This window comes from Nocardia fusca NBRC 14340, from assembly GCF_001618425.1.
Taxonomy (GTDB): Bacteria; Actinomycetota; Actinomycetes; order Mycobacteriales; family Mycobacteriaceae; genus Nocardia; species Nocardia fusca.
Map to the genome: position 1 here is coordinate 1 of NZ_BDCU01000067.1, position 57,671 is coordinate 57,671.

Here is a 57,671-nt window from a genome sequence, read left to right on the forward strand (position 1 = left end):
ACAGGGTGATGGACTGCGGATCGAATTTGAGGGAGAGGTGCGCGGGCGGTTCGCCTTCGCCGTCGCACCGGAAGTAGTTCGTGCGCAGGGTCGCGGTGACCACATTCAGCACCGCGCGCAGCACCCGGTCGGTGTCCAGGCTGACCACCGCGTCGATTTCGGCTTCCAGCCATTCCGCGATCCCGGCCGCCGAATCGGCGTCGCCATCGGGATCGAAATACGCCTCGAACAGGCGCACGAAACCGCGGGACATATCCGGATTGGCCAGCAGCACGCGGGTGATACCGGCGGCGCCGTAGGAGAATCCGGCCTGCTTCAGATATTTCGCGTAGGCACGCAGCACCACGACCTGACGCCAGTGCAGGCCGGCCCGCAGAATCAATTCGTTGAGCGTATCGACTTCGGCGACACCGAACCACATGGCTTCGAATGCCGCGGTGAATCTCTGTGCGATTCCCTGGACGCCGGGACTTTCGGGCTGATCGAGGTCGGCCTCCAGCTCGGGGTCCAATTGGGTCCGTAGCACGGCCGAGACCACACGTAAGCGGAAGTCGTAGATCCAGTCCGAACGGTCACCGTCGGATTCGAGCTGATAGGGCCGTTCGTCCACGACCTCGACGCCGAGGCTGTGCAGCACCGGGAGGACCCGGCTCAGCGAAACACCCTCACCCGCGGCGTAGAGCGTGAATCGCCACTCACCCGGCGGCGCCTCGGCCGTGCGGTACAGCGCGGTCCGGAAACGCGCCGACCCCAGTTCGTCCGGATCAATCCGGAATCGCATCGGCGAAACTGTGTCCTGCATTGTCGTCACCGTGATCCGCGCCTTTCCGCTTCGGTTTCGAACTTCTTCACCAGGCACTCTACGCGTTTAATGTGCCGTTGTATAGCGGTACGTTACGCGTGTGTAAACGGTCACCGGATCCGGCGCGCCGGGAAGAAAGCACACCGATGAGATGTTCGCCACGACACGGCCGCCGGTTGGCCGCACTACGGATGCAGCAACCCGGACCGGATCAGAAAGGTACGCGCACCCGCGCTGTCGGTGAACGCACCGGTGTCCACCCGCAGGCCCGACTGCGTGTCGGCGTACCAGATCGCCGCGGAGGCGCTGATCGCCGCGAACACCTCACCGTCGGACACGACGGTGCCGCCGGCGGAGCGCCATTGCGCCACCGCCTGGGCGAGAGCACCGGGTGCGGCGGTCTGCACCTGGAACGCCAGCTGACGACCCCCGGTGATCTCCCCCATCAGCAACGGGCTCCCGGCGTCGAGTACACAGCTCTGGACACCGTCGGTCTCGTCGTGCGGACGGCAGGACGCGGTGCGCAACGGGCCGGGCAGAGCCGATACGGCGTCGGTCGCCGCGACGGGACCGCCCCCACCGAAACCCACCGGCCCGGTGAGCGGCGGACCTGCCAGAGTGCAGGATTTCACCATCAGGAAAGCGAGCACCAGCAGAACCGCCACCGCTATACCGCCGGCCGCGCGCCATTGCCATTTCGGATGGTGTTTCCTGACTACGGTTTCCGCTTCGTCGACCAGATGGGAACGGATGAATCCGAGCACCCCGTGATGATGCCGGTCGTGCCGAGTGCGCTCGTGGTGCTCGGCATCCCGATGCTCCGGCTCGGCCGTCCCGTGGCCGCCGTGGTGCCCGTGCCTGTCCGCTATGGCCTGCGCCGCGGTCCAGCCGCTCATCTCGGCCAGACGTCCGGCTGCCATACCGTGGGGGGCCACCGGCGCCGGGGGCTGGTCATGCCCGGCCGGTGGTACGGGCAGAGGCGCACCGCAATTTGTACACGCCGAGACCCCGGCGGCGGCGGAATGACCGCAGTATTGGCATCGCACCGTCATCGCCGCGCCCCGTCTCCCATGACCGGCCTCACTGTCCGGTGATGACGATCGAGGAGATGGCCACGGTGTTGGCCGATGTGTCGCCACTGGATTTCAAAACGGTGAGCGTGATCTCCGACGCTTCGATCGGTGGCTCGATCTGCGTCACCACCAGCGACCGCTGGTCCAGCGTCTCCTGGGTGTAGGTGGTCTTGTCGTCGTCGTTCAACTGGTAGGAGACACGGCTGACGGTGCGGAATTTCGTCCACTGATCGGTGCCGTCGGTGGCCACATGGTCCCAGCCGGGCACGATGGCGATCGATTCGATCTTGTACTTCTTGCCCAGATCGATTCGCAGCACCTGACCGTCGATCTTGTACGCGCGGGGGCACGACCAGGCCTTGTCGGGTTCGCCGGAGAAAGCGTCCATACCGTCGGTGCCGCCGGAGGGGCACTTCGACTCCGCCGACTCCGGTTCGATGGTGCCGCCGCCGGCCGGCGCGGTGGTCTGGGGCATCGGCTGAGTGGGTGCCGGAGCGACGGCCAGCGGCTGGGTGTCCGCCTCCTCCTTGCCCCCCGTCACCACCAGCAGCACCACGATCAGCAGCGCGACCACCGCCGCGATCGCCAGGGCCACCCGCGGTTTGCGCAGCTGCTCGACGACCTCGCGGGCCAGTTCCTGCGGGGACTGCCGTTCGGGACGGGCGGGTTCGGGGTCGGCCGCCCGCTGGGCCTCGGCCTCGGGCGGGGCCGTCGAGTTCAACCGGTCCGCCACCCGCTCGGCGTTGTCCGAGGCGAACGACGAGTCCCGGGTATCGGGCAGCTGCCCACTGAGCAGCGCGTTGATCCGCTCACTCGCCGAAGGTCCGGCCGTCGATCGACGCGGCCGCGATACCGCGGGACCCGAATCGGGTTCGACCGGAGTCGAGCGGACCCCCACCGGTGGTGGAGTCTCGTCGATAGGAGCCGACGCCTCACGTGCCCGGGGAGCCGGGGCGAGTAGCGATTCGTCGAAGGCGATTTCGGGAGCAACCGGGCTGGACACCGGCTCCGGTTCGGGTGTGGGGGGCGCCGCTTCGGGTGCGTTCCCCGTGAGCCCGAAAGCCGGATCCGACAGCAGCGCATCCAGAATCGCACCTCGATTGCGGAGAAATACGTCTCCGGAATCCGCATCGGGCATAGCCGGAATGGTATCGGCTATGAATCCGCGGACGGCGCCATCATTCCCACCACCGGGAACCCGAGCTGGCCTCGCGATCCGCCCGGGCAGCCTGCTCCGCGACCCGGCTCAACGAGTCTTCTCCGCCGTCACGAAATACTCGGGCGGCACATCGAACACCCGCGCCAGCGCGATGATCAGATCGAGTCGGGGGATGGCGTCGCCGTGGATCAACCGGTACAGACCGGACTGCGAAACCGGTACGTCCGGATAGGCGAGTTCCAGGTGCTGGGCAAGCGAATACAAGGTCAGCCCACGGGTCGAGCCGTCTTCGGTGGACACGACAGATTCGGCGATCAGTTCCGACAGTCGGCTGGAGAAGATCGCCGCGGCGGCCTGCCGTGGTGTCTGCTCCTGCACGCCGTCCGGGTTGTCGAATCTGCCATTGTCGAACTCGGGATCCGCTGCCACGGTCATCGAGATTACCTGCTCTGTCCTACTCACCGGGCCGGATATCCCTGAGGCCGGGTCACCGGTACGGTCCGTTCGGAGTTGCCGTACGGCGGGGCCACCGTCGGCGGTCGATCGCTGTGATCGAAATAGCGGGTTTCGCCGCGTGGTTCGACCAGGTTCACCCGGACGGTGCGCATCGGGATCCGTACATCCAGCTGAGCTTCGCCGACCTGTTCGATCGACAGATCCACCGACCCCCGACGCGGGCTTCCCGGATCGCTTATCGAGACGGTGGTCGGCGCCGCGGAGGCCTGCGGCGGCAGTTGGTCGAAAACCGTGATGGTGGCGCCCGCACCCGGCTCCTCCTCACCCGCCTCGACCAACCGCAGCGATCTGGCGTCGCCGACCGCGCTCACCAGATGCTGCCAGCGCTGCGGTCGGCTCGTATGGACCTCGATATCGGCGCCGACCACGGTCGCGCGCAACACCAACTGCTGCGCGACGGGCAGCATCGCCTGTACATCGACCGTGCGGCGACGCGGATTGTAGGGGGCGGGATCGAAGAGCGGCATCGCGAGCTGATGGCGCGTCTGACCGCTGATCGCGCCCAGAATCTGACCGTTGGGTCCGATCGGGACGGCGAGTCCCGCACTCAACTCCTCGGGCGCCTCCTCGACGGTGTTCTCGTCCCGGGTCAACTCACGCAGCGAGACTCCGGTGGGCAGGGTCGAACGGAGCGCCACCGACTGACGGCCGGGCAATCGGCGGAGATAGTCGGGCAGCGCTTCGGTCATGGCCGGGCCGATATAGCGGACGACGGCCCTGGGCCGGTCCGCCCCGGAAAGGCTGACCACGAGCGTGGTGCGCCCACTGTTCCAGGTCCAGCAGTCGTCCAGGCCGGAATCGTCGAGCTGTGTCCAGTCGATTCCGAAACTCGTGACGAAACGTCCGGGCACCGAGGTCTTCAAGCGGTCCCACTGTTCGGTCAGATCACCGAGCTCCGCACCGGAGTGCAGCAGCCGGGTCGCCTCCAGCAGAGCCGCCGCCGGGAGCGGATGCGCCGCCACGCCCCGCTCACGCAACCGGCCGGCGATCCGGTGCGCCGCAGTGGCCAGAGTGCGCGGTGCCACCACCGCACACGGTCCGCGTTTGGCCAGAGCTCGTAGATTGCGTTCCTGGTCCAGCCGGAGAACCAGCCAGGTCAGCCGGTTTCCGACCACCGGATGGGACCCGATCAGCTGGTCGTAGAGCATGCTGTAGCTGCCGGCCGCCCGCACCCGTTGACCGGTGGTCACGATGTCGATGTCGATACCGATGCCGTAATGGTCGAGCATCGGTAGCAGGCTCGCCACCGAGACGGTGTCCTCGGTGTAGATGGTCTGTTCGGCGATCACCGTCGGCAGGTCCAGGTTCGGCGCGAGCTGGATCATGGCAATGAGCACGTCGCCGTCCTCGGCGATACCGCAGAGCCCGGCGGCCACATCGATATCGCGCACCGGAAGCGGCGCGGTGAGCAGCTTCGCCCGGCCCGATCTACCGGTCCGGAAGTCGAACCAATCGATGAACCATCGCACCGGCGTCCGGCCCCGGATTCGTACGACCACGGTGAGCAGCAAGCCGGCGACGATCGATGCGGCACCCCACAGCGGTAGATACGAGGACAATCCGGCCATCACCACACTGCCTCCGATCGCCATCACTGCGAACGGGCCGCGTTCCACCCCGGCGACCCGGCGGCCCGGGGCACGGACGGCCCGTTCCGCGGTAATCGTCACTGCCGCTGCCTCCGCCACGAGTTCACGCCGTAGGTTGTCGCCGCACCGATCAGCACCGCCGCGATGATCACGATCGCCGCGGTGATCCCGGGTTTGGCGTCCGGTGGCCGGGGCGGCGGCGGCACCTCCAGCGGCCCGGCCTGAAACAGGCCCTCCGGAGGTTCGGGCGGCGTGCGGTAGCTCAGCGCCGCGACCGGATCGATCATCCCCGCACCCACCGTGTTGTCGATACCGCGGGCCGGGGCATGCGCGCTCGCGGTGAGCCGGGCGGTGATATCCGCGGGGGTTTCGTTCGGATACCGCGAGCGCACCAGGGCCGCGACCCCCGCGGTATACGCCGCGGCGAAGGAGGAACCACCGACGGGGCCGAGTTTGTCGGGTGGCCCGACGCCGTTGATCAGGCCGGCCGAACCCGGCCCCAGCGATTCGATACCGGTGCCGGGCGCGGCTACGGACACCCATGGACCCATCAGGGATCTATCGGTGACTCCGCCGTACGCGGTCGTGTACCCCACCGTCAGCACGGACTCACTGAAAACCCCCGGAAGCGAGGCTGTTTTGACGTTCTTCCAGTTCCTCGGGTCACCGGGTCGTCCGGGATCGAAGCCCGGATTCTGGGAGCAGCCACTGGTCTCGGCGTTTCCGGCACCGGCCACGATGAGTGATCCTCGGGTGTGCACGGCGTACCCGACCGCCTCGGCCAGGACCCCCAGATCGACACCCGAATCCACCGCCAGGCATATCGGCAGCGGTACCGCGATGATGCCCGCGCCCAAATTCGCGGCGTGCGTGATCGCACGCGACAGAGTCCGCACTTCCAGCGCCAGGCGCTCCCGCTGGTCGGCCATGCCGCGCTCCACCCGGAACGCCGCAGACCGATAGCGAATGGAAATGATCCGCGCGTCGGGCGCCACACCGGTGAAGCCGTCCGCAGGATCGGACGTGCCGCCGATTATCCCGGCGATCAGGGTGCCGTGCGCATCGCAATCCTGAAGTCCGTCGCCGCCGGCCGCGACATAGTCCCCACCCCCCGCCACATTGGGCAGCCGCGGATGCGGGGAGACGCCGGTATCCACGACGGCGACGGTGACCCCGAGACCACGGCTGAGGGTCCGGGCGTCGGCCAGGTTCAAGGCCAACTCCGACGGCGGTGTCCGGGAGATATCCGTATCCCGCAGGACACCGGTCGCCAGGCAACCACTGTCCTGCTTGGTCGGTACTTCCGGGGCCGGCGGGCCGTCCGGCGGTGCGACACCGACCACTACCTCCGGGGGCACCAGGGCAGCCGCCGGCGCAGCGGTGGCGCCCAGCACAACAGCAGCCAGGGCTGCCGCGGCAGCCCTGTTCAGGCGAAAGGTCATCAGATCCCTCGCATGGCGGTGTACACACCCATGATCCAGAAGGCGATCACCGGCACCACGAGGATCAACGCGTACTCGATGAGGTCGGTTATCCGGCGGGTGACCGGAGTCAGCCGCTTGCCGGGCAGGCGCAGCGCCGCGGCCAGCGCGCCACATGCGATCAAGGCGACCACCAGCACGACGACGAGCCGCGCGAACGATGTCTCGTACGCCGTCACGAGCACGGCCGCCACACCGAGCACGGTAACCGCGGACCCGAGGACCAAGGCGATCGCCTGAACACGGTCGGGGTACCACCGCGACCGCATGGCCAGAATCCCGGCCACCGCGGCAGCCATCACGATCTCCCGGATCCCGCCCGGGCTGACCGCGGCGCAGATCACCGTGGCCACCGACAGCAACCCGGAAACGGCCACGATGAGGCCGCGCAGGCTGGTGACCGCGAGCCGCGCCCGGCTCTCGATGCCCGCCTCCGCGGTGCGGCGCGACTCCTCGGCAGCCGCGGCAACCGCGGCATCCTGCTCCACATCGCGGTGGGTTTCCGCGTCGAAGATATCGGTCAGAGTGGCCGGGTTCACCTCGTTGCCCGGATCGGGCAGGTCCGGGGGTCGGATCTTGGCGATGACCACCGCGATCCGTGGCGCTGTGGTGAGCAATATCAGCCCCACGAAGACCGCGGCGCCCGCCACCTGACGAGTCACCAGATCGAAGTAGGCCAGCGGCAGCACGATAGCGGTCACCACGATGCCGAGCACGGCAATGCTCATCAGAGTGGCGATACCACTGCCCGTCAACCGCATCATGGCCATGGCGGCGACAGCGGTGACGACCGCGCCGGCCACGATGTTGGCCGGTGCGAAGGGCCCCGGCTCACCGTAGGCGGGGGGAACCAGCATGGCGCTACCCGCGAAGAGCAGCGGGATCGCGGCCAGTCCCGCGCCCAGCGAAATCCGGCGGGCCGCACCACTACCGCGGATCGCCACCGCTGCCGCCCAGCACAGCACGCCGAGCAGCAGCGCGGGCAATCCGCACCACAGCAGCGAACCGGACTGGGTCCACGCCCACGACAGCATGGTCGCCAGCCCGACCGCTCCGGCACCGAAGACACCCAGCCCCACGATCGCGGCGGTATCGGCATCGAACTCGGCGAATTCACGTTCGTTGATCAGTGCCAGCGCATCGGTGATGTCCTCCACGACCGGGGTGAAGACCTCCGACGACTCCACCGGCGCCAGCATGAGCACCGTCCCGTCGACGATGTCGTGGTCACCGAGACTGCGCCAGCGCGGGATCGGCGGTTCGCCCGGCCGCGCCAGACTCCACTGGCCGTGGGGCGGGGTGAAATCGACCTCCTCGTCACCGATCGCATTGGCGAGTACCGCGACCAGGTCGTCGATAAAGGTCTCGACGGTGAACTTGGTCGGCACGACCACATCCACCTGGTAGGTGGCGACCATGACGGCGATCCGCGCCCGCGCCACCTCCGCGGGTGCGGCGTCGCCGGACGGAGCCGCCGGCGCCGTCTGCACAGACGTCACCGCATACCTCCGCGGTCGCCGCCGGAGGGCTCAGCGACATAACCGGGGAAGTCGTCGGCCAGGCCGGCCGCCAGGTTCTCGAAGGCCAGCGCGGTCTCCTTGTCCAACATGCGCAGATCGATCTCGCCGCCTTCGGCGAGATGGGGATCGAACGGGATCTGAACGGTGGGACGTTGTGCCGAGGCGAACAGTTTCTCGATGGCCTCGATATCCACCGTGGGTTTCACGGGGTGCTGTCGCACGATGGCCACCATGGAGGCCGCGATCAGATGATCGAAGCCGTGCGAACTCAACCAGTTCAGGGTCGCGACGGCTCCGGTCACCCCGCCGACGGTCGCGGGTGTCACGACCACCACCGCGTCACTGGTACGCAGCACAGTGTTGGTCGACGAATCGAGCACACCGGTTCCACAGTCGACCACGAGCAGATTGTAATGGCGACGCAGAATTTCCACACCGGTCTGATATTCGGCACCGGTCAGCGCCTCCCCCGCGTCCGTACTCCAGGGCGACGCCACCACCGCGAGGTCGGCCGTATTGACGGCCGTATAGGAGTGCACGGCCGAGAACGAGTCCAGGCGGCCGCCGGCCTGCGCGAGGTCACGAAGGGTGAGACCGAACTGGTGACGCGTGGTGCGGCTGGACAGATCGCCGAAATCCGGGTTCGCATCGATAGCGATCACCCGGTCCGGGCGCAGTTTGGCGAAGGTGGATCCGAGCCCGGCGGCAGTCGTGGTCCGGCCGACGCCGCCCTTCACGCTCACCACCGCGATCTGGTACGGCGCGGTGAGTTGACGGCGGATCCGGGTGCGCCGGTTCTCGGCCTCCTGTTCGGCCGGTGAGAGGCCGAGGTTGAAACCGACCTTGTTCAGCGCGCCACGGACACCCTTGTTCGAACGCAGATGTGCCTGTCGTACCGCGGCGATCTCGGCGAGTAGTTCCGCGGAGGCCAGGGCGGGCGGAAGCACCTCGATACGCCCGGTGCCCTCATAGGCCGGTCGGTGGATCCGGTCCGGCACCCGGGATGCGTCGGCGGCCTGCTGCGGAGCCGCCGCTTGGGCGCCCGGGACCGGGGAGTAGCCGGCGTAGGACTGCTGTGACCCGGCGTACCCGGCAGGGGTGGTGGAGTATCCGCTCGTAGGCGCGGATTGCGTGGGAGCGGTGTACGGCGACGCGGCCGGAGATGGCCCCGCGACCGGCGGTGACGTCCAGGTGTCCGACGCGCCCGCACTCTGTTCCGGCGACGCGACCGGGGGGCCGGCGGGGGGCGGCGCCGCTACGCCCTGGGCACCCTGCTGCTGCCGGCGTGCGATGGCCTGCTGTTCTTCGGCGGCCGCCTGCTGGTGCGCCGTGGCCGCGCGCTGTCGCAGGTCAGCGAGTTCGCCATCGTCCACAGCGGGCGCCTCGGGTGGGGGGCCGGTGGGCTGTGGCGGCGCGACCGCGGCCTGCGGGGCACCGGCCGATGGCGATTCGGTCGACGACCCCGGCACCGGAGGGTGCGGTACGGCCGAACTCATCTGATCGGTCCCCGATTCCGGTGCTGTGGTCGGCCCGGGCCCAGCGGCCGCGGATGAGATTTCAGGAGGGCCGGAAGTGCTCGCGGCCGTGGCCGCTCCACTACCGGGATGTTCGTCGAGCTGCGCGAAGTAGGCGTCGTAACCGCCTTTGGCGAGCGCGGAGGTCGCGTCGCCGTTCGTTGTCGGTGCCCGGTTCATCTCACCGTCCTCTCATCCAGCACTGGAACGTCAACCGGTACGTGCGGTATCGAACCAGCTACGGCCGGGCAGCAGCTCGGCCAGAGTGTTGATACCACTGCGCAGGGCAGCGTGGTCGCCCGGCCGGAAGGTCGACCGGGTCCGGCCGTCCAACGTTACGCTCGGTGTGATCACGAACCGCCCGGAAAACGTGTCCAGTACGTTCATACAGATTGTGAAGTCGGGTGTTTCAGGTCCACCGTCCCGGTGCTCGATCATGAGCACTTCGGCTTGGCGGACGATTTCGCCCAGAGCGCGGGTGAGCACATTCGCGGTCCGGGGTGTGGCGCCCAGCGCACGGAGACCCGCGCGCACCCCGTCGGTGTCCTGCGGCGGCTCGGCATCCTCCGTATCGGTCTCGGACTTGGTGAACGGTTCGAAATCCAATACCGGATAGTCGCCGAGTATCGATTCCAGGACCGCAGTGAGCGTATCCAGCTGCCGGCCCTGGTGGAAAACCGACTGGATGATGACCTCGTCGTCACAGCGCACGGCGAGGACGTGCCGCTCCCCGCTGCGGACCAGCGCGGCACGCAGCATGGTCGGGGTTTCTCCACCGCGACCGTTGTCGAGCACTCGGATGGCCAGCTCGGTATCCGGGCGATACAGGCACCGTAGCCATCCGGCGACCACCGGATCGACCTCGCCATCGGTGATGATTCCGTCCGCGGCGAGCTGTTCCGCGACAACCGCCCGGACTCGGTCGCGGTCGGAGATTCGGTAGACGTTCGGCATGATCGCCAGAACCAATGGATAAGTGTCGATGCCGACCATGTCTTTCAGGACAAGGGCGGCATCGACGTTCAGATCCACCGATACCGGATCGCCGGATTCCACCTCCGCCGATGTAGTGCCCACCGGCGTATTTTCGGTCAAACCACCACTCGCCTCAGAGGAGGTTCTGGAACATACCGGCAACTGCGGTGTCCGCATCGCCGATCAACGTCGCGGCGTGGTTCGTCGCCTTGTCGAGATCGGTGATGCTGCTCGAGAAGGACTTCAGCCGCGCATCCAGGTTGTCCGCCACCTCCTTGTAGATCGTGGCGCCCGAACCGTTGAAACTCTGCATAAGCGAGTCCCGCATCCCAGCGAGCTCGGTCACACTGTCCTGCAACCCTGCAACCACAGACTTCGACTTGCTCAGAGCCAGTTCGATCTCGGCCTTGTCGGTAAATATTTCCATGCTCATTGAATTTAACCCTTCGAAAAATTTGAGAACGGATCTGGTGGTTCAACTGATCCGGTCAGAAGTGTGTTACTACGCCCAGTCCACTTTCGCTTTCGACGGACCCACGGTGCTTTCGGCATTCGCGGATTGCCAGCCCTCGTCCCTGACACCTGAGTTGTAGGTCCCGTCAGCGGCTGCTCCCATGCCGTTCACGATCCCCTCGATCGCTTTCCTGGCATCGTCGTCCTCATTGCCGAATTTCGAGCTGGCCGAGTTGATCTGAGCCATGACGCTCTCCAGGTATTGCGCGACCTGGGAACCGGTGGAGTGGACGTTACCGAACGCATTGTAGACCGCTTGGCCGGCATTACCCTTGAATGCGGCCTCCAGGATGCCCTGAATATCTGTGAGTCCCTTCAGGTGCGCTTGCAGGTTCTGCGACGGGCCGTCCATCTTCTTGGCAATGGCGACCAAGTCGTCCGGATTCGCCTGTGTTACCGCCTGGCTAGCGTTAACCATGGTGTTCTCCCTTTCGATGTTCAATGAACCCGGTCAACTCACCGGGCGTTGTATCCATTCTCCGGCTCATTCTCTTCATCGAGCCGGTCCAGTACTCCCACGAGTGAGGAGTCCACGAGCAGTTCGGTATCGGGTTCGTCGTCCTCGTATTCGATGACACCGATCACCGGCGGCCGCTCGAGCTCCGGGACCTCGAACTGCTCGCCCGGAGTGAACACCTTCCCCGTCCGTGTTTCCTCGTCCCGGCGGCGACGCCGCATCCGCGCGGTGGGCGCCGATACCCGCCGCGCCGCACCGCGAGCCGGCGCACCCGAGGCCGCCGCGGGATTGGATGCGCCGAACGCGGTACCCGACGCGGGATTCCAATTGCCCGGCAACCGGAATCCCGTTGCCGCGCCGGGCATGGAACCGATACCCCCACGGGCCAGCCCGAAGCCGGCCAGCGCACCACCGCCACCGAGGGCGGCCAGCGTCGAGGATTCCGAGGAAACACCCAGCAGCGGACTCGAATACGACGACTCCGTGCCGTAGCCGGTGGACCCGGAGTCGAATCCGGATTCGGATCCGATCGCCTGCTGCGGATCGGTGAGCGACTGCTGTTCCGGACCCGACGGCCCCGGATCCGTCCCGTCCCCACCAGTGCCCGAATCGGAACCACCCGTATTCGGATCACCTCCGGAGTCCGACCCGTTTCCGGTGTGCTGGCCGGTCTCGGTGGTCGTCGTCGGTTTGTCCCCGGGGTAGTACGAGCTGTCGGGACCTTTGGTGATCAGGTCCTGTAGTGGAGTCACCGGGTCGTGCGCCACCGGGGGGACCGAACCAGAGCCCGGTACGACGATGGGCGGAGGTGGGGTGAACGAGCCCGCCACCCCTACGAGATCGACCAGCAGACCCAAGGCTCCGATCTCATAGCCCATCATCGTCGTGGCGGCCTGTATTTTGAGGCGGTTGTATTCGATTTCGGCCATGGCGTGCCACGCGCTCGCCCCCGCGAACACCAAAAGGGCTGCGGCGGAGGCGGGCCCGGCTCCCGCGGAGGCAACCGTGCCGGATGTCGTCATCAGAGCAGCGGATGCGGCCAACTGCGCGATGGCGAGTTCGATCTCGAGCCGCGACGGCATCGCCCCGAGGGCGCTGTTGTGCAGCTGCGCGCCTTGATTGGCCAACTGGGCGATTTTCGACGCGGTATTCGACTGCTGACGCACCCACTGGTTGTGCTTGTTAAATGCCGCCTGCGCACGCTCGGAACTCACTCCGCGCGGCCATACGACGCCCATGTTCCTGATCAGGCCGTCCGTATTGGCCGCCGTGGATTCGAGCGCGTCGTCGATCGCCGAGTAAGCGCGTGAAGCATTGGTCAGTGGTGCCGCACCGGCCCCGGAATCGATCAGATCTCGATTCTGCAGCGGCTCCAGGGCGAAATATTCGAAGAACGGCATAGCATCCCTGCTCCGGACCAGTTACCGATCAGCCGCCGAACACCCGGCTCGCGACACTATCTCCGACCGCCGACACTCCCGCGCCGCCGGCGACGTCGGTGGACTCGAAGGTCACCGATACGGGGCCGAGACTGGACCCGAAGAGGCCGCTTTCGGCGTTGGAGGCCGCCAGGTAGGCGTTCATCACGACATCGACGATGCCGAGACCCGCCGTCATGTAGAAACCCGGCGCACAGGCAACCGAGGGTTCCGGCACCGTATACGGCGCCACCGATTGCAGGAAGGAGGCCAGGCTGGCGCCCTGGGCATTCACCGCGGCGCCGATGGCCGGAAGCTCTCCAGGGTTGACTTCGAAGGGGATCATCGATAACTCCGATCGATAAGCGTCCGTGCCCGTTGCCGGTCGGCGCAACAGAGCGGTACATGAAGTACGCTAGGCCATTCCCATTCATGGGGAGTCCCATTGAACAGCCGCGAGACAGCGATCATTCGGGGATCCAAGCGGACTGTACGAGGTCCTTCGTCGAAGTCAGCGGCTCCACCAGAATCCCTCGGCCCACGGGTTGTTTGGTGGGTCTCACATCGCCGATGAGCATGCCGTCCATCCTCGTTCCATCCATGATCAAACCCGAGGAGTTCAGGTTCTTCACCTGCCCGAGGACGGTGTCGTACATGGCCGAGTCCGCTTGTGCGATATTGCGGGCAACGATCAGGTGGAAGCCGGTGTCGCGGCCGTCGACGATGAGATCCCGCAGCGGGTCGAGTGGGTTCATCTGCCCACGCTGAACTACCATGTGGTAGTCGTCCACCACCACGAAGATCTCCGGACCACTCCACCAGGACCGCTCTTTGAGCTGCTGAGAGGTCACCCCGTCCGGGGCCCGGCGAGCACGGAGCTTCTCCGTGACGAACGGCAGATTGTCCACCACATCGCGGGCGCTGGTGAGATATCCGATCGACTGCTCTTCGGGTACCGCCTCCATATGCTGGCGACGGTAATCGATCAGCAGCACCCGGGCCTCGTCTTTCGTGAACCGGGTGCGGATGGATTCCAGTAGCGCCCCCAGCACGGTCGATTTTCCGCAACCGGTCGAACCGAGGATCACAAAATGGGTGGAGACGCCGAAGTCGATGACGGCCGGCCCCAGATCGGATTCACGGACACCGAACGGAACCGCGAGCCGTTCGGCCAGATTCGTGGGCTGCGGGACGCGTGCCAGGATCTGAGGCATCGTCACTTGGGCCGGCAGCAACCGGACCTCGGGTGTCTGCCGGCCCGCGTAGGTCTCGCTCACCTGGGTTATCGCCGCACTCAACCCCGCTGCCGCCGTATCGGCATCACCGTTACCGTCGGTGCGGGGCAGCGCGGTGAGCATATGGAGGGCATCGGTCGAGACACAGCGGCCGGGACGGTTCGGCGGCACCGCTGCCACCACGGCGCGGTGGGCGCCGAACACCGTATCGGTGAGGTCGCCGAGACGCATCTCCAGGCGCGTCTGGATCAGGTCCTTGAGCTGGGGCCGGATCGCCGCCCAGCGAGAACTGCTGATTACCAAATGCACGCCGTAATTGAGGCCCTGCAGCGCGACGGTCTCCATGGTCGGCATGTACTCGTCGTAGTACGGGCCGTTGACGGCGAATCCGATGTCCCAGCCGTCCACAACGACGAACACATCGCCGTGCTCGTCGCCGTAGGACGACAACTCGGCCGAGCCCTCGGCGGTGTTGCGGCGCCGCCGGAATTCACGCATGGAATCGATACCGAGATGGTCGAACAGCGCCTGCCGCGCTGCGATCAGATTGCGGATCAGCGCGAAGGTCCGCCGGATCCGGTCCACATCACGTGCCGAGGCCACCGAGCCCACATGCGGCAGTGCGCGCATCGCGGACAGGCCGCCGGAGAAGTCGAAGCAGTAGAACTGCACCTGTTCCGGTGTATGGGTCAGCGCGGCCGACAGGATGAGAGTCTGCAGCGCCGTGGATTTACCGGACTGCGGACCGCCCACGACCGCGACGTGTCCGCCCGCACCCGAGAGATCCACCGACCAGACGTCCTGGCGCTGCTGGCGCGGTTTGTCGATGATCGCCCACGGCAGCACGAGCGTGCCGGGTTCGGCCGCTGCGGTCAGCCTGTCCAGCGTGGGCGGAACGCCCAGCGGCGGCAGCCACATCTTGTGGGCCGGGCGGCCGTGCCGCGCGAATTGCTGCAGCACCGTCTCCATCACGCTCACCGGTTCGCTGTCGGTGTCCTCCGGTTCGGGCGCTCGTACGGCCGCCACCACCGGCGCCGGACGTGATTCCGCGATGAATGCGGAGGTGAACCGCTGCGGCGGTTTGTATCCGCCACCGGGTCGGCGAGCGCGTTGCGCACTGGAAGCGGTCGCCTGCGCCGGCGCGACATACGGTCCGCCGACATAGGCCGCTTGGAAGCGCTGCAGATCACCCGCGCCCACGCGCAGATAGCCGGAGCCCGGTTTCTTCGGCAGGTGGTAGGCGTCCGCGGTGCCGATGGCGTCACGGGAGTCGCTGGTCTGGTTGGTGCGTAGCGCGATCCGGTACGACAGATGGGCCTCGAGCTCACCCATCCGGTTGGCCGGCACCTTCTGTGAGGACAGCAGCAGGTGGATCCGCAGCGAGCGGCCCAGGCGGCCGATCGCGACGAACAGCTTCGAGAAGCTCGGATGCTGCTCCAGTAGTTCGGCGAACTCGTCGAGAATGATCATGAGCGTGGGCAGCGGCTCCAGCCGGGCACCCTGCTCACGCGCCTTCTCGTAGTCGGCGACGCTGGCGAAGTTCCCCGCGTCGCGCAGGATCCGCTGACGACGGGCCATCTCGCCGTTGATCACGTCTTCCATACGGGTGACGAGATCGGCCTCCTCCTCCATATTCGTGACCACCGCGGTCACATGGGAGAGCCGGTCGAAACCGAGAAAGGTGGCACCACCTTTGAAGTCGACGAGCAGCAGGTTGAGCACGTCCGGGGAATGCTCGGCGATCGCGGAGAGCACCAGGGTGCGCAGGAACTCCGATTTGCCGGAGCCGGTGGCGCCGATACACATTCCGTGCGGGCCCATGCCCTCCTCGGCGGATTCCTTGATATCCAGGTGCACCACCTGACCCGTGGGGTCGTGGCCGAACGGGATGTTCAACCGGTTGCGATCGGCGTCGCGGCGCACCGGCCACTGCCGGTCCACCCGGATATTGCCCGGATCGGCAATGCCGACCAGATCCTCCCATGAGGTGCTGCCACTGGCCTGTTCGGCGGCCACCGCCTCCACCACGGTGGACAACCGGTAGGGCGACAAGGTCCGTGCCACCGCGGTGGCCTGCGGGATCGACATATTGTCGGCAGTGCCGACCAACCGGCTACCGCGTGGTGTCAGTTCCTGCAGCGTGCGGTCCGCGGCAACGGTGAACTTCAGCGACCGTGGCAGCGACTGCTCGGCCTCGCCGAGCCGCAGCCAGGTGCAGCCGTCGATACCGGAGATATCCCGGTCGGTGTTCGCGCCACCGGATTCCACGATCAGCACATAGTGCGATTTGTCGAGCGCCGGCTCATTGTTCGCCGAGAACGGGCCGCGGTTGAGCCCCGCGAGTACCTTCGTCCGCAGTTCGGCCACGGTCCGGTACACCATGCGGCTCGATCCGACAGCGTCGGTTTCCGCGGGGTGCTGGGTATGCGGCAGCCATTTCAACCAGTCCCATTGCGGGTCATCCGGATTGTTGAGCACCGCCGCCACCGCGACCTGGTCCGGTCCGTGCAGGACTACGATCTCGGCCAGCATGGCCCGGACCAGACCGGCCACCGCGTCGGCGTCGCCGTCGAGGCCGACCAGCGGCGCCGACAGCAGATTGATCGCGACCGGCATCCCGCCGACTGTGGAATAGGCCTTCGCGAATCGGGTCAGCTCGACCACACCGACGGGGTCCAGATCCGAGGTGGGCGCCGCCTCCGGCACGATGACCCGGACCTGGTTGGCGATCCGTCCCCGCCCCATCCGCACACGCAGGAACTGGGGATTGGCGACCTGCACCTCCCACATCCGCTTACCGCCGACCAGACGACCCAGCCCGGCCGGGCCGGGATGGGTGTAGGACAGATAGTTGTAGAGTTCGGTTTCGGCCTCGTGCACCGTTTTCCGGTTGTCGGTGATCGAGCGCAGATAGTCCTTGCGTTCCTCGTTCAACCCCGCCGCGGTGCTGTTGGTTCCCCCACCCCCACCCAGCTGGCCGCCGAGCATGCCGAACATCGACACGATCATCATCATGGGGAACATCAACATCATCGGCGACATGGCCCGGCCGCCGGAGAACATCATCGCCATCATGCCGACCATGGCGCACACCATGATCACAGGCATGATCATCTTGAGTTTGGACATCGGCACCGGCCGCGGCAGCTCGGTCGGCGGCTGCAGCCGGAGTTCGGTGACAGCGGGAGCCTTCGGCCCGCGCACCATACGGGCCGGCCGGACGAAACGGCGCGTCGCGGTCATTTGTTCCCTGTCATCTGCGCACCCGTCATATTCGGCGGTATCCCGTCGTGTTGGATCATGGCGTCGCCGACCGAGAGTGTCGGACCTACGGCGAACAGCGAGATGATGCTCCACGGCGCCGGGACCGGGTCACGCAGCGCCAGTGCGGTGAGCGATGGATCCTTCCCGCCGCCGGCCTTCAAATCCGCATCGATGCCGTAGCGGACACCGCTGTCGGAGATCCAGAACAGCGATTCGCGCAGCGGTGAGCCGGGTTCGGCACCGGTGACCTGCACGAATTTGCCCGAGGTGCGGGGCAGGTAGGCGTAATCGGCGGTCATACCGCCCGAGTAGGGGGCGGTGACCAATCCAACGGTGCGGCCCTGTTCCTGCTTCGTGAGCGGCAGTTGCCTGCCGAAGAGCAACCGGGTATGCGCATCCGGATCGGTACCCGTGCGCTCCCAGTGGTAGCAGGTGATCAGGTCGCGAATGGGATCGAGGACTTCGACCGACTCGGCCGGATAGGTCGCGGTGCCCGGCCAATCGCCGGGACGTAGGTTCGCCGCCGCCACATCCGGCCCGATCGTTGTCGTAGCGACCGCACCGTGTGAGTTCGCGTTGCGCACGATGGACGCCAGCACCCCACTGACCCGCACCAGCCCGGAATTGGACACCAGGTAATAAGTGGCCGGCTGATTCGGCGTGGCAACCGTGACGATGGACCCGACCACCGCGTCGAGCGCCGGTTTCAGCGTCGTGGGGGTGCCGGATCCAGGGACGTCCGGCACCCGGATCGGCGCGACCTCGGGTATCGCCCCCAGAAGTCCGGGCGAAGCGGCGGCCACCTGTGCGTGGCTGTCGATCCCGAGGGCAAGCATCACCGGTGAATCGGCGAGATTGATCTCGGCGCGTACTACGCCCTGTTCCGGATCGGAATACACGAGCCACGTCGCGTCCTCACCGCGGAGCAGCCGGGCCTGGCGGCCGCTCAGTTCGTGCACTGCATCGCCGTCGACGGTGAGCGGCCCGGCGATGGCGGTGGTGAGCACCGCCGAACGCGACAGTGTCGGCAGGCCGGTCTCCTGGTCGACCGGTGCCGCGGCACCGGTTCGGGCGGTGTCACAGACGGTCCATTCGGAATCCTTCTCCGCCTCGTCGTTGATCTGCCCGGGCGCACCGGGTATTCCGACCCACGGGCCACGCGGATACTTCGCGAGCTCGGACTGCGACACCTCCACCGGTTTGGCCGGCTGCCCCACGATCAACCGGGCCGAGGTGAGGTTGAGGGCGGGATGCAGGCGTTCACCCAGCTTCACATACAGCGCACCGGTGTCCTTTTCGGCCAGGATCGGCGAATTCCCGACCGGTTTCGCGGGTTTGAAGAACGCCAGCACCGCGGCTCCGGCGATCCCCACACAGGCCAGCGCCACCCCGACCGCCAGCGCGGTGGACCGGCCGCGGGAGGGGTCGTCGATCATCGAGGCGTCGCGACGGACCAGAGCATGCTCGATCCGATGTAACAGGAACCGCCAACCCGAAACCTGGTGCTTGGTCACCACCCGGAAGCGTGCCACCGGTATACGTTCCTTCCGCCGACCTCGGCCACAACCTAACGCGCACGCCCGAACCGACCACTCCCCAGAATTGGGAACAGTCGGCCGGGAGGGTGGCGGGCGCTACTTTCCGACCGGCGCCAACCCCTGCAGCGCGGCGGTGATGTCGAAGGCGTCGATGGTCATCAGTTCTTCGTCGGTGAGCGCGGCGATATCCACATTGTCACGAGTGAACCGGAAATCCCGTTCCGCCTCGGCGGCCTCCACGACATTGCGCACGAAGCGACCGTTACCGGCGAGGTCGATGAGGCGGCGGCCGTTCTTGCTCTGCTCCGACATCATCGTGCAGCGGTCGCGCAGGACCTCCCGTGCCTGATCCGACAGGATCGAATCCTTCTTGCCGGCGATGTGGTCGGCGATCTGGACGAGTTCGTCCGGGTCGTAGCTGGGGAACCGGACCCGCTTGGTGAAACGTGACGACAGACCTTCGTTCGACTGCAGGAACCTGTCGATCTCGGCCTCGTAACCGGCGATGATCACGACCAGCTTGCTCCGGTCGTTCTCCATCCGGGCCAGCAGCGTATCGACTGCTTCCTTACCGAAGGCGTCACCACCGGACAGGCCCTCCTGGATCAGGGTGTAGGCCTCGTCGATGAAGAGCACGCCACCGAGCGCGGAGTCGATCAGCGCATTGGTCTTGGGTGCGGTATGGCCGAGATGGGTGCCGACCATATCGTTACGCGATGCCTCGATGACCTCGGCGTTCTCGACCACGCCGAGCCCGGCGAAGATCTTGGCGATAACTCGCGCGATGGTGGTCTTACCGGTACCGGGCGGCCCGGAGAAGATGAGGTGATTCGATCGTGAGTCGACCGCCAGGCCGCGCTTGGCCCGGACCTGGTCCATCAGTACACCGGATTTGAGCCGATCCACCTGTTCCTTGACCGAATCCATGCCGATCTGCGATTGCAGCAGCTTGGATGCCTCTTCCAGCAGTTCGTCGCGTTCGGCCTTGGCCGCGCTCGCCGCCACCTCGGCGGGATCGTCACCGGATTTGGGATCCCAGATATCGGTCCGGGAGGCGATCACAGCCGGAGTGGTGACCTCGAGCCGGAAATTCTTGTCCCGCACCGCCTGCTGCCAGTCCGGCCGGTTGGGCCACAGCCCCGACCCCTGCAGGCCCTTGAGGATCTTGTCGGCCGCGTCGTGCTCGCCGTTGTGCCGCAGAATCATGCCGAGCAGATAGTGCGCATCGGCCCAGATATAGGACAGACTCCCGGACTGACTGTCCTCCACGATCCGCTGTGCCCGCGGCAACGCCTCCCCGAATCTGCCGAGATGCGCCAGCGCACTGGCCGCCATCAGTTCGGCGGCGATATCGAGCAGACCGTCCTCGAGCACTGTCTTCGCGGCGCGGGCGGTGAGTACATCGGGCCAGCGCCCGGTCCGGTAGAACAGGGCGATCCGCGCGAAATCGGCGACATCGTCACCGCGCACCTCGTCCAGAATCGCGGCCGCTTCTTGCCATTCACCCCCGTCCGCGTACGCACACGCCTGCGCGATGGCGATCTGATCGCGATCGGCCATGGCGACCCGCAGGCCGAAGACGCCTATTTCGACCTGGCACCACAGCGCCCGGTCCACCAGGCCGGCGCGCTGCTGATCGCGGTAGAGATTGTGCGAGGAGCGGTAAGCACCGTAGATGACCTCGGACGTGACCTCCCCCGCCATGGCTCGTCCCAGCCAGGCGTCACACATATCCGGATCGATATCCGTGGCCGCCGTGAACGCCGCGCGGGCGTGCTCTTCGTTGCGCACCCCACCGGCGACCAATCCCAAACTCTGCACGCCCGTGTAGAACGCGTCTTCGGCCGCTGACAACTCGGACTTCCCTTCCGCCGACCCTCGCCTGCTGGCAGGTTAAGCCACCCGGGGGCGCCGGTAGGCGTCGGGTATTTCCCGGCACTGGGAAGTAGGCGCGCGAAACGCCGTCGGTCGAGTATTCGTCGCCGAAATCGGACGGGCGGTCCGGCACGGGCGTGAATCCGGACGAAAGCCGCACCACCCAACAAAGCACGAGCCCATCAGGGAACGAGCCGTAGTCCAACGATAAAATACCGGGCCGGTTTTGTGCCAGACCCCAGCACCCCGCCGTCGACAACCGGCGGGAGACCACATCCCGAATGCGTTGGACTGCGCATGAAATAGTCTGGCAGGACTCATATTCGGCGTCGGCGGCGACAGCCCCGCCCGGCTACCCGCCCGCTATCCGAACCGGACAAATTTCCCGCTCCTGATAATAGTGCCGTTGTTGAACGGCACATTATTTGCGGCTATAGTTGGCGGCAGGTCACCAGTTCCCTCATCCCTGATGACCTATTCCGCGGCGGCCGATGGAAACAGCGAGCCATCGGCCGCCGCACCCGAGGCGCCCGATCGAGCGAAGGCCGATTGCGCTCCGGGCCCGGCCGGAGATAGGCGTAAGCGCCCGGCCGGAGCGGCTGCGGAGGTACGCAGATCCGTTCACCCGCGCGGCGGCGGACCTTCGTCCGCGCGAACCGGCGCGGACACCACCGGCCCGCCGGTCTCCGATTGGTGCGCCCGGCCCGCCGATTCCCGTGCCTCGCTGTCCTTCCCTCCGGTGCCGTCCTTCCGATCCCGGTCGGCCGGTACAACGGGCGGTGGCGCATCCCCCTCCGCCGCCACAGCGGGAACCGCCGGCGCGGTGCGCTCGGCGGGCTTACCCCACGGCGTACGCGCCGGTGCGGACGCCGCGGCCGGTCGAGCCGACCAAGGGTTCTGCCGGGCGGGCCTCCGCCGACCGCCCGCGGTACGGCCCGGCTTCTCCCCGTCGGTCCCGCGGCGGCGACCGCGTCCCCCGGGTGCGGTGTTCCCGGATCCGGCGGGCGATCCACCCGGCGCGGACGCCTGACGATTCCACGGGCTGGCCGGGCCGCCGCCACTTCCGGTCGACGCGCTCCCGGGATCACCGATCCGGCCGGGCGGAATGCTCGTGGCGTCCACGCCCCGGGCCGAATCCGCACCACCCGAACTGCCTCCCTGCGCCGACTGCTCGACCCGACCCCCCGCGTCGCCCGGGTTCGCGCCGGACGACGCCGGCGTCCGGGTAGTGGCGGACTCCGGCTCTTGGCCGCCCACGACCGGTGGCCGTTCCCCACGAGACTCCGCCGATTGCGCGTCGACCGCGGGACTCTCGGCGGTGGGACCCGGAGTCTGCAGATCCCCGGTCTGCCCCGGTCCGGTTCCGGGGCTCGCGCCCGGCACACCACTCTGCCCGGCAGCGGCCGGCCCCGCCGCAGGCGAACCCGTCGTACTCGGCGGCGGAGCCTCCGCCGCCGGGGACCTCTCGTCGGCGCGAACAGGCGCTCCCGCGTCCTGGGCAGGCACTGGGCCGGCGGTGGTCCCGGGTATCCAGTTCCGCGGCGTAGCGGCCACTTCCTGCTGAACCGGTGCGCCCGCAACCGGGGTGTTCGAGGGTCCGCCCGACTGGGTCACCGGAGCACTCGCAGCGGGCAGGCCCACCGGCGTCGTGAAATCGAGCGCCGCGACACCGGTGGCGAACTTCTCCGCGTGTTTCATGATGTCGTCGGCGTGGTCGTCGAGGACCTGGGCGTAGCGGCGCACCTCGTCGGGATCGATGTACACGACGTCCTTGCCGCCGGTGTCGACGCCCAGCAGATCGGCGGTGGTGTTGTAGACCACGCCGTTGATCATGTCCGCGACCGCGTCCTCGAGCGGCTCGATGGCCATACCCAGGACCTCGGCCACGATGTAGCCGATGAGCATCTCCTCCATGGCCTTGACCAGCTGCCGGGCCGCGAGTGAAATGGACTGGCTCAGTGCCACAGAGGCCCCCGAGGTCGCCACGGTGGCTGCCATCGCCCCGGCATAGGCGGCCGCCAGCACCGCGAGCTCGGTCAGTACCACCACCTTCACCGCGGTGATCACCTCGGCCGCGATCTCCAGCGCCGTCGCCACGGCCCGGCACAACTCGTCGAGCCTTTCCATATGCGACGAACTCAAGCTCGCCCAGGACGCCACCAGCGCGCGATACGACTGCCCCTGGTAGACCGATCCCATGTCGGTGATCGCGCCGGTCGCCGCGCCGTGGGTCGCAGCGACCTCGTCGGCGAAAGTACGGACGTGACCGGCCAGTTCCCGAACCTGGTCCTCGTTGATATCCGGATACGGGACGCCGATGAAGTTCAGGAACATCGCCACTTCGTGTGGTATCTCGATAGCCAAGGGCGAGAGTTCCGCTCAGACGATTCAGACGACCCGTACCACGACAGCACTGGGTGGCATGGGCGAATAGGTAACCGTGGCACCGGAATAGGGCGCCTCGATCACCATACCGTTGCCGGCGGCGAGTTGAACATGTTCCGGCCCACGAGAGCTGAACGACGCCGCCGGGAACACCAGATCACCGGCGCGCACCTCACGGGGATCGATCCGTTCACCGGCGTAGATCTGATCGTAGGTGGTCCGCGGCAGGACCACCTCGCCGTTGGTGGCCTGCGCGATGGCGTACTGGGTCAGCCCGGAGCAGTCGAAACCGCCCCCGCTGGGCCCGCCGGCGCCACCGCCACCCCAGATATAAGGCAGGCCGAGCGCACCGTCGGCGGCCTGCGCGGCCCGCCCGCCTCGGGTCTTGTCCCAGTTGCGGCGTATACCGCGCCGGGTGGGCTGATTCGCGGCCTGTTGACCGGACACCATGCGGGGGCGCCGCCGCCGCCTTTTCCGGGGCGGGGTGGACGCTTTTCGAGTGCGCTCGGCGAGCGCCACCGGCGGCATTATCTGAGCCGCCTGTCTGCGTGCCGCGTCGATATCGGCGTTCACCTGCCTGGTCGCGTTTGTGATGGTCTGCTGGGCCGAATCGAGTATGGCCGGGCCGCTGAACCGGGTGTCACCGATAGTGGTGATGGCCTGAATCCGCGCCTGGAGATCCGAGATCTGACTGCTCAGCACCCCGCGCCCGTTCAGCGTCCCGGCCCCCGACTCACCGACGGTCTTGGTGACGACACCGTCCCGCCCGTATTGGGTGTCGAGCACCGTACGCTGGATGCCCAGCGCGTCACCGTAGCCGCGGGCACCCCCACCGGACAGCCGGGAGACGTCCGCCGCCATGGATTGCGCGAGCACGGCGGCCGCACGTTCGGACGGCTGCCCGGCCCCGTACAGCCCGAGCAGCTCGCGCAACACACCGTGCACATCATCGGTCAGTGCCGGCATGCGATCAGCTCACCCTCGCTCATCGCACCGACTTACCTCTCTGCCCCAGCACCCCGGGCAATTCCTCGGCAATCAAGCCTATGTTGTCCGTTCGACTATGCGACAACACGCGAATGAACGGCATTTCTCCTATTCCCATCTCTAGGAAGACAACACAATGAAGAAGACATCACGGGAGGCGACGGCAGCGGATGGATACAGCGACGGCAGACGCGGATATCGACACCCCCGGAACGCAACCGGACGATCGGCGGCACCCAGGCGGCCTCCGCCCGGGTGACCCACGCCCCGGTCGGCCGGTCCCCGGCGCCCCGGAGGACCGGCCGACCACCCTGATGAGCAGAACGGATCCCGCCACCGGCAAACCCGTCGCGGCGAGCGCCGACGGTCCGGCCACCGAGGGCGGGTTACTGGTCGCCGAGCGAGCGGGCCCCGCGAAGCCATTGCACAAGGTCGAGCTGGTTCGGATGAAGGTGGACTCCGAAACCAACAGTATCGTGAACAATTTCATAGCCGACGCCGAGGACGCGATGCAGAAATCGGTGGACGTGCTCGGGTTCGGCCGGTCCGATCCCCCACCTCCGCCGCGCGGTGGCAGAACGCCGACCAAGGTCCAGGCCGCGTATATGCCGGGCTCGGGCAAGGGCGTCGAGTTGTACAAGCAGCAGGTGTCCTCGGCGAGCGCGCGACAGGATTCGCTGGTCGATATGGACTCGCAGGTGGACGGAACCTCGCAGGTGGTCGCCGCCGAACAGGCACAGACGCTGCTGAAGATCGTTCATATCGAAGGCGACTTGAACGCCGCCTTGCTGACGGTCGCGTCGAAGAAGCTCAGTTCCACCGAAGCGGCCGCGGTGATGGACCATATCGCCGCAGCGGTGGTGAAGGTGGACGAAGTGGTCACGGCCGCCCAGGACGTGAACGTCGGCGCCGCCGGCGGTGGATCCGGTTCGGGTGGGTCCACCGGTGGCGGAACCGGTGGCGCCGCCGGTGCCGCGGGAGCGGCGGCGGGCGGTCTCGGTTCCATGCTGCCGATGCTGGCCATGCTGCCGATGGCGCTCATGCCCATGCTCGGCCAGCTGCCCGAGCTCCTCGGTCAGAACAAAGACAAAGACAAAGACGGGGAGGACGAGGACGAGCCCGAAGGGCAGCCCGCCCCCTCGGCCCAGGTCGCAGCCTCCGACCCGACGGCACCCGCTCCGCCCGGCGGCGCGACGCCCACACCGGGCGAGAATCCAGCGCCGAATCCGGGTTCGACCGACCCGCAGAACAATATTCCGTACGGCCCGACAACTCCCAGCAAACAGGTCTAGAGCATATGCCGTAGCCGGTTTCCCCTGGCTGTCCGGGAACGAGCGCACCCCCACGCTCTATGTGCCTCCGCGTCGACGGCTCGGACAGCGTGCTACCGACAGTACGGACCACCCGCGCTGGATCCGAGCGGTACTGCGAACCAGCCGACGATGCATGCCCGGCTCACTCATCGGCCCGAGTCTTCGGCGGCGTTCTCCGGGCGCCGAAGCCGATGTTCCCGAACGGCCTCCGCAGGCGGGTGAATCCCCTGTGCCCGGGTGAGCCGCGACCACCTACCAGTTGGGCGATATCCGGCCACGTCTGCCGTCAGGGCTGTTCAGAACGAATTTCATCAGGGGCCGGTGCACTCATACCGGAACCGGCGGCGGTCGCGGACGATCTGGCGCGGCTCACCGAACAGAGTCTGCTGACCGCCGTCATGTCCGGGTCGGGTACTCGGTACCGGGCCCGGCGGCATCGATTGCTCTCGCGGCGCGGCTTCCCGCAGGCAGACCCTCCGCATGAGACGAAGCGGAGGTCTGCCATCGCGATCTCAGGACGAGGAGTCCCGCGTCTCGGGCGGCGGTGCCACCGACGGCGGCAGCACGCCGCGCGGCGGACCACCGGTCTCGGGAGCGGCGACCGCGCCGGTCGGCGGGCCGCTCGCACTCGGTGGCGCCGACTCCGTGACGGCGCCGGCCTGTTCTGCCGGAGCCGAAACCCCGGCCCCGCCGGCGACCGGCCGCACCACCTGCTCCTCGGTACCCGTGGCCACAGCCGCCGGAGCAGCCACGAACGAGGGGTGGGCGAGGATCTCCTGGTGCGCGTATACCGCATCGCGCAGGACTTGCCGGTCCGGCTCCTCCGCCAGTAGCGCCACCAGCTCGTTGCAGCGCCGATCCCACACCATGGCCCGCAGTGCGTTCACTTCGTCATCCACCCGGATGGCGCCGAGATCGACCCGGCCCACATCGAGCCGCTGCGACACCATCTCCGCGGCAAGGAGGTCGTCCGCGTCGCGGAGTTCGTCCCACCAGGACGTGGGCACATCCTCGCCGGCCTGCACCTTCGCCAGGATCCGATCCCGGATCGCACGCGAACCGGAGCTGTCGAAATGCTGCGAAACGGAGCGGCCGAGCTGAGCATGAGCGTCCAGGGCAAGTTCCACGATGCGCCTGTGCACCTGGGCGTCCGGCACCGCCGCCACCGATTCCAGCGCGGGACCGGAACCGGTGAGGCCGAGCCGGTCGGTGGTATCGGGGGTGAGCACCCGGAGATCGAGATCGGACCCGGGCTCGACGAGACCCTGCATGGCGACCTCGCTCAGCCGGCTCCGCAGGCCGGGGTCGATCGGGCCGGAGGAGGCGATCGCGGAAAGCACCGCATTGGCTTTCGCGCCCCACACCCGGCCGAATTCGGCCAGGGTTCGTGCCGGGTCCGAAATCCCCTCCCACGGTGCGGCGACCTCGCCGTCGGCACCGAGCAGTTCGTCCCATAGCCACGGTGTCGACACCTGGCGCGGCAGGAAGAGACCGGCGGGAAGCCAGCCCCGGCCCTCGTTGGAGGTGATGAACAGACCCGCACCGGCAGGACCGCGCAATACCGCTACCGCCCAGGTTATTCCCACCGCCTCGTCGGTAGCGGCCAGAACCGCCTGGAGCAGGGTCTTGGCGATGAGAAGGTCTTCGTTCACCGCGTCGCCGACGATGTAGGCAGGCTCGGCTTCCTTGTCCTTCGCCGAGGCCACTGCCGAGTTGAACGGTGTCGGAGTCCCGACGACCGGGACGGCGGTCCCGTCCTGTGCGTTCGCGCCGCCGGCCGGGGTCGTGGTCGTGCCGCGGTCGTCGCCCGAGCCGGCGCCGACGCCGGGGAGGCCGCCGACCAGCGCGCCACCGGGTGGAACCGTTCCGGCACCGGACGGGGCGCCGGAGACGGCATTATTGCCCGCCGGTGCGGTTCCTGCGCCCGCAGTGTGCTCGGTGGGCGGGACCGCGCCGGGCGTGGCGGTGACGCCACCGGCGGCAATGCCGTTCTGGCCCTGTCCGGGCGGGGCACCGCTCGGGCCCTGTCCGGCACCGTTCGCGGCGGCCGCCGGATTCATCTGCTCCGGCGGCGTCGACGGACCGAAGCCCGCGCCGGCGCCCGGCCCGGTGACCACAGGTGCACCCATTTGACTGTTGGGGGCTGTCGAATTGGGAGCGAACCCTGCCGTGACCGGATCGCCGAAGGTCCCGACGCGACCGCCGACGTCCTCGCCCGAACGGTTGACGCTCGCGGCGGCTTCGGCGTCGGTCCGCTCATAGGCATCCGCGGATTCTCGCAGCGAGGCGGCGGTTTGCTCGTGTTCCCTGGCCAGGGCCTCGCCGGCGCGTAGCCGAGCGTCGTAGTACCGTTCCAGCGCTTCCTTGACCGGATTGGCGATTTTGCCGTAGGTGGGTTCGAAGTTGGCGAGCCATTCGGATGGCGGCTGGGCCCATTCCCGGGTCTCCGCCGCTACTTGATCGTGCTGGAGTGCCAGCTGACGCAGTACCGCAGGGTCGATATCCAACCATTCCGGCATGCTCGATCAATCCTTTCCCACCAGCGATTCTCCTCATTGTCGATTCTTCCCAACTATGGGGAGATCCTACGGTCGGGAAAAGACGCTGTTTTCACCGTCGATCACCAGTGGTGACCGTGGACCGCCGCGGTGCCGGTGGGGCCGCCGGCGGCGCCGCGAACAGCGGATGTCCCAGCACCTGGGCGTGCGCGTACACCGAGTCGCGCAGTGTCTGGCGCGATTTCTCCTCCGACAAGAGCAGAACCAACTCGTTGCAGCGGCGTTGGAAAGTGAGTGCACGCAATATCGAGAGTTCCGAGCCAGGGTCGAGGTCGGCCGCGCCGGAACGGAGTTCCCCGAGCCCGATTCGACTGGTGTCGGCGCGGTGTCCGAGCACGGTCGCGGCGATCAGATCGTCGGCATCCTGGAGTTCCTCCCACCAACTGTCGGCGAACTCGCGGCCGTCGCGCAGCGCACGCAGGATCCGCAGCCTGATCTCCGGCGCCTCCATCGTGTCCACCGTCGCGAGTTCCGCTCGCTGGACCCGGATATGCGCGTCGACCGCCAGCTCCAGACAGCGCAGCGCGATATCGCGGTCGATGACCTTGGCCGCGCGGTCGAGCAGGCGGGTCGAGGACGTGATCCCCAGGCGATCCAGCGTGCCCGGGGCGGGACTGCGCAGATCCATGGTGTCCGAGGCCGCCACCGACCCGGCCAGCGCGACGGTGCCGAGCCGCGCGCCGAGCACGGGATCCATGGGCTGCGACGAGGCCAGCGCGGACAATTTCGAACCGGACTTCGCACCCCAGGCGATCGCGAACTCCACCAGGATCCGAGCGGGGTCCGCCGTACCTTCCCACCCCGACCCCTCGGATACGGCCCACAGCCACGGCAGCGACACTTCGGTGGGCAGATGGAGCCGGGCAGGCAACCAGCCGCGGCCCTCGTTCGACGTGACGAACGCGCTGACCCCGCTGGAGTGGCGCAGAATCGCCACTGCCCAGTCCACACCGACGACCCAGGAATCGGTGGCCGCACGGATCCCGCCCAGTAGTGTGCGCGCGAGGACCAGGTCCCCGTCGACACGTTCGCCGACCACGAAGGCCGGTGCGGACGCCGAGATCATGGCGGCGCCGACAGCATCCTGTACGAAATCGCCCGGCCCGCGGGACTTCCCGGCGCCCGGATCACTGTCCGGCACCGGCACCATCTGTTTTCCGCCAGGCGGCGCGCTGACCCCCTGCTGGGACGCGGAGGCGAGCGCTTTACCGGTCGCGCCCGGCCCGCGCTGCGATTCGACCGGTCCCACCGCGCTCCGGCCGGCCTGTGCCGATGTCACCGCCGCAGGGGTGGTGCCGGCGGCGCCGCTCACTGCCGGACTACTGGTCGGAGCCGCGGTGCCGGCGCCGGTTGTCGCCGGAGCCGTGGTTGTTCCCGCGACCGGACCCAGCGCCGCCGGCAGTACCGGCGGCACGGCCCCCGCAGGCGCACTCTCGGCATCGGACTCCGGCGTGGTGTGTGTACCGGCGGGCCGGGCAAGACCCCAGGTCTCCGGCGTATCGGCACCGTCGTGGGCCGAGACCTCACGGTCTGGCGGCGCGGATTCGTCAGGCCCGCCGCCGGTCTCGGTGCTCGACGATTCGCTGGATTCGGTGGATTCGTCGACAGCGGCCGTATCGGCGCCGGTCTCGGCACCGTCCCCACCGGTTTCGGCCGGTGGGGCCGCGTCCTCCACCTGGTCTCCCGGCTGCGGCACTCCGGGCCCCACGGTTACCGGGCTCGTTTCCGCCGGCGCCGGACCAGCGGTATCGGTCGGCCCGCCCGGCTCCGTGAGCGCGGGCGGCATATCTTCGGTGCCCACCGGTGGTTGCACGTCGAGGGCAGGCGGCGGCCCGGACACCGGCGGGCCCGGCTGCGGATGTAGCAGGTCGTCGATCAGGTCTATGAGGATCTGCCCGAAGATCGGATCGGGTCGCACGGGCCGGTCGTGGCCGGGAACCCAGGGCCCGGGTTCGAACCCGGGCCCGTGGTGGCGCGGAACGTCGTGGTGCCGCCCGGGCCCGCCGGGGGTTCCGGGTCCGCGGGGTGCCACACCGGGAACGCCCCCACCCTTGCGCCACGGTCCCGGTTGCCCTAGAGCTTCGGCGATATCGTCCAGCCGCGGTAGCCCCTGCGGCCCCAGCGAACTCAGTGCGGCGGCGACGATATCGCGCACATCTCCCCGGGCATCGGCCAGGATGGCCTCCGTCGCCTGACGATCGGCTTCGGCCTCGGCCGCATCGCCTTCCTCACCGTCGTCGTTGTTGTCCCCCCGCGTGGCCTGCTCGATCCGTTCGGCGGCATCGGCGACCACGTCGAGGATCTGGTTACGGGTACGCCGGACCACGTCACCGAAGGTATCGAAGGTATCCGCGGCGGCGGAGAGAGCGGCCGCGAACGCCCGGGGATTCTCCTCCAACGCCACGAGCGCCCGCCGGATCTCCGCCAGACCCACCGACTGCTGGACCGTCTGTTCGAATGCGCGCCGTGCCTGCTCCACATCGACCAGGTTCAGGGCGGCGGCACCCTCACGAGCGTTGTCCGCCAAACCGTGCCAGGCCGACGGCGGTATCTGCGGCCAGCGGTCCCCGACGATCCGGTCCCAGTACGGGCTCGTCTGCTCCGGCGCCATCGTGTCCGATCAGACCGCGGCAGAGCGCACGGTCGCCTGACCGTCGATATCGGCGTTCGACAGTACGGTCGTGCCGTAACCGGTGGCCTCGACGGTAATTCCGGACTGTTCCGCGACGTCGGCTGCCGCAGTAGTGAAGGTGTCGCGAATCCAGTCCAGTTTGCCGGTCATATCACGGTCCAGCGGCGACTCGGCTTTCGATTGCAATACCAGCGAATCCACGGTGGTACCGACATCATCGGTCATCACCGTGAGCGCCCCGGCGGCATCACCGACAGTCGCCTTCACCGCGTCGAGGGAGAGGATGTTCACCATGGTTGTGTCCTGTCTGTCCGGTGCGAGGGTCAGGCCGGGCGGAGGCCGAAAGCCTCGTCTTCCATGGTCTGATAGGTGGCCTCGGTCGGCAGGCCGAACGAGTCGATCGTGTAGGAGCGAGCGCCGTTGGACTCCATCTCGCGCCGCAGACCGAGGCGCGATTTGGCGTGTGCGAGCGCGGCCACCTTGAGTATCTCCGCACTCAACCAGCTGTCACCGTTGTCCTGCGCCTCGTCGGTGATGTGCAACCCGACGATCTCACCGTCCCGGTCGCAGGCCACTCCGACGGTGTGATCGGGGTTGAACACCTCGTGTATCTGCGGGGCGGCCGCGGATTTGGTGGCCGCACCTTCGTCCTGATCGTCTTCGATATCGTCGTAGTCGAAATCGTCGTTCATCTTCTTCTCCTGCGGATTTATCCGGCTGCCCGGTCCAAGGTTTCCGACAGCGCCGACCACGCGGCGTCGCCGATGGTCATCACCAGCCGCAGCGGCCATACCCGCGCTCCCAGGTACATTTCACCGGTGCCGTCGCCGAGCAGGTCCAGATAGTCCGAACCTTCGACATCGGAGTTCATCGATACCGTGGTCACCGGCGGATTACCGTCGTCCACACTGACGATCGAACCACCGCCGCCCGGTATGAAGCTCTTGCGGCACCGCGGACTGCTGCCGATCGCCACATCGGCACTGTTGGTGGTCACGGTGATGTCCGGGTTCAGCAGCAACTGCATCACCCAGGACCGTGCGGCCAGTTCGGGCCGGTCACCGTTGATCCCGATGACCAGCGAACCGGCCAGGTCGACCACCAATACCTGGTCGGAGCTGGTGATACCGACGACCACCAGCCGATTGGAGCTGTCGAGCGGAGCGGGCAGATCATCGGCTGCGACCGTGCTCGAATCGGCCCCGATACCGCCGTTGGCGGCCGGATATTTGGTGACGATACCGGTGGAGACATCGACGGAGAAGGCGACGGCCGGGTTCGGCGCGCCGGACCCCAGCGCGGCCAGGCGCGTGAGACCTTCCTCGTGCAGCCAGCCGATGGCATCGGCGGCCGAGACCGAATCGTCCGCCGCCTCCGCGGCCTCGATGCCGGTCACCGCACCGCCTCGGCGATACCGGCGGACTCACGACCATCCGCCGCGCCGTCCGCCGCGCTGTTCTCGGTGATCACAGTTTCCATGATCGCCTGATACTGCCGGGCGGCATCCCGGGTGCTCTCCCGGATGGCGGCCATGATCTCGGCCGCCAGTTCCTCGCTGGTGAACCGGCCCGCGGTACCCGGCGCGAGGTAGAGACTGGTGAGCCGCCCCATCGCGTCCACCTCCGGGATGACGGTGCCGCTGGGCGAGGGCCGCCGGGCACGCACATCGTCGATACGCTCTCGCATATCGGCGATGCGATGCCGTAATTCGCGGGCCGCGTCCAGCGCGGCCTGCACGTCTGGGTGGATGCTCATGCGTTACCTCCGGAGCGGGTCGGGGCCTGATTGGCCGGCGTCGGGGTCGGCTGGGTGACCGTCGGCGCGATGGTGGGCCGTTCCCCGATAACGGGTTCGGTGTGCGGAGTGTCGTCGACGTACATCAAGCGGTCGGGATGCCAGGCGACGACTCGGTTGCGTTCGTTACCGTTACCGCCGCCGGCACCGCCCATCCCTCCGCCCATGGGCGCCCCCATGGGCATCATGGGCGCGCCGACACCGGCACCGGCACCGCGTGCGGCACCGGCTGCGCTTCCGGCACCGTCGCCCAGCGGCAACCGGGGTGGTGACCCGGCACTGCCACCGGTCGCGGCGGCCAACGGCATCGCGGTTGTCGCCGACAGCACCTGGACATCGGCCGCACTGGGAATCGTGCTGCCGGGCAGCGAGGGCGAGAGCGACGGCGACCCGCCGGACGGGCTTCCCAGCGACGGTATCCCGTAATCCCCGAGTCCGTAGTCGTCGAAGGAATCGTCGTACCAGTCGTCGTCGGAGATGTCATCGGTCTGGTCCAGGCCGGTACTACCGAGCTGCATCATTTGCATCAGCATCGGCAGCATCTGGGAGAGCGAATCGCTGGAACCCCCGGAGCCGGTTTGCGCCGCGGCGGCTGTACCCTCCGACGAATTCGCGATGCTGGTACCGGTTTCCGTGGCGTAGGACCCCGCGGCTTCGCCCGACCGCACGTTCAATTCGTTGTATTCCGCAGTAGCGGCGGCGAGCGCGGCTTCGTTCTTCGCCCGCGCCGCGGCCAGCATCCGCTTTCGCGCGGCCAGTATCTCCTCCGGCGTGGGATGTTTCGCCTTGGCGCGGGAGAAGGCGTTGCCGTAGTCCTCGGCTCCCTGCGCCAATTTATCCATCGCGTCCCCCAACTGGTCCATCCAGCCGCGATACGTGACGAATCGCTGGGCGACCTCTGTCCCCACCGGCGTCCAATTCTGCAGGATCGAACTCGCGCTATCCATATCGGCGGATGCCTGGGTCCGCGAACTCGCGTTGAACAGTCGTACGGAATCGGCGAAGCGGTGCGCGGGCTCCGGCCCCGGACCATTGTGCAGCTGCTTGGCGAGGGTCAACGGGTCTCCGGTGACCACGGGCATATTGCTCAGCCCTTCCGGCACCCGCCGATACCCCACCGGTTCCACGGCCGGAACCGGGTTGGCGACCAGCTCACCTCCCGAAGCGTTGACCAGACGGGCGCCCTCGTCGTCGGCCACCGAGTACTCGGTCGCCGCCGCACCGATGCGGTGGGCGTCACGCTGGATCTTGTTCAGTACTCCGATGGTGGCATTGAACAGCGCCGCGGCCTGCGCGTTGAGCTGCGGAACCGCCTGCGCCGAGATGGGGTCGGCCCCTGCGGGCAGCACCCATTCACGCGGCATCGCGGCTCCGGTGACCCGCGCGAGGTCTGCCGATCGGCCCGCGACGGACACCAGTTCACCGAGATCGACATTCACCGGCATGCCTCATCTCCTCTCACCGTGGCTGCACATCCACTAGACCGGCATCGTGAGCGCCGGTATATCGGCCGTGGTCTGGTCTCCGGATGTCGCCATCGTCTCGCTGTCCTGGCTCTTGTCGGCCGCGGCCTCCACACCCTTCGGGTGCTTGAACCCGGCGAACTCACCGAAGTCGCCTCCAGTATCCGACATTTCCGCCTCGAACTGCCGAAGCTCCCCGTTCACCACGGCTTCCACGGTGCCACTCTCCCCTTCTCCGAACACGACCAGGATCGCGGTCCGGTATTCCGGGTCCCCGCTCGAACCGGTATCCGGCTCGTTCTTCTTCTCTCCGGTGTCGCCACCGACGGTCACCATCGCCGCGGGCCGGATCTGGGCCTCGCTGCCGGCCTGCGCGGGCACCGGCTCCGCCTGCTGCGACTCTTTCTTCGGCTGCCGGATGATCCAGGTGCCGATATCGCCGGTGGTCAGCTGGGCCGGATCGACAGCGGGACCGATGTCCTTCGGATCCGTAAAGGCCCCCGCGGTTCCCTGGTACGCGGCCTGGGCGTCGGTACCGCTCTTGTTCGCGAATGCACTGTCGAACGCCTGCGCCACGGCGAGCGGAATGCGCTGGACCCCCTTCGGGAACTGGTACGGCACCAGACCGTCGTCCCCAGGCACTCGCTTCGGCACGCCGGTGCCGGGCTGAGTGGAGGTGGCACCGTTGGGGGTACCGGCCGGGTGGTGCACGGCGGGCTGGGCCGGGGTCGCGGCGGCATTGTTCGCGGCCGCCTGATTCGACCACGGCGTAGTTCCTACCGGCTGCTGGGCCTGCGGCAAGGTCGAGACGGCGGCCTGGTCGAAACGGGACGGATCGAGGTCGTCCATCTGGTCGGACATATTGCTGTCCGCCTGCCTTTGCTGCTCTTGCATGGCCTTTTGCTGAGCCATGAGTTGAAGCGGCAACATCATGTCCATAAAGCTGCCCATCCCGCCCATCGATCCGGCGGACCCCAATTGGGAGGCGCCCGGGTTGAGTGCGGCGGCGCCCGGGTCGTAGGAGGCAGGGTTGACATTCGGGGGGTTGTTCGCCGCGCTCCCCAGGTTCTCGGCCTGCTCCCGGAACTTCTCGGTGGCGTCCTTCAGAGCCGAGGTGTCCGGAGTGGTGGCACTGCTGGTGCCGAGGTTGCCCGGGTCCCAGGGGTTGTTCACGCCGATCTGCGAACTATCCGGGGTATAGCCGGGATTGTTCATCTGGCCGGCATAACCACCGACCGAGTTGGCCAGGTTCTGAGCCGCGGCCGCGTCCTGCGCCGGGGTCTGGATGCCATCGGCCAAGTTCTGGTTCGCTTGCGCGGCAGTCTGGATCTCGTTGGCGAGCTCGGCGAATCCCTGGCCCAGTACGACGAGAACCTCCCTGTCCGAGCCGGTCTGCAGGCGTTCCACCATGAACCTGTTCGTGCCGACGATGAGCTTGCCGATATTCTCTTTGCCGCGCTTGCTGATCTCCTCCACGGTCGGCAGTACGTTCACCACGCTCTGCTGGGTTTCGGTCAGCTTCTTTCCCGCCTTGTCGAGCGAGAGCGACACGTCTCTATAGGTTGCGCCACCCTTGGCGCTGAAACCGGTGGGGTTCTGCACCGTTGTCGGCATCGCCGGAATCGGGGTGACCTTCAGGTCTTCCTTCTTCTTCAGATCGCCGAACATCTCGTAGGTATCCACCAGCGAATGCGCGTACGAATTGGAAGGGCCGCCGTACCACAGGGCAATACTGGGATTGAGGCCCACCTCCGGGCGGAGCAGGAAACCCTGCCCCTTCTGGGGAGACGAGCCCTGCTCGAACGGTGACTGGCCCATCAGCCCCGCCGCCGCGGCGGGTTGGTAGCCGTCCCACATCAAGGGCACCCGGTTCCCCGCCGCACCCGGCTGGTCTCCGCCGGACCCGTCGGAAGAGAAGGGATTGCCGTGCTCATTGAACGACATGAAGGCAGCCGAGCCGAGACCGACCAATAGGCCCCGTTGATACTTGTTGAAGTTGTCGGCTCGCTTACCTGCTTTCTTGACTGCCGCTTCGGCATTTTTGAAGGCATCGTCCGCCGCGCTCTTCGCACTGTCGAGGTCGTCTCGCTTGGCATTCAGTTCGTTGAACTTGTCACCCGCCTTGTCGAGATCCTCTCTCGCCTTGTCACGTACCGACTCGGCGTCCCTGACTTTGTCTTTCGCCGCCTTCAGCTCGTCCCGTGCACTGTTCAACTCATCCCGCAGTACGACATTGTCCGGATCGGCTTGCGCCCTGCGCAAGGCATCGTCGTACTTTGTTTGCAGAGGCCCGAGTTCCGCGTTCGCCTGTCTGAGAGCGTCCTCGGCCTTGCCGAGATCCGTCTGGGCGGCAGTGTGCGCTTTTTCCGCGTTCTCCAGCGCTTCCCGCTCCGCATCGGCGGTCGACTTGGCCGAGTTCGCCTCTTTCAAGGTGTCGTCGGCCGCGGTTTTCCCTTTCGCCATCTTCCACGAAATGAATCGATCCGCGCTGGCACCGGCCGCACCGCCGAGCATCCCGTAGAAGAATGCCCCACCGGTATCCCCGCTGAAGCCCCCGTTGGCGACCGCATCACCCAATGCCCCGCCCGCACCACCGGCGACCGCACCGACGAACATCTGTTTCCCGAGGCCGGCGCTACCGCCCTTGAGCGCGTGTTCGAGGCCGTAACTCACCCCCACATCGAGAACGAAGCCTGCGACATCCCGTAACTCGACCACTGAGCCTCCTACACAGATACCGTGGCGCCGGCGCCCGCCGGGTCGGCGGGGGCACCGGGAACGGCAGTCGCGGCGGACTCGTCCGGCACCTTATCGATACCGGGCGGATGGAAGATACCGACGAATCCGCCGAATTCACCCGCCTCGTCGCGCATCTGCGACAACTCGGTGACCTTTACCAACGCACCGTCGACCACCGCCTCGAGTACATCCTGGCCGTCGAACCGGACGAGTACGGCGGTCCGCTCCTCCCACGCGCCGACATCGCCGGTCACCGTCTCGCTCGGATCGATCCGGCGCCCTATCCGTTTCGGATCGGTCCACTCCGCGGGTGTCCCGGTGTACGCCGCGCGCGCATCGGTGGCCGATGCGTTACCGAATGCCGCGTCCAGCCCACGCGCCACCACGGCGGAAACCTCTACGGTCCGGCCGTCCGGGACGGTGTAGACCACCGTGCCCTTGGCGTCGGGAGTGTGCGCGGGCAGCGGATTCCCGGGCGGCCGCCCGGAATCGGGACGAGCCACAGCAGGCCTCGTCTCGCCACTCGGTGCGGCGGCCTGCGGCTGTGCCGGCTGCTGCGCTGCGGGCACGCCGTTGACCGCAGGCGCGGGCACGGGCCCCGGGGCCGCGTATGCCTCGGGCCGTTCCCGCCCGTCCCGATGGTCCTTCTCCGGATCCGCCCGGGCGCCCGGACGGTTGTTGCCCATCAGAGCCTGCATCAACGACGGGAGCACCATCGAATTCAGTGCTGATCCCATGGCGTTTCCCGCGGCGGACACCGCCGGAACCGCCGCGGCCGCAACCGGCGAGGCATCGGGGGTGGTGATTGCCGTGCCGAGCTCACCGGCAGTGCCGGCAGCACCGGCGACCGGGTTATCGGCCCCTGCGCGATCGGCGCCGGTGTCCGAGCCGGCGTTACTCGTGAGATCCCACGGGGTGGGCGCGGGAACCGTCGAGGGACTCGTCTGCGCGGTCGGCCAGGTCCGGTTGCCGGCGGCGGCCGCGGCGTCGTAGTAGGGATCGTAGCCGTTGTTCGCGGGGGTGGTCGCTGTGGTTCCCGGCTTCTGTCCGCTGTCTTCGGTGTTCGGTTTCTCGGACTCGGTCTTCGCACCCAGGGCCTCGAATGCTTGTGCGTAATAGGTGAGTATCGACGCGGCAGTCGTGTAAGCACCGTCGACGAGTACGATCGCGTACACATCCTCGCTCGGCAGGCCGGCACCCAGGCTGTTCGGGTTGATCTGGAATACCGGTAGACCGGTGTACTGGCTCTTCTTCTGCGAATACTCGGAGTAGAGTGCGCCGATACGCTTCATGTCCCGCGGGTCCAGTTCGGCGAACTCCGCGAGCGACTTCACCGACTGTGCGAAATCCCCGCGGCCGGCTGCACACAGCTGGCTCGTCTGGGCGTTCGCCTCCTCGACCGTCGCCGCCTTGGACCGCAGCTCGGCCATGCGGCTCCGCATCTTCTCGACCAACTGGGGATAGTTCGCGATCCGGGCCTTGTCCTCCCCGGAGATGTCACCGACCGCCAGTTCCTTCGGCGGGTCGAGTTTGCCGGGCTTCTCCCCGAAACTGTTCCAGTACCCCACGTAGGCGGTGGGCAGGGTGCGATAGGTTGCCTCGATCGGCGCGGTCAGTTCCAGTTCCTTCGGCAAGCGAGCCGGGTCGGGCATCATGATATGGGGCATCTTGTCCGGGATGGTGGAGAGCTCCTGCTCACTGATATCGATCAGTGGAATGTCGGGATACCCCGTGTACTTGTACCATTTATTACGGATGTCGTCCGGAGCATTCTCGATCACGCCCATGTAATACGGGGTGAAGGCCGTATTCAACAGGCCCACATAGGTCTTCCACGGCGACAAGTGGGCGCCTCCGAGCAGCTCGGGAATTCGCTTGGCGAACAGCCCGGACCGCTGGAACGCAATTTTTTCCGCACCGGCGCCCATCCCCCGGGCTATATCCAGCGAATGCCCTTGGCGGAGCAGCCCGCCGACAATCCCCTTGGCCGGGCCCCTGAACGCCACGCCACCCAGGCCACCGACCAGCCCACCCGCGACACCCAGACCGGCTCCCATCAAGATGTTCTCGTCTTTGAAACCAGCCGCGACCCCGCCGGCGATACCTCCGGCCACCGCGGCCCCGAGGGGCCCGCCGACTGCGAAGCCGGCCACGCTCACGGCGCCTACCGCGATATCGGCACCGTGTTCGCTGAAGAAGTCACCTACTCCGTCCCAGAGAGCCACGGCCTCACCTGCCGATGGCGGGGACGCTCGGTGTCGGTGTCATGCGGTTGACACCAGCGCTGCGGGCAGGCACTCCGGATCGGCCGAACCGAGATCGCAGACACCGGCAGCCGACCATGCGCGCCTCTCCTTCCTGACAGACCCCATTGTCGGGGATTCCCACCGAGGGGAAGCGGTGACCTGGTGCGACACGTCATCATCGAGTCAGCGACTCGTAAATCGATGTGCACCAAAACGCCCTCTATCCAACGAGGCCCGGATTCAGGCGCAGGAGGAACAACCGGATGAACCTGCGTTGTACCCGGTCGGCGAACGGCCGCCGGGAATTACTCGTACAACAAGTGCGCCGGATCGCCGGCCGTCCCGCCACCACCGGTCGATCTCACCGGCACCTGGTGGTGAGTGCTGTATGACGGCGTTGATCCAGCTTTCCCGGCACGCCCGCGACCTCCGATGTCGCCGCGCGGACGACACCGGCTGGGACCCCCTGCGCTACTACCCGGACACCCTTGTCCGACGGGTCCGGAACTGGCTCGCCGAACATCCGTGGCATCGGCGGACGCTGTGGGTCCTGGGTATCCTCTTTTTGTTCGTCGTATTTCCGGGAATAGTCGGTGTCGTAGCGACTGCGCAGGTCAGCAGTGGTGTCTCGCAAATCGACGGCCTGGGCTGGATGAACATCACCGACTCCAACGGCGTACCGCTGTCGAGCTATACCTTCGCCTCGAACCGAGGGAGTCTGCTCAATCCCGCTTACACCGTGCTGTGGACGATACTCGGCCTGGAGTTCGTGGGCTATATGGCCATTGTGACCACAGCCATCTGGATCGTCGGGTTCACCTTCGGCTTCACCTGGCTCGACATGTTCGCCAATGCGCTGAACGGTGTCGCCACCGCGCTGTCCTATCAGATCGCCACCCCGATGATGCTGATCACCGCCGCGACGATCGGCACATTCTTCGTGGCCTGGTTCATCGTCCGCGGCTTCCCCAGCAAAGCCACCATGCAGGTGATCACCATGCTGGGTGTCGCCATCATCGGTCCGGTCTTCCTTGCCGAACCCCTTGCCGATGTCCTGTCCTCCGACGGCCTGCTCACCCAGGGCAGGGACGTGGGCATCTCGGTCGCGGCCGGACTCACCGGTGACAGCAGCCCCAATCCGGTCCTGCTGGTGAAAACCATGCAGGAAGACCTTGCGGACAACTTCGCCCGGAAACCCGTACAGGTGTGGAACTTCGGGGAGGTGGTCGACAACTACGCGGCCTGCGAGTCGGCGTGGTCCTCGGGAGTGCTCTCGGGTAACGACGACAATATCCTCAAGGGCATCAAACAATGCGGTAACAGCTCGGCGTATTCCAAGGCCGACAATCCCTCGATGGGCCAGGTCGGTACCGGAATCATCCTGCTGATCTGCGCGACACTGTTGCTCGCCTTCGCGGTCTATCTCGGGCTGAAGGTCATGAAGGCGGCCATGAACACGATCTACCACGGCTTCATGTCCATATTCGGCTTCGCGGCCGGCGGTTTCATCTACGGCCCGACACAGACTTTCCTGGTGCGCAATATCGTCGACGGACTGATCGCCGCCGCTCGCATGACCGTGTTCACGATCTTTCTCGGTGTCTACATCCTGTTCATGAGCAACCTCTTCGACCAGGCGCGGGGGCAGGTGATGTCGGTCATCGTCATTGCCTGTGTAGTCGAGATCGTGGCGATCTCCCAGATCCGGCGGCTCAATCGCAGCCTGTCCCGTGGCAACGACTGGGTCGCGAACCGGTTCTCCCTGGCGATCCAGGGTAACCAGTCCGGATCAGGGGGCGGTGGCGGAACAGCTATCGGCATGGGCGGAATGGGCGGCGGCGGTGGCGGCGGTGGTAGCGGCGGCTCACTGAGCGGTCTCGCCGCGATCGCTGCTCTGAACACGATCAACAGCTCGCCGATCACCGGCTGGTTGATGGCTGCGACACCGGGTCCACTCAACCCGCTCGCCCGCGGCAAGAAGATGTCCGATCTGGCCAATATCAAGACAGCGGACTCGCGAATAGAGCTCTACCAGTGGGGCACGCTGGGTCGCGCGAACTGGTTGCGCAAGGCGGAGGCCCGGGCCAATCCGTACGGCGGTATGGCCGACCCGCTGGGTGCCGCGAATGCGCTCGACGGCCTCGGCGACAGCCGGGTACCGGACAGCTATCTGGCCGCTGTGCTCCGCGCCGGCCACGCGCCGGACGAGCAGGTCCACCAGGTTCTTCGTGCGCAGGCCGCGATGAAGGCGAGTATGTCGACCAATCCGTACGGCTGGGGACCGCTGCAGAAGGCGCTCGCCGCTTCCCGCGCGGTCGAGAACCATCTGCGGCCGACGGACACCGACTCGACCAAACGAGCGTTCGCGGCGCAGGCCGTCGTGGCCGCCGAGAACTTCGCCCGGCACACCAGCGCACCGCCTCCCGGCGCGGTGATCAACCACGGATTCGTGGGCAGGGTCCGGCAGAACTGGGATTCCGACCTCGCTCTCCGCACGGCGATCACCCCGGACGAATGGAACGCGGTCGGTCGCAACACCCGCTGGGCCATTGCCAGTGAGGTGTCGGAATCGTTCCGTTCCGCCGCCAACCAGTACTACAACACCCCGACGGAAACCGCCCGGCGCGAGCTGGCCAGGTGGAGTACCCGCGTCGCGAATCTGGACCATCTCGATCCGGGTTCGGGATTGGACCCGTGGGATACGTAGCCGGCGCAATCCGCGGGCCCGGTGGATCTCCCACCGGGCCCGTATCTTTTCAGGCGAAGCGACGGGCCTCGTAGCTGCGCGGCAGACTCGTGATCTTCACATTCTCGCCGGTTCGGGGCGCATGGACAACCTGCCCGTTGCCGATGTACATCATCACATGACCCATCTGACCGTTCTTCATGCTGGTCGACGGGAAGATCAGATCCCCTGGTTGGATATCGCGGGGGTTCACAGCGGGTAGCTGCCGGTACTGGTCGTTGGCGATACGGGGAATGTTCACTCCTGCCCGCGCCGCGGCGTATTGCGTAAGCCCCGAACAGTCGAAGCTGTTCGGACCCTCGGCGCCCCACACATAGGGGTCACCGATCTGGGCGAGCGCGGTCTTGACCGCGAATTGCGCACGCTCGGAACCGCCTTGAACGCTCGCCGCGGCGGCGCTGAACTTGACTCCCCCGGGCAACGGCTTGCCGATGATGTTGTACAGATACTGGTTGGTGAGCTGATTTATCGCCGACGCCGTATCACCGTTGTTGGCCGTACCCCCGGATACGATCTTGTGCGCGGTCTGCAGGGCGGCGGTCAGGATCTGGCGGACCTTTTGCTGCCCTTCTTTGGTGTAGGCCATCGGTCCCAGCTCGGCCAGGGCATCGTTCGTCATCTTCAGCAGGCGACGCACAGCGTTCTGGTCGACCTTGTTGGAGGTTCCGAGCGTGTTGAGGTAGTTGACGAACTGCTTGTCCAGATTGTTGAAGGCAGTGGCGCGGTTGGCCTGGAACAACCGCTTGGCCTTGACCATCTGCGGCCCGTCACCACTGCCCGCGTCCGAGTCGGCGGCCTTATCCCGCAGTTTCTTCATTCCGGGGTCGGTCGGCTCACCCTCGCCGTAGACGGACTCCAGGGCTTTCAGCGCATTCATCGCCTGTTGGGACTCCGGATCCATGGCGGTGCCGCCACCCGCCGCGGCAGGCGCCGCACCGCCCCCGGAACCACCGCCGAGTAGACCCGACAGCGCCGACCCGATCATCGGCAGCAGAGCGGCGCCGGCCATCATGGCCATCGGCGCCATCTGGGCCACGGTCTCCGGGTCGACCAGCGGTTCGGGTTCCGGCCGGTCCTCGTCCCGGGCAGGAGGAGGAGCAGGAGCCGGTGCAGCGACCTGCGGTGGCGCCTGAGCCGTAGAAGTCGCGGATGAGGGGGTCGGCGCGGTCGGCGCCGTCACCGGAGGCGGCGATACCGCCGGACCGGGTGCGGGCGCGACCGCGGGAGCCGATGCGGGCGGCGCGGAACCGGCCGCCGGAGGAGCGGTTACGTTCGGCGGCGGCGAAGCGGGCGGTGGCGCGGGCGCCCCCGGCACCGAGCCGTTCTTCCCGCCACCCCAGGTTCGCCGCTCACCGGGCTTCCCCGGATCCCCCGGCTGGGCGTCGCCGCCGTCGCGTTCCTCCCCGACGAGATCGATCTCGATCGGATACGGGCCGATTTCCGCGCTGGTCACCCGGCATCCCCCAATACCCGTTTGATCTGTACCTCGGCATCTCGGGGAATCTCCAGACGAACGAACTTTCCGCTGTCCACCGTCACTACTTCCCCCGGTCCGAGTGCGACGCCGACCCGGGTCGCGCGGCGGTCGATGTACTCCCAGAACACCAGGTCACCGGGCGACGCCGCCTTCGGGTCGACCACTTGCCCGCAGTATCCCTGGTCACCGACCGTGGCCGGCAAGATCACGGATGCCACGGTCGCGGTGGGGTCTCCGCAGTTCTCCACCACGGTCGCCGTCGGCGCCCGGGTCGGGGCGCACTGTCCGGTCGATCCGGCTATCGAGGCACTGTAGATCACATCGCGCGCGTAGTCCGCCATTGTCGCGGTACCCGCCACTTCCGGATAGCGCAGCGCCAGGTCGGCAGCACACGAGACAGCATGCCCGGTGTTGATTTCCTGCCACGGCTCGTCCTGTATCGGCGCCGTCTTCATAGCCGACGCGCAGGCCAGGTCTCGATCGGTGACATTCGGATCGGCGGGGTCGAAATGCAACTCCGCATAGGGGTTCGTTTCCGGCCGTTGCTGCCGCGCGGCCGATTCCGGAACCGATGCGGTGGTCGGGGTGGCGGTGGCCGACGTCGACGCGCCCGGCTCCGGCCCCAGCGCGATATCGCACTGGGAATTGTAGTGCTTCTTACCGAACGACATCATCTCCCCGAGTGGGACCCCGACGGCTGTGAGCGCACCGCCACAACAGCAGATCAACAGAACAGCGACCACGATGATCAACCGCACCGGACCCTTGTAGTCGTCCGAACTCGATCCGCCTGCCATCATCACGCCCCGGTCACCGCACCGCCTCCGGCTCTCGTCGTTCGGTCTTCGCGACGACGGTCGGGGTACTGGTGATGGCCTCGGCTCTGTCCGTGCGGGCCGGGCCGAGCACTTTGCCGCGTCCGATCCGGCTCAACGCATCGCGCATGAACATCTCACCCCGGCGCTCCTCGGGTACCTGTCGTCCCGCGCCCACCGGTGGCGAGGTCTCCTCCCGCAGTGCCTGGAGCAGGAACGGCGCCTCCTCCAGATCGACCCCCAGCCATTCCAGACTGTTACGGGCCAGTGTCTCGTCGCGCTGACGGAAGACGAAGCGATTGGGGATCAGGTTGTGCGCGGCGCCCTGGAAGTCGGTGGCGGGATCGTGCGACGCGAGACCGATGGCGGCCAGGTGCTTACGTCCGTCACGGCTGAAATCGGAGGTCACCGCAGAACCCACTTGGGTCTGGGTGAAATGGTGCGCCTCATCACCGACCAGCAGACCGAACCGGCCGTTGTCGGAGAGGAACGCCTCCCGGGCGGTCACTCCTACCAATTCGTACAGCGCGGTGCCCAGCCGCTTGGTGAGCGGCAACCGGTTGTACAGATGGGGGGTGGTGAGTTCCTCGGCGGTCGGTAGCGCGAGCCGGTGACTGCGGACCACCGTGGCCGCGGCGTCCAGCCGGATCGGCGCCAGACCGGGATCGAACAGTACCGGGACCCGTTCCACGATGGTTCCCAGGCGGGATGCCAGGTCGGAGTACTCTTCCAGCGATCCCGGTTCGTCACGCAGCCGGCAGACCACCCGGAACAGATCCAGCAGGCTGGTGATCTTGTGCTCTTCGATCCCACGCGGTGACAGCAGATTGCTGATGACCGCGCCGGTACCCGAGGTCGGTGAGAGGTCCAGCAGCGGCAGCACGGAGTCCAGCGCGCGTTCCCCGGCCACCCGCGGATCGAACAGCCGTAGCGGGTCCAGCGACACCGTGGGATTTGCCAGGTCGATGATCACGGCATCGTCGATCGCGGAGGCGAAATGCTCCCATTCCCCGACCTGACTGCGGTCGATGGCGAGGAACTGGCCACCCATATCGTGGACGAGGACGGCCATCAGCTTCAGGAAATACGATTTACCCGAGCCGAGTTCGCCGGTCACCGCGAAGGAAGCGGACAGATCGTGCAGCGCCGCCTCCATGATCCCGAAATGGATCGGCTCGAAATGCCCGGACAGCAGATTGATACCGATGACCGGACCGCTGTCGTCACCGATCTGACTCGTGGTGAACGGTACGAATCCCGCCCACATATCCGAGGGCACGATATGGGCGAAATCGTCGAAGGCCCGCCGCGGTGGGCTACCCGGCACCAGCAGCGACCAGAGGTCCACCTGCGCGCCCACCGGCGCGGTCATTTCCACCTGGAAACGCTTGTACCGGCGCCGTAGGGTGTTGACCGCGTCCATGGTCTCGTCCCGAGAGGGGCCTCCGATGGCGATGACCGTGGTGAAGGAAACCTCCGATTCGCCGCCGTTCACCTCGAAATGCTGGTTGTACTCGCTCAGCATCTGCGCCTTGGACATCAATGTGTTCTGCGCGAAAGAGATCTCCTGGTCGCGCTGATCCATCTGCTCGCCGAGCCGCCGCAGATTGATCTCGTTGGCCTTCAAAACCTGGTCGGCGGGTTTGGTGGAGATCCGCATCCCCCAGTCGACGGTGACATCACCGAGGCCGTCGATCACGTTCAGGAATTCGCTGCCCCCTGGGAACATCATGCCCGCGTACGGGAACGAACGCGGGGTGAGCATGGCCTGGTAGGAGGGACGGTAGCCGGTGTCCGGCTGTACCACCTTGATCACCGGGACGAAGGAGGGGCGTAGCCGGCGTTGTGAATCGGCTCGGGCGCCCTCGTCCAGCGCCGCGGACTTGAACACCGCCGCGGTCGCGTCGTCCAGGGCGCCGGCGCGGGTGGGAGCCACCGGATCGCCCACCGCGCCGCGGGCCAGATAGTGCTCCCACAGCCACTGGAACATCGCCGCCGGCACGGGTACCGGATCGAAGTCGCCACCGATGCGGGACAGGATCTCGTTCGCCTCGTTCTCGTAGGCGTCCAGTTCGGCCCGCGAGATGGCGGTGGCATCGATCGTGGTGGTACTACCCCGCCACATCCGCGAGAGCGCGGAGATACCGCTGGTATTGGCAGTGCCCACCGGGATCGAGAGCAGGAAGATCCGGGTCTGCGGGGCGATGGCGCGCACCCGTTCGTAGGAGGCGAACACCTCGTCGGCGTAATCGGCGCATTCGTCGAGATCCACGCCCTCGACCATTTTGCTCAATACATCGATGGTGTTCTGCCGGGCCTGGATACCGAGCAGCAGCGACCCGTTCGGCAGGTTGTTGACCAGGGAGTGATGAGCCAGTTTGACATCGTATTTATCGCTGGCCTTACGCAATCCGTAGCCGAGCGGAGTGATGAAATAGTTCGCTGTGACCAGCCCGGTATGGGTGAACTGCAGATGCCCGCGAATCGCAGCCGTGGGTTGTAGATCCCGGTTGAACCCCATCAGCGTCCCTCTCCGCTCTTCGGTCGCCCCCCGTTACCGCCTATCATCGTCCGCCAATTCGAGGGTGTACCGGACGCGGTGGCAGGTTCGACCACCTCCACCGGTCGCAGGAAACGGCTCGTCCCCAGCATTTCCAGGATCTGTCCGCCGCGCGCGGCATTGCGCTTACCGCGTTCCCTCGCCGACATGGAGGCGGCCGGTTCGTGCGGCAGGATCGCCACCACCGTCTCCTCGACGAACATGGTGATCCGAGCCGATTCCGGAGTGACCGGCATACCGGAGGCGAGCGTGGGTTTCGGGTAGAGAACGAGCCGGCCGAACCATACGACCCTGGACAGCAGACGTACTCCCGTATAAGGGATCAGGCCCAGCCCGAACCCGATCACTACGGTCAGCGCCACACCGACCAGGAAGGTGATCGCCGGATTCACCGGCAGGGTCATCGCACCGAGTCCCGTGAGAATCAACCCCACGGCCACCCCCGCCACCTGCGGCAGGGTGTAGGGCCCGAACGGCAACTTCTGGCCGTTCTGGGCCTTGCCGATCATGGTGGGGACACGTTTTACCGGCGTGAAGACCTTGATCACCTGGGTCACCTATAACCGCCCACGGGGTGGTCCGGCACGATCATGTTGGCGTCACCGCGCGCGTAGTTCACCAGGGTCGGCAACATCCAGAACAACACCGCGGCCAGGATGGCCGACCCGGCCACACCGAGGATCTTCGCCGGGGACAGTTTGGATTTCGCGGCCTCCGAGATCATCACGCCCATCGAAACGATGGTGATCAGGATCAGGCCCGCCCAGCGGACGAAGACGAGAATTCCGTACAGGATATTGGATATGTTGCCCATGTGTTCGTCGCCTCACGTCAGTTCTGGGTGGCCCGTGGAATCTCTACGGTCGTGGTGGGTGCCCCGGTAGTGGCACCCGGTGCCGGACCGGCCTTCTCCCCCTGGTTCACCACAGCGGTGAGCGGCTCTTTCAGGGCCGGCAATGTCTCGATGACCCGCACCTGCCACTGCCCGTCACCGCGCACCATCGTCAGCGGATAGGCGAGTGCCGGAGCGGCCCCGGACTGTCCTTCGGGAGTGACGGTCGCCAGCACTCGCGCGGTGTCACCGGCGGCTCCGCAGGTGGTGTCCTCGGCGGTGACGGCCACAGTGGACAGTTCGGTGAACGGGGCCGGCCGCAGTGCCGCGATCCCGGAGTCGACGCTCACGTACCGCGCGACGTCTCCGGAACCGGTGAGGTAGGCGGTGAGAAATCCGGTGACGACCTGCGTGAACGGAGTCTCCTCACCGCACGGTGCCGAATAGGCCTGGGCCAGATCGGCTCCGACGCCCGGCGGCTGCACCGCGGCGGGCAGGGTGAGCGCCCGGAGGTTCCCTTCCGATATGGAGACCGGCACGCGGTAGTACTGCCGAGCACTGTCGGATTGGCTACGCCCCACATGTACCGAAACAGTGACCGACCAGACCTCCACGGTCCCGGCGGACAGCGTCCGGTTGGTGTAGACGATGATCGGGTCGCGCACCTGCTGACCGGTTTTCGGGAGCGACAGCTGCTGGGACCCGCCGACGTACCGCGACAGCGCCTCCTGTTGCCCGGTCCCCGCGCTCAGGTAGGCGACCACGAAGTCCTCGGCGAAGGAGCCGGCGAGGCGGTCGTGACCGGCGACGATAACCATCTGATCGTCGCCGGGGGGCTGCGGATCGGCGGCGAAGAAGTCGTAGACGGCGTGACCACCACCCAATACGGCCAGGACCGCGAGAACGATTACGACGATATTGTCGCGGCGCCGGCGCGCGGCCATCTGGCGAAGCAGCGCTTCGCCGGAATCGGCACGTCCGGCAACCCCAGTCCTCACTCTCGAAATGGTAAAGAGCGGCCGGGCCACCGACCTGAGACACCTTCCCACATCTGGGGACTCCGTCGCTCGGCCGCGGCCCCCGCGACCCTCAGGACATCGCGTTGTGCCGCAACCGGCCGGCCAGCCGATATCTGAGCTGGTCGTCGTATCCGATCGGCGTTCCCGGCGCGGCCAGATCCGTCGGTTCCGGTTCCACCATGGGGATATCGTCGGCAACCCGCACGAGCTGAGCGATGGCCAGTTCGCGATTGGAGAAGCCGGGGTAGGGATACAGCAGCAGTGAGGTCGGGGTGTAACCGCCGGCGTAGTTGAGCGCCCGCACCGTAACCCCCGCGCTGTCGCCACCGTTCACCCGGGAGCCCAGCTCCACCAGCCGGACCCGGTCCTCGGGATGGAACACATCGACCGGCCGGAACAGGTAATCCCAGCGGATCCAGGGTGCGGGGTCGGTCAGCCAGTGGGAAATGCTGGCGTGCGCGAGCTGGACCACCGCCAGATGATTCCCCGCCCGCCGATGCGCTTCCCGCAACCCGACACTCTCCAGCGTCGGCCAGATCGCCGGGTCGTGGTCGGAGGTGATGTCCTCTATGAGCCACCAGGCACCCCGCACGTACTCGTCGTTACGTGCCCGCACCGTGATCCGCCACCGGGTGACGCGGCCCGCGTTGCGCAGGACGGAGACCTCGAATTGCAGCTTGTCTCCAGGGACGGGCCGGTAGAGGAGATCGAGCACTTCGGCGTGCCGATCGAAGGCAGAGATCCGGTGGAAGAATTCCGCGATGGACATCCGCGGCACGTATTCCTCGGGGGCGATCCCCGAGAGGGCGGTGATACCACTGGGTTGCGCGAGGGTCTGACTGTCCAGATCCCAGGTCACTCCGACCGCGCCGGGTAAGGGCGGTACCGGGCCGTTCTGGGGTCCGGCCCACCAGCGAACAGCGTGGACGTCGCCGCCGGGCCCGAAGACCGGACGCACGATCAGCCGGTGCGGACCCGAGCGGGTGGACACGGACTTGTCCACATCGACCGAACCTTCGATGGAGGCACGGAGAGCTTCGGTGATATCACGGGTGCTCAACCCGTCGTACAAGGCCGGCGTGCGTGCGAGCTGCCGCTGCAGTACTCGTCGCCAGTCGGCGAACTCCCGTGCGGTATCCCCGACCGACGCGACCGAGAATCCTTCCGGCGCCAAAGTTTCGACCGTCACCCAGGGGATCACTGCGCCCTCTCATCGCGTGCGTCCTACTGTTGCGCGGTGGGTGCCTCAAACGAGACAACGGCCGCAAGAGATAATGTACCGTTGCGCAGCGGCACGTTCAATAGTGGACCTTGGGCTATCACGGAGTGCAAGCTCCGCAACCGGGCCGCACGCAACCCCGGTTGACCGATCCTCCGGCGCACCGACTCGGGAATTCTACGGAAACCCTTGGCAACACGAACCGTTCGGGTCCCGCAGCGGTTCCCGCACCGGCTTTGACCCGCGCCGGAGCCGGAAAGAGGACTCCATCGGAGACTTCGGCTAAATATCGGCAAACCGGCCGGTGCCGACCGACTGTCACGGCGCGGCGGAGACGCGGAGGCGGCGCGGCACGGCACTCTCGGCGGGGCGCCCTGAACGAGCCGGGTTCCCTTCGAATCCGGCTTTCGACAGGGAAATTCACTCACTCTGCGAGGTCAGGGCGATAACGCCCGCGCCGGCCAACAGGCCGAGATCCTCCAGCTCCGACGCAACCGCCCGAAGTCCGGTGAGGAATGGTAGCCGCGCGTGCATCGCGACGGCGTTGTGCAGTGATTTCCACAGTGCCGATCCAGGCGTGGCGATCGGCCCGCCGATCACCACCCGGTCGATGTCGAGCAGGGGCGCCACCGAGGCTATCGCCCGGCCCAGCGCCGTACCGGCCCGCTCCAGCGCCGCGACCGCGGTCCGGTCGGACGCCTGCGCGTCGGCCGCCAGAGCCTCGAGCGAGTCCCCCTCCCAGCCCTGCTCGCGCGCCCATTTCGTCAGCGCCGCACCACCGGCCACCGATTCCAGGCAGCCGCGCCCCCCACATGCGCATCGCTCGTCGTAGCCGGGCACCAGCACATGACCGATCTGGCCCGCGTTGCCGGTACGCCCGACCACCACGAAGCCGCCGACCATCACACCGCCGACGATCGTGTCCGAGACATAGATCGACAGCGAGTCCATTACCTCTTGGGTGGCGCCGAAATGCCGTTCGGCCAGTGCCAGGCACACACCGTCGAGGGCCATCGCGACCGTCGCGGCGGGGAACAGCTTCTGCACCGCTTCCACCAGCGGGAAGCCGGATTGCCATTCCTTCACCTGATCCGGCGCCACCACTCCGGAGGCCATATCGATCGGTCCGTTCGAGGCGATGCCGACCGCGGTGACATCTCGCCCCGCGGCAATCCGGAGCAGCAGCTCCCGAACCCGATCCCACGCCCCGGCACGCGGGATCGGGATCCGCTGGACCCGGTCGGCCCCGACGTCGTCGGCGATCTCGATCGCCGCGAACCGGGTCGGACCGATCTCCAACGCCAGGATTGTCATCTACACACCACCAGAGCTAGATCCGTGTTTGCCCCGGAGCATAGTTCAGACAGCCGCCGACTCCGTCGGCCGAAGTGGGCGGCCGAGCACGATATGCCGTTTCGGGGCACCGGCGACCGCCGTGCCGTGCGTGGGGCGTGGGCCGTTGCGGATGATGCGCATCGGGCGTTTGTGGTCGATGGGCACGGTCCGGTGCCGGTCGAGGTTCTCGATGACGTTGCCCGAGTTGTCGTAGGCGACGCCCGCCCAGATCATGGCTCGCGGCGCGTCGCCCCGCTCGATGAGTGTCTGCGCCAACCGGCTGCACTGCGCGAACAGCGGGCACCCATAGCAGATGCGCACCGCTGAATGCCAGGCTTCCGGAGTTCCGGAGTCGAGGTCCCAGCTGTCGGGTACCTCCGCGCACGGCGGCCGCTGTGCCGATTTCGCAGGCGCCGGCAGCGGCGTCGCGGGAAGCCGGGAAGTGGTGGTGGCGCGGGGTGTAACCACGCTCAGGGAACGAACTCGCATTGTGCTCATAACCGTCTCCGGAACTGCCGAGGGCACGCCGGGGGAAACCGATACGTGTCCCGTTGGTCGGGCGGAACGTCAGGGCTGCTCAACAGTCCCCGGAAACCAGCTGGTGTCAGCTGTATCACGCACGTTAGAGCACAGAAGGCCGTTCAGGCAAGGTCTCATGCCGTTAGGTAACGGGACGTTGACATGTTTTTCACATCTTTTAGCCGCTGCTCAGCGGTTCGTTTGGTTACGGACCGTTTATCTACGGGCCCGATTATGGTTTCCTATACGTATGGCTGGCGAATCCGAGTACACGATCGACGAGCTGGCGCGGGCTGCCGAAACCACCGTGCGCAGTGTCCGCGTGTACCACGAGCGTGGGCTGCTGCCCTCGCCCGACGTCCGGGGCCGGATCGGCTACTACGGCTCGGACCACCTCAACCGGTTGCAGACCATCAGCCGTCTGCTCGGCCGGGGTATGAAGCTGAACGGTATCCGGGAACTCCTGGCCGCCTGGGACCGTGGCGACGGTCTCGGGGACGTGCTGGGTGTCACCGATCAGACCGTCAGCACACCCGGACGGCAGGCGCCGGCCGCGGCGAAGCCCGAGCCCGAAGAGCCGGTCCACGAACTTCCCGAATATGTCCAGCAGGCGTTGGCCGCCAGTGACGACCCCTTCGACGTGTACCGGGTCACCAACCCACGCTGCAGCGATCTGGCCACCCGGCTCACCGACGCCGGCCTGCCCGCGGCCGCCACCTTCCATCTGGTCGAACGTATGCGCGCGGATTGCGACCGCATCGCCGACCGCTACGCCGCCGAGATCTTCTACGTACTGGCGAGCCGCGCCTACGAGCAATCGGAACGAAACCCCAAGGACCGCACCAAACTGGAGACCGACCTGGCCATCGCACGGCTGATCGTCACCCGGGCCGCGTCCGAATTGATCGACCAGGCCTTCGGGCGCCGCGCGGAACTCCCCGCGCCGGATGTGGAGATCGGGCTTCCACGCGCCGGTCAGCAGAGCGCGGTGAACGACGGAAAACAGCCGTCACGGTCGCGAATCTGAGGGGCGGATCAGCGGCGCGCGGGAGCGCGAACGAACATTTGTCGGGGTGACAGGATTTGAACCTGCGACCACCCGCTCCCAAAGCGGGTGCGCTACCAAGCTGCGCCACACCCCGTACTCTCCCCGGAGGGAAACGAGCACCGGACCGGAGCGGGAGACGGAAATCGAACCCGCACCATCAGCTCTCGGAAGACGGATCTTCAGTGGTACGGGACCTGCCCATATGCCAAGAAACCGCTGGTCGAACTGACTCTCGCTCCGCCCGATCGTACCCGATCGGGCCCGTGCGACCGAACCGATATCCATACCGGCCGAATCTCACCGTGTTCTCCCATCCCGTGTGCCCGGGATGCTCGAACGAGAACAAGATGCCACGCATTCACGGCGAAGGCAAACCACGCAGAAGCGCCGCATCGACACGGTCGGCGGGAAAGACCGGGTGCACAAGGCCGGGCCGGCCCGGCCGGCGACACCGGCGCCCGGTCCGGTCGCGCTCACCGCTCGGCGGTGAGCACAACCCCAGGGGCACAGCAATTCCGGCCTGCTCGGCCGATGGCCGTCTTCCTGGCATTCGGCGGGTAGGAAATATCCGCTCCGGCGGTCGACGAAAAAGTAACAGCAGATTTGCATCGTGCACCGCCCTCCGGCGCCTCGCGGCCGCGCCGACGCCCACGGCATCGGCTACGCGCTGGCGGGTGCGGGGGTCGCGACGCGGAGCGCTCTGCACATGTGGAGCGGTTCCTGGGAGCCGGTCGTCGGGTCGGCTATCGGCGCGGCCACCATAGCGGCGGCTCCCGGGCTCCCCCTCGAACCGGCGACGCCTACCCTGTTGACAGGGCCCTTTCGGTGGAGCGGGTGACGGGAATCGAACCCGCACCATCAGCTTGGAAGGCTGAGGTTCTACCATTGAACTACACCCGCATGCATACGACATCCATGGGATCGCCACGATATCGTGTGCACAGCGACTCTACCCAATCGTGGTTTCATTTCGCCAATCAGCCCCTCACCGGCACAGAGCACCGGTGGCGCCGGGCCCGGGTGGGCCCCCGCCGACTTACCAGTAGCGGGAAATCCGGATTCCAGGGTCCACCGGGCCGATCGCCGGACCGGGCACGGCACCGACATCTCTGCAAAAGTGTGTAACGCAAGCGATTCCGCGACGATAGGAGCAGAGATCACTGTTGTACCGGGGCCCCGAACTTGTTCTAGAACGCAGGTCGGCGGGTTCCACCATCTTGCTACGATCTTCTTGCCGGACGGGGTATCTGGAAAGGGGGCGGTAGCGTGCACCCGACAAGGTGGACCATCCGCATAGCAGTGCGACAGAGCCGGCCCAGCCCGGTACCGACGCGGCGGACCCTGATCCGCGGCGTGAGCTCCACCGCCGCCGGTGGTCGATATGACCGCTGAGATCCGGCCACCAGTCCGCTCCACGGCACGGGAGTGGGCGCTGGCCGCCGGCGCCCAGCCCGACGCCGATATCAGCGCCGCCGAGATCGAACCCGTACTCGTCGAGATTCTCGAGCAATTGCTGGACCTCACCGTTTCCGATCCCTTCCCGATTCGCGCGGCCCGTCGGCTCGGCGCCCGGCTCTGCGCCGAACCACTGCAGCAGGTCCGGATGCTCGCGCTGGTCACACGCACCCTGCTCGGCTTTCCGGCCGGCCCGCGCGGATCCCTGGTGGCGACCCGGTGGCCGTTGGTGGCCAGCCAGGCCATCGACAGCTATGCCCAGGCGCTCCAGGAGCTGGCGCTGGCCCAGCAGAAGAAGAACCTTTCCGACGAGGCCACCCAGCGGGTCCGCGAATTCGCCGCGCTGCAGCAGCGGCTCGAACACGAGGCCACCCATGACGCGCTGACCGGGCTGGCCAACCGCACCCTGCTGCGCAAGCGGGTACGCATGATGGCCGAACAGGCCGACCGCGGGGTGGGTCTGCTGGTGGTGGATCTGGACCGGTTCAAGCAGATCAACGACAGCTACGGTCACGCGGTGGGCGACGAGGTGCTGGTCGAACTGGCCAAGCGGCTGCGGGAGGTGGCGCCGCCGGGGGCGGTGGTGTGCCGCTACGGCGGGGACGAATTCGTGCTGGCGGCCGGGATGGCCGACAACCGCGTCACCGAACTGGCCCACGCCATCGTGCACGCGCTGAACGATTCGGTGTGGTCGTCGGCAGGGCCGGTACCGGTCTCGGCCAGTGTCGGCACCACCTATGCCCCACCGCAGGACCGCAGCGAACTGGCCGAACTGCTGCGCCGGGCCGATCGGGCGATGTACTCGGCGAAAACCGCGGGCGGGCGCCGCTACGCCGGGGCCGAAACGCTCGACACCGGTACGGCCGTCGCCGGCTGAGCCGCACGGTTCAGGCGGGCTGGCACTGCGCGCACCAGAACAGGTTCCGGCCCTCCAGCACCGTATGGCGCACCGGCCCGCTACAGCATCGGCAGGGCTCACCTGCCCGGCGGTAGACATAGGTGCGCGGCCGGTCCGCGGCATAGGAGGGTGCCCCGTGATCGTGCTCCGGCCGCACCACGTGCATTTTCCCGCGACGCACGCCCACCCGCATCAGGTCGACCAGGTCGGCCCACAGCGCCGACCACTGCGCGGCGGTCAATTCCGCGCCCGGGCGTTGCGGGGAGATGCCGTGCCGGAAAAGTATTTCCGCGCGATACACATTGCCCACTCCGGCGATCACACGCTGATCCATCAGCAGGGATCCGATACTGCGCCGTGAGCGGCGGATCCGCGCCCACGCCCGGTCCGGGTCGGCGTCCGGGCGCAGCGGGTCGGGTCCGAGGCGGGCGATGAGCGCCTCGGTCTCCGGCGGGGTGAGGATCTCGCAGGCGGTGGGCCCACGCAGGTCGGTGCCGAACCCGCGGCCGTCGCGGCCCGGCCCGGTCAGCCGCATCCGGACCTGCCCCACCGGCTCGGGCATCGGCAGCTCCGATTCGCTGAAGGTGCCGTACAGCCCCAGGTGGATGTGCACGTACAGCTCACCCTCGTATTCGTGGAGCAGATGTTTGCCCCACGCCTGGGAGCGGACGAGAATCCGGCCGTCGACCCGGGCGGCTCCCGTCGCGAACTTCCCCTGCGGGCTCGTCACCCGCACCACCGCGCCGGCCAGCCGCTGTTCGTGCCGGCGGGCGAGGCGGTGCAGAGTATGACCTTCCGGCACCCGACTACTCGCCTGCCCGTGGATCAGTTGGCAGGCAGCGCCGGCGGTTCGCCGGACTTCTCGTAGTCGGCGAGGATATCGATCCGGCGCTGATGCCGCTCCTCGTTCGACCACGGGGTCTCGATGAAGGCGTCCACGATCGCCAGGGCCTCGTCGCGCGAGTGCATCCGGCCACCGATACCGATCAGCTGCGCGTTGTTGTGTTCCCGCGCCAAGCGGGCGGTTTCGACGCTCCAGGCCAGGGCGCACCGCGCACCCGGCACCTTGTTCGCGGCGATCTGCTCGCCGTTACCGCTACCCCCGAAGACCAGCCCCAGGCTGCCCGGGTCGGCGACGGTGCGACGGGCCGCCTCGATGCAGAAGGCGGGATAGTCGTCGAGCGCGTCGTAGACGAGGGCGCCGCAGTCGACGACCTCGTGACCGGCCTTTTCCAGGTGGTCCTTGACGGCGTTCTTCAATTCGAAACCAGCGTGATCGGCACCCAGGTATACGCGCATGGCTGCGATTCTGTCAGGCCCTCTACCGGGCGCCGACGGCGGGCGGGGTCACCGGTTCACTGCTTAGAGTCGTGGGTATGCAGCCGCACGACCCTCAGCAGCCGTCCGGATCCGGCCCCGGCGCCGCCTGGTCCGCGAGTACACCGGAGCCCGGGCCCTACCCGTGGCTCACCGACCGTCCCGCCTCCTCCGTCCCGCTCCCGGGCGGGTATCCCCCACCGCCGGTGCCGCGGCACGAGCCCCGCGGGCTGTCGCCGTTCGGGATGCCCGCCCGGCACAGCTGGGAGATCCCGCTGCTGGTCGTGGTGATACTGCTCACCGTTGTCTCGTATCTGCTGGCGTTCCTGCTGCTGTTCCTCGGGCTGGTCAACCAGTACATCCTGCTCCTGGTGGCGGCCCCGCTGCTGCTCTGGTTCGGTCGTGGCGTCAACTTCTCGTCCCAGCGGGTGAACGGGGTGAAGATGTCACCCTCCCAGTTCCCCGAGGGCTACCGGATGGTGCAGGAGGCCGCGGCCCGCTTCGGTATGGCCAGTGCCCCGGATGCCTACGTCGTGCTGGGCAACGGCCGGATCAACGCCTTCGCCTCGGGGCACGGTTTCCGCCGCTACGTGGTGGTCTACAGCGATCTGTTCGAGATCAGCGGCGCTGCCCGGGAACCGGACGCCCTGGCGTTCATCATCGGTCACGAAGTGGGCCATATCGCGGCCGGCCACGCCTCTTACTGGCGGCAGCTCGGTATGTTCCTGGTGCCGTTCCTGCCGGTGCTGGGCAACTCGCTGATCCGCGCCCAGGAGTACACCGCCGACAACCACGGTTACTGCCATCGGCCGCAGGGGGCACCCGCCGCGATGGGCACCCTGGCGGCCGGAAAGTACCTGAACTCTGTGGTGGGGTTCGACGAGATGGCCGACCGCGCGGCCCAGGAACGCGGTTTCTTCGTCTGGATGGTCAATGCGATGTCCTCACATCCGGTGCTCACCTGGCGCATGTGGGCGCTGCGTGATCGCAGCCGGCACGGGAAGCTGTTCTGGCGGCCCGACCCGGCCCCGCCGCGGTTCGGCCCGCTGCCCGGGCAGCCACCGCCTGCCGGGCACGGCGGCAATGCGGTCGCGCTGTCCAAAGTCCCGCGCTGATCCGGGTGGGTTGCGGCTGCCGAGCGGAAACCGCAACCCCGCGGCTCAGTCGAATTCCGGGCTCTCGTCCCGGGTGCGCTTGAGTTCGAAGAAGTGCGGGTAGGCCGCCAGCGTCACCACGGCATCCCACAATTTGCCCGCTTCCTCACCGCGCGGGATGCGGGAAAGCACCGGGCCGAAGAACGCGACTCCGTTGACGTGAATGGTCGGCGTGCCGACATCCGGGCCGACCTTGTCCATCCCGGCGTGGTGGCTCTTGCGCAGCGCCTC

General features: G+C 67.1%; 44 protein-coding genes and 2 tRNA genes (1 of these 46 running past the window's edge). 5 read left to right on the forward strand and 41 right to left on the reverse strand.

Annotated features, from left to right (window positions below; genetic code table 11):
- From NF4_RS34275 to NF4_RS34360, 18 genes are all read right to left on the reverse strand, one after another.
- Positions 1 to 781: NAD-glutamate dehydrogenase domain-containing protein (locus NF4_RS34275; protein WP_232330781.1), on the reverse strand; the 781-nt coding region annotated here is incomplete at its 3' end.
- A gap of 206 nt (positions 782 to 987) precedes the next feature.
- The gene (locus tag NF4_RS34280) at positions 988 to 1,722 is read right to left on the reverse strand and encodes a hypothetical protein (protein ID WP_063131559.1); all 735 of its coding nucleotides are present in this window, start codon (positions 1,720 to 1,722) and stop codon (positions 988 to 990) included.
- A 160-nt stretch (positions 1,723 to 1,882) separates the two neighbouring features.
- The gene (locus NF4_RS34285) at positions 1,883 to 3,013 is read right to left on the reverse strand and encodes a discoidin domain-containing protein (protein WP_063131560.1); all 1,131 of its coding nucleotides are present in this window, start codon (positions 3,011 to 3,013) and stop codon (positions 1,883 to 1,885) included.
- Between the two features lie 108 nt (positions 3,014 to 3,121).
- Positions 3,122 to 3,469: a helix-turn-helix domain-containing protein gene (locus tag NF4_RS34290; RefSeq protein WP_157120753.1), complete on the reverse strand. Its 348-nt coding sequence runs from the start codon at positions 3,467 to 3,469 to the stop codon at positions 3,122 to 3,124.
- Positions 3,470 to 3,492: 23 nt separating this feature from the next.
- Entirely contained in the window at positions 3,493 to 5,220 is a 1,728-nt protein-coding gene (eccE, locus tag NF4_RS34295; RefSeq protein WP_232330782.1) for a type VII secretion protein EccE, read from the reverse strand.
- A complete protein-coding gene (gene mycP, locus NF4_RS34300) occupies positions 5,217 to 6,581 on the reverse strand; it encodes a type VII secretion-associated serine protease mycosin (RefSeq protein ID WP_063131561.1) in 1,365 nt (454 codons plus the stop codon). The genes eccE and mycP overlap by 4 nt, the downstream gene beginning before the upstream one ends.
- Complete coding sequence (eccD, locus tag NF4_RS34305; RefSeq protein WP_063131562.1) at positions 6,581 to 8,119, reverse strand: type VII secretion integral membrane protein EccD; 1,539 nt, start codon at positions 8,117 to 8,119, stop codon at positions 6,581 to 6,583. Before eccD ends, mycP begins: the two co-directional genes overlap by 1 nt.
- Positions 8,116 to 9,834, reverse strand: a complete 1,719-nt coding sequence (locus NF4_RS34310; RefSeq protein WP_232330783.1) for an AAA family ATPase — start codon at positions 9,832 to 9,834, stop codon at positions 8,116 to 8,118. The genes eccD and NF4_RS34310 overlap by 4 nt, the downstream gene beginning before the upstream one ends.
- 30 nt (positions 9,835 to 9,864) lie before the next feature.
- Complete coding sequence (locus NF4_RS34315) at positions 9,865 to 10,731, reverse strand: ESX secretion-associated protein EspG (protein WP_232330784.1); 867 nt, start codon at positions 10,729 to 10,731, stop codon at positions 9,865 to 9,867.
- A 31-nt stretch (positions 10,732 to 10,762) separates the two neighbouring features.
- Positions 10,763 to 11,062 (reverse strand): WXG100 family type VII secretion target, encoded by a 300-nt coding sequence (locus NF4_RS34320; RefSeq protein WP_063131563.1) that lies wholly within the window; start codon positions 11,060 to 11,062, stop codon positions 10,763 to 10,765.
- 69 nt (positions 11,063 to 11,131) lie between these two features.
- On the reverse strand, positions 11,132 to 11,560 hold the full coding sequence (locus tag NF4_RS34325) for a WXG100 family type VII secretion target (protein ID WP_063131564.1): 429 nt from the start codon (positions 11,558 to 11,560) through the stop codon (positions 11,132 to 11,134).
- A gap of 38 nt (positions 11,561 to 11,598) precedes the next feature.
- Complete coding sequence (locus tag NF4_RS34330) at positions 11,599 to 12,999, reverse strand: PPE domain-containing protein (RefSeq protein ID WP_063131565.1); 1,401 nt, start codon at positions 12,997 to 12,999, stop codon at positions 11,599 to 11,601.
- A gap of 28 nt (positions 13,000 to 13,027) precedes the next feature.
- Entirely contained in the window at positions 13,028 to 13,363 is a 336-nt protein-coding gene (locus NF4_RS34335; RefSeq protein ID WP_063131566.1) for a hypothetical protein, read from the reverse strand.
- Between the two features lie 121 nt (positions 13,364 to 13,484).
- Positions 13,485 to 17,495 carry a type VII secretion protein EccCa gene (gene eccCa / locus NF4_RS34340; protein WP_063131567.1) on the reverse strand — a complete coding sequence of 1,337 codons (4,011 nt, stop codon included), beginning with the start codon at positions 17,493 to 17,495 and terminating at the stop codon, positions 13,485 to 13,487.
- Complete coding sequence (gene eccB, locus NF4_RS34345) at positions 17,492 to 19,048, reverse strand: type VII secretion protein EccB (protein WP_063131568.1); 1,557 nt, start codon at positions 19,046 to 19,048, stop codon at positions 17,492 to 17,494. The genes eccCa and eccB overlap by 4 nt, the downstream gene beginning before the upstream one ends.
- A gap of 102 nt (positions 19,049 to 19,150) precedes the next feature.
- Complete coding sequence (eccA, locus tag NF4_RS34350; protein WP_063131569.1) at positions 19,151 to 20,908, reverse strand: type VII secretion AAA-ATPase EccA; 1,758 nt, start codon at positions 20,906 to 20,908, stop codon at positions 19,151 to 19,153.
- A 642-nt stretch (positions 20,909 to 21,550) separates the two neighbouring features.
- Complete coding sequence (locus NF4_RS34355; RefSeq protein ID WP_157120754.1) at positions 21,551 to 23,293, reverse strand: WXG100-like domain-containing protein; 1,743 nt, start codon at positions 23,291 to 23,293, stop codon at positions 21,551 to 21,553.
- Positions 23,294 to 23,317: 24 nt separating this feature from the next.
- Positions 23,318 to 24,280 (reverse strand): C40 family peptidase, encoded by a 963-nt coding sequence (locus NF4_RS34360; RefSeq protein WP_063131571.1) that lies wholly within the window; start codon positions 24,278 to 24,280, stop codon positions 23,318 to 23,320.
- Between the two features lie 335 nt (positions 24,281 to 24,615).
- On the opposite strand from NF4_RS34360, the gene NF4_RS34365 reads away from it, so the two are divergent.
- Positions 24,616 to 25,593 carry a hypothetical protein gene (locus NF4_RS34365; RefSeq protein ID WP_157120755.1) on the forward strand — a complete coding sequence of 326 codons (978 nt, stop codon included), beginning with the start codon at positions 24,616 to 24,618 and terminating at the stop codon, positions 25,591 to 25,593.
- A 533-nt stretch (positions 25,594 to 26,126) separates the two neighbouring features.
- Here the strand turns inward: NF4_RS34365 and NF4_RS34370 are convergent.
- The 9 genes from NF4_RS34370 to NF4_RS34410 form a co-directional block, all read right to left on the reverse strand.
- On the reverse strand, positions 26,127 to 28,133 hold the full coding sequence (locus NF4_RS34370; protein ID WP_063131573.1) for a type VII secretion target: 2,007 nt from the start codon (positions 28,131 to 28,133) through the stop codon (positions 26,127 to 26,129).
- A gap of 91 nt (positions 28,134 to 28,224) precedes the next feature.
- Complete coding sequence (locus NF4_RS34375) at positions 28,225 to 30,783, reverse strand: hypothetical protein (RefSeq protein ID WP_063131574.1); 2,559 nt, start codon at positions 30,781 to 30,783, stop codon at positions 28,225 to 28,227.
- Positions 30,784 to 30,792: 9 nt separating this feature from the next.
- Positions 30,793 to 31,098: a hypothetical protein gene (locus tag NF4_RS34380; protein ID WP_063131575.1), complete on the reverse strand. Its 306-nt coding sequence runs from the start codon at positions 31,096 to 31,098 to the stop codon at positions 30,793 to 30,795.
- A 29-nt stretch (positions 31,099 to 31,127) separates the two neighbouring features.
- Complete coding sequence (locus tag NF4_RS34385) at positions 31,128 to 31,496, reverse strand: hypothetical protein (protein WP_063131576.1); 369 nt, start codon at positions 31,494 to 31,496, stop codon at positions 31,128 to 31,130.
- Between the two features lie 17 nt (positions 31,497 to 31,513).
- Positions 31,514 to 32,200, reverse strand: a complete 687-nt coding sequence (locus tag NF4_RS34390; protein WP_063131577.1) for a hypothetical protein — start codon at positions 32,198 to 32,200, stop codon at positions 31,514 to 31,516.
- Entirely contained in the window at positions 32,197 to 32,559 is a 363-nt protein-coding gene (locus NF4_RS34395) for a YbaB/EbfC family nucleoid-associated protein (protein WP_063131578.1), read from the reverse strand. Before NF4_RS34395 ends, NF4_RS34390 begins: the two co-directional genes overlap by 4 nt.
- Positions 32,556 to 34,043: a PPE domain-containing protein gene (locus tag NF4_RS39895; RefSeq protein WP_063131579.1), complete on the reverse strand. Its 1,488-nt coding sequence runs from the start codon at positions 34,041 to 34,043 to the stop codon at positions 32,556 to 32,558. Before NF4_RS39895 ends, NF4_RS34395 begins: the two co-directional genes overlap by 4 nt.
- A 33-nt stretch (positions 34,044 to 34,076) precedes the next feature.
- A complete protein-coding gene (locus NF4_RS34405) occupies positions 34,077 to 36,779 on the reverse strand; it encodes a hypothetical protein (protein WP_063131580.1) in 2,703 nt (900 codons plus the stop codon).
- Positions 36,780 to 36,787: 8 nt separating this feature from the next.
- Entirely contained in the window at positions 36,788 to 39,025 is a 2,238-nt protein-coding gene (locus tag NF4_RS34410) for a hypothetical protein (RefSeq protein WP_063131581.1), read from the reverse strand.
- Positions 39,026 to 39,434: 409 nt separating this feature from the next.
- Here NF4_RS34410 and NF4_RS34415 point away from each other — a divergent pair, with 409 nt between their 5' ends.
- Entirely contained in the window at positions 39,435 to 41,753 is a 2,319-nt protein-coding gene (locus NF4_RS34415) for a hypothetical protein (protein ID WP_063131582.1), read from the forward strand.
- Positions 41,754 to 41,802: 49 nt separating this feature from the next.
- Here NF4_RS34415 and NF4_RS34420 read toward each other — a convergent pair whose 3' ends face one another.
- The 9 genes from NF4_RS34420 to NF4_RS38330 form a co-directional block, all read right to left on the reverse strand.
- A complete protein-coding gene (locus NF4_RS34420; protein ID WP_063131583.1) occupies positions 41,803 to 43,245 on the reverse strand; it encodes a C40 family peptidase in 1,443 nt (480 codons plus the stop codon).
- Positions 43,242 to 44,069 (reverse strand): NlpC/P60 family protein, encoded by an 828-nt coding sequence (locus NF4_RS34425; protein WP_157120756.1) that lies wholly within the window; start codon positions 44,067 to 44,069, stop codon positions 43,242 to 43,244. The genes NF4_RS34420 and NF4_RS34425 overlap by 4 nt, the downstream gene beginning before the upstream one ends.
- Before the next feature lie 10 nt (positions 44,070 to 44,079).
- Positions 44,080 to 46,605 (reverse strand): ATP-binding protein, encoded by a 2,526-nt coding sequence (locus NF4_RS34430; RefSeq protein WP_063131585.1) that lies wholly within the window; start codon positions 46,603 to 46,605, stop codon positions 44,080 to 44,082.
- The gene (locus tag NF4_RS38930; protein ID WP_198165582.1) at positions 46,605 to 47,192 is read right to left on the reverse strand and encodes a hypothetical protein; all 588 of its coding nucleotides are present in this window, start codon (positions 47,190 to 47,192) and stop codon (positions 46,605 to 46,607) included. The genes NF4_RS34430 and NF4_RS38930 overlap by 1 nt, the downstream gene beginning before the upstream one ends.
- 5 nt (positions 47,193 to 47,197) lie before the next feature.
- On the reverse strand, positions 47,198 to 47,458 hold the full coding sequence (locus NF4_RS34440; RefSeq protein ID WP_030525365.1) for a hypothetical protein: 261 nt from the start codon (positions 47,456 to 47,458) through the stop codon (positions 47,198 to 47,200).
- 17 nt (positions 47,459 to 47,475) lie between these two features.
- Positions 47,476 to 48,474, reverse strand: a complete 999-nt coding sequence (locus NF4_RS34445) for a conjugal transfer protein (RefSeq protein WP_232330785.1) — start codon at positions 48,472 to 48,474, stop codon at positions 47,476 to 47,478.
- A gap of 91 nt (positions 48,475 to 48,565) precedes the next feature.
- Positions 48,566 to 49,684: a GAF domain-containing protein gene (locus tag NF4_RS34450; protein ID WP_063131603.1), complete on the reverse strand. Its 1,119-nt coding sequence runs from the start codon at positions 49,682 to 49,684 to the stop codon at positions 48,566 to 48,568.
- A 450-nt stretch (positions 49,685 to 50,134) separates the two neighbouring features.
- Positions 50,135 to 51,028: an ROK family protein gene (locus NF4_RS34455; RefSeq protein WP_063131587.1), complete on the reverse strand. Its 894-nt coding sequence runs from the start codon at positions 51,026 to 51,028 to the stop codon at positions 50,135 to 50,137.
- A gap of 45 nt (positions 51,029 to 51,073) precedes the next feature.
- Entirely contained in the window at positions 51,074 to 51,547 is a 474-nt protein-coding gene (locus NF4_RS38330) for a hypothetical protein (RefSeq protein ID WP_157120758.1), read from the reverse strand.
- Positions 51,548 to 51,818: 271 nt separating this feature from the next.
- On the opposite strand from NF4_RS38330, the gene NF4_RS34465 reads away from it, so the two are divergent.
- Positions 51,819 to 52,595, forward strand: a complete 777-nt coding sequence (locus NF4_RS34465; protein ID WP_063814795.1) for a MerR family transcriptional regulator — start codon at positions 51,819 to 51,821, stop codon at positions 52,593 to 52,595.
- Positions 52,596 to 52,636: 41 nt separating this feature from the next.
- Here the strand turns inward: NF4_RS34465 and NF4_RS34470 are convergent.
- Positions 52,637 to 52,710 (reverse strand) — tRNA-Pro (locus NF4_RS34470).
- 732 nt (positions 52,711 to 53,442) lie between these two features.
- Positions 53,443 to 53,516, reverse strand: a tRNA-Gly gene (locus tag NF4_RS34475).
- 481 nt (positions 53,517 to 53,997) lie between these two features.
- On the opposite strand from NF4_RS34475, the gene NF4_RS34480 reads away from it, so the two are divergent.
- The gene (locus NF4_RS34480; protein WP_063131589.1) at positions 53,998 to 54,948 is read left to right on the forward strand and encodes a GGDEF domain-containing protein; all 951 of its coding nucleotides are present in this window, start codon (positions 53,998 to 54,000) and stop codon (positions 54,946 to 54,948) included.
- A gap of 10 nt (positions 54,949 to 54,958) precedes the next feature.
- Here NF4_RS34480 and NF4_RS34485 read toward each other — a convergent pair whose 3' ends face one another.
- Entirely contained in the window at positions 54,959 to 55,771 is an 813-nt protein-coding gene (locus tag NF4_RS34485; protein WP_063131590.1) for an Fpg/Nei family DNA glycosylase, read from the reverse strand.
- 23 nt (positions 55,772 to 55,794) lie between these two features.
- Positions 55,795 to 56,268: a ribose-5-phosphate isomerase gene (locus NF4_RS34490; protein ID WP_063131591.1), complete on the reverse strand. Its 474-nt coding sequence runs from the start codon at positions 56,266 to 56,268 to the stop codon at positions 55,795 to 55,797.
- 248 nt (positions 56,269 to 56,516) lie between these two features.
- Here NF4_RS34490 and NF4_RS34495 point away from each other — a divergent pair, with 248 nt between their 5' ends.
- The gene (locus tag NF4_RS34495) at positions 56,517 to 57,401 is read left to right on the forward strand and encodes a M48 family metallopeptidase (protein ID WP_439956803.1); all 885 of its coding nucleotides are present in this window, start codon (positions 56,517 to 56,519) and stop codon (positions 57,399 to 57,401) included.
- Between the two features lie 45 nt (positions 57,402 to 57,446).
- On the opposite strand, the gene NF4_RS34500 is transcribed toward NF4_RS34495, so the two are convergent.
- Positions 57,447 to 57,671, reverse strand: partial view of a mycothiol-dependent nitroreductase Rv2466c family protein gene (locus tag NF4_RS34500; RefSeq protein WP_063131592.1) — the 3' portion only. The gene runs 423 nt beyond the window's last position; only the last 225 of its 648 coding nucleotides appear in the window; its start codon lies off the right edge, out of view; it ends in the stop codon at positions 57,447 to 57,449.

What these genes read in the sequence shown, in the direction of transcription:
- NF4_RS34280 (WP_063131559.1), bottom strand. Translation starts at nt 1,722, where the DNA reads ATGGCAGCCGGACGTCTGGCCGAGATGAGCGGCTGGACCGCGGCGCAG.
- NF4_RS34285 (WP_063131560.1), bottom strand. Translation starts at nt 3,013, where the DNA reads ATGCCCGATGCGGATTCCGGAGACGTATTTCTCCGCAATCGAGGTGCG.
- NF4_RS34290 (WP_157120753.1), bottom strand. Translation starts at nt 3,469, where the DNA reads ATGACCGTGGCAGCGGATCCCGAGTTCGACAATGGCAGATTCGACAAC.
- mycP (WP_063131561.1), bottom strand. Translation starts at nt 6,581, where the DNA reads ATGACCTTTCGCCTGAACAGGGCTGCCGCGGCAGCCCTGGCTGCTGTT.
- NF4_RS34310 (WP_232330783.1), bottom strand. Translation starts at nt 9,834, where the DNA reads ATGAACCGGGCACCGACAACGAACGGCGACGCGACCTCCGCGCTCGCC.
- NF4_RS34320 (WP_063131563.1), bottom strand. Translation starts at nt 11,062, where the DNA reads ATGAGCATGGAAATATTTACCGACAAGGCCGAGATCGAACTGGCTCTG.
- NF4_RS34325 (WP_063131564.1), bottom strand. Translation starts at nt 11,560, where the DNA reads ATGGTTAACGCTAGCCAGGCGGTAACACAGGCGAATCCGGACGACTTG.
- NF4_RS34330 (WP_063131565.1), bottom strand. Translation starts at nt 12,999, where the DNA reads ATGCCGTTCTTCGAATATTTCGCCCTGGAGCCGCTGCAGAATCGAGAT.
- NF4_RS34335 (WP_063131566.1), bottom strand. Translation starts at nt 13,363, where the DNA reads ATGATCCCCTTCGAAGTCAACCCTGGAGAGCTTCCGGCCATCGGCGCC.
- eccCa (WP_063131567.1), bottom strand. Translation starts at nt 17,495, where the DNA reads ATGACCGCGACGCGCCGTTTCGTCCGGCCGGCCCGTATGGTGCGCGGG.
- NF4_RS34360 (WP_063131571.1), bottom strand. Translation starts at nt 24,280, where the DNA reads ATGCCGGCACTGACCGATGATGTGCACGGTGTGTTGCGCGAGCTGCTC.
- NF4_RS34365 (WP_157120755.1), top strand. Translation starts at nt 24,616, where the DNA reads ATGAGCAGAACGGATCCCGCCACCGGCAAACCCGTCGCGGCGAGCGCC.
- NF4_RS34370 (WP_063131573.1), bottom strand. Translation starts at nt 28,133, where the DNA reads ATGCCGGAATGGTTGGATATCGACCCTGCGGTACTGCGTCAGCTGGCA.
- NF4_RS34375 (WP_063131574.1), bottom strand. Translation starts at nt 30,783, where the DNA reads ATGGCGCCGGAGCAGACGAGCCCGTACTGGGACCGGATCGTCGGGGAC.
- NF4_RS34380 (WP_063131575.1), bottom strand. Translation starts at nt 31,098, where the DNA reads ATGGTGAACATCCTCTCCCTCGACGCGGTGAAGGCGACTGTCGGTGAT.
- NF4_RS34385 (WP_063131576.1), bottom strand. Translation starts at nt 31,496, where the DNA reads ATGAACGACGATTTCGACTACGACGATATCGAAGACGATCAGGACGAA.
- NF4_RS34395 (WP_063131578.1), bottom strand. Translation starts at nt 32,559, where the DNA reads ATGAGCATCCACCCAGACGTGCAGGCCGCGCTGGACGCGGCCCGCGAA.
- NF4_RS39895 (WP_063131579.1), bottom strand. Translation starts at nt 34,043, where the DNA reads ATGCCGGTGAATGTCGATCTCGGTGAACTGGTGTCCGTCGCGGGCCGA.
- NF4_RS34415 (WP_063131582.1), top strand. Translation starts at nt 39,435, where the DNA reads ATGACGGCGTTGATCCAGCTTTCCCGGCACGCCCGCGACCTCCGATGT.
- NF4_RS34425 (WP_157120756.1), bottom strand. Translation starts at nt 44,069, where the DNA reads ATGATGGCAGGCGGATCGAGTTCGGACGACTACAAGGGTCCGGTGCGG.
- NF4_RS34430 (WP_063131585.1), bottom strand. Translation starts at nt 46,605, where the DNA reads ATGGGGTTCAACCGGGATCTACAACCCACGGCTGCGATTCGCGGGCAT.
- NF4_RS34440 (WP_030525365.1), bottom strand. Translation starts at nt 47,458, where the DNA reads ATGGGCAACATATCCAATATCCTGTACGGAATTCTCGTCTTCGTCCGC.
- NF4_RS34455 (WP_063131587.1), bottom strand. Translation starts at nt 51,028, where the DNA reads ATGACAATCCTGGCGTTGGAGATCGGTCCGACCCGGTTCGCGGCGATC.
- NF4_RS38330 (WP_157120758.1), bottom strand. Translation starts at nt 51,547, where the DNA reads ATGAGCACAATGCGAGTTCGTTCCCTGAGCGTGGTTACACCCCGCGCC.
- NF4_RS34465 (WP_063814795.1), top strand. Translation starts at nt 51,819, where the DNA reads ATGGCTGGCGAATCCGAGTACACGATCGACGAGCTGGCGCGGGCTGCC.
- NF4_RS34480 (WP_063131589.1), top strand. Translation starts at nt 53,998, where the DNA reads ATGACCGCTGAGATCCGGCCACCAGTCCGCTCCACGGCACGGGAGTGG.
- NF4_RS34490 (WP_063131591.1), bottom strand. Translation starts at nt 56,268, where the DNA reads ATGCGCGTATACCTGGGTGCCGATCACGCTGGTTTCGAATTGAAGAAC.